Source organism: Sandaracinobacter sp. T42, from assembly GCF_059115405.1.
The window spans coordinates 1356932-1412630 of record NZ_CM181101.1; the positions used below are offsets into that span (position 1 = coordinate 1356932).

55 protein-coding genes and 2 tRNA genes (2 of these 57 cut by a window edge) are annotated in these 55699 nt (G+C 67.3%); 34 read left to right on the top strand and 23 right to left on the bottom strand.

Annotated features, from left to right (window positions below; genetic code table 11):
• The 3 genes in view from ACW9TV_RS06530 to queC are tightly spaced (at most 4 nt apart) and all read right to left on the bottom strand, a layout consistent with a single transcriptional unit that may run on beyond the window.
• A protein-coding gene (locus ACW9TV_RS06530; RefSeq protein ID WP_494302702.1) for a DUF924 family protein crosses the window boundary here: on the bottom strand, positions 1–372 show its 5' portion. The gene continues 177 nt to the left of window position 1, outside the view; the window shows 372 of its 549 coding nt (coding positions 1–372); it begins with the start codon at positions 370–372; its stop codon lies beyond the left edge, outside the window.
• Entirely contained in the window at positions 372–1004 is a 633-nt protein-coding gene (gene queE / locus ACW9TV_RS06535; RefSeq protein ID WP_494302703.1) for a 7-carboxy-7-deazaguanine synthase, read from the bottom strand. The genes ACW9TV_RS06530 and queE overlap by 1 nt, the downstream gene beginning before the upstream one ends.
• Positions 1005–1008: 4 nt before the next feature.
• On the bottom strand, positions 1009–1716 hold the full coding sequence (gene queC, locus ACW9TV_RS06540; protein WP_494302704.1) for a 7-cyano-7-deazaguanine synthase QueC: 708 nt from the start codon (positions 1714–1716) through the stop codon (positions 1009–1011).
• Positions 1717–1835: 119 nt separating this feature from the next.
• Between queC and hemA the strand changes: the two genes are divergently transcribed.
• The 6 genes from hemA to ACW9TV_RS06570 all read left to right on the top strand — a co-directional run bounded on the left by hemA (position 1836) and on the right by ACW9TV_RS06570 (position 6651).
• Positions 1836–3053, top strand: a complete 1218-nt coding sequence (gene hemA, locus ACW9TV_RS06545) for a 5-aminolevulinate synthase (RefSeq protein WP_494302705.1) — start codon at positions 1836–1838, stop codon at positions 3051–3053.
• Between the two features lie 169 nt (positions 3054–3222).
• Positions 3223–3651, top strand: coding sequence for a ribose 5-phosphate isomerase B (gene rpiB, locus ACW9TV_RS06550; protein WP_494302706.1), 429 nt, complete (start codon positions 3223–3225; stop codon positions 3649–3651).
• Positions 3652–3661: 10 nt separating this feature from the next.
• On the top strand, positions 3662–4966 hold the full coding sequence (gene glyA, locus ACW9TV_RS06555; protein WP_494302707.1) for a serine hydroxymethyltransferase: 1305 nt from the start codon (positions 3662–3664) through the stop codon (positions 4964–4966).
• A gap of 14 nt (positions 4967–4980) precedes the next feature.
• Positions 4981–5577 (top strand): hypothetical protein, encoded by a 597-nt coding sequence (locus ACW9TV_RS06560; RefSeq protein ID WP_494302708.1) that lies wholly within the window; start codon positions 4981–4983, stop codon positions 5575–5577.
• Positions 5577–6050: a transcriptional regulator NrdR gene (gene nrdR, locus ACW9TV_RS06565; RefSeq protein WP_494302709.1), complete on the top strand. Its 474-nt coding sequence runs from the start codon at positions 5577–5579 to the stop codon at positions 6048–6050. Before ACW9TV_RS06560 ends, nrdR begins: the two co-directional genes overlap by 1 nt.
• A gap of 85 nt (positions 6051–6135) precedes the next feature.
• Positions 6136–6651: a hypothetical protein gene (locus tag ACW9TV_RS06570; RefSeq protein ID WP_494302710.1), complete on the top strand. Its 516-nt coding sequence runs from the start codon at positions 6136–6138 to the stop codon at positions 6649–6651.
• Between the two features lie 4 nt (positions 6652–6655).
• Here the strand turns inward: ACW9TV_RS06570 and ACW9TV_RS06575 are convergent, their stop codons facing one another.
• Together ACW9TV_RS06575 and ACW9TV_RS06580 are read right to left on the bottom strand one after the other, a co-directional pair.
• Positions 6656–7351 carry an SIMPL domain-containing protein gene (locus ACW9TV_RS06575; protein WP_494302711.1) on the bottom strand — a complete coding sequence of 232 codons (696 nt, stop codon included), beginning with the start codon at positions 7349–7351 and terminating at the stop codon, positions 6656–6658.
• A 93-nt stretch (positions 7352–7444) separates the two neighbouring features.
• Positions 7445–7702, bottom strand: coding sequence for a GlsB/YeaQ/YmgE family stress response membrane protein (locus ACW9TV_RS06580; RefSeq protein WP_494302712.1), 258 nt, complete (start codon positions 7700–7702; stop codon positions 7445–7447).
• A gap of 301 nt (positions 7703–8003) precedes the next feature.
• On the opposite strand from ACW9TV_RS06580, the gene ACW9TV_RS06585 reads away from it, so the two are divergent.
• From ACW9TV_RS06585 to rpoN, 14 genes are all read left to right on the top strand, one after another.
• Complete coding sequence (locus ACW9TV_RS06585) at positions 8004–9203, top strand: efflux RND transporter periplasmic adaptor subunit (protein WP_494302713.1); 1200 nt, start codon at positions 8004–8006, stop codon at positions 9201–9203.
• 12 nt (positions 9204–9215) lie between these two features.
• Positions 9216–12383 carry an efflux RND transporter permease subunit gene (locus ACW9TV_RS06590; protein WP_494302714.1) on the top strand — a complete coding sequence of 1056 codons (3168 nt, stop codon included), beginning with the start codon at positions 9216–9218 and terminating at the stop codon, positions 12381–12383.
• A 55-nt stretch (positions 12384–12438) separates the two neighbouring features.
• Positions 12439–13626: a DUF445 domain-containing protein gene (locus tag ACW9TV_RS06595; RefSeq protein WP_494302715.1), complete on the top strand. Its 1188-nt coding sequence runs from the start codon at positions 12439–12441 to the stop codon at positions 13624–13626.
• A 51-nt stretch (positions 13627–13677) separates the two neighbouring features.
• Positions 13678–15048: a DNA repair protein RadA gene (gene radA, locus ACW9TV_RS06600; RefSeq protein WP_494302716.1), complete on the top strand. Its 1371-nt coding sequence runs from the start codon at positions 13678–13680 to the stop codon at positions 15046–15048.
• 10 nt (positions 15049–15058) lie between these two features.
• Entirely contained in the window at positions 15059–15766 is a 708-nt protein-coding gene (locus tag ACW9TV_RS06605; protein WP_494302717.1) for a CvpA family protein, read from the top strand.
• Complete coding sequence (gene cysS / locus ACW9TV_RS06610) at positions 15766–17067, top strand: cysteine--tRNA ligase (RefSeq protein WP_494302718.1); 1302 nt, start codon at positions 15766–15768, stop codon at positions 17065–17067. The genes ACW9TV_RS06605 and cysS overlap by 1 nt, the downstream gene beginning before the upstream one ends.
• Before the next feature lies 1 nt (position 17068).
• The gene (locus ACW9TV_RS06615) at positions 17069–17365 is read left to right on the top strand and encodes an alkylphosphonate utilization protein (RefSeq protein WP_494302719.1); all 297 of its coding nucleotides are present in this window, start codon (positions 17069–17071) and stop codon (positions 17363–17365) included.
• Positions 17366–17367: 2 nt separating this feature from the next.
• Entirely contained in the window at positions 17368–18135 is a 768-nt protein-coding gene (locus ACW9TV_RS06620) for a polysaccharide deacetylase family protein (protein ID WP_494302720.1), read from the top strand.
• A 22-nt stretch (positions 18136–18157) separates the two neighbouring features.
• Positions 18158–18616, top strand: coding sequence for an iron-sulfur cluster assembly scaffold protein (locus ACW9TV_RS06625; protein WP_494302721.1), 459 nt, complete (start codon positions 18158–18160; stop codon positions 18614–18616).
• A 2-nt stretch (positions 18617–18618) separates the two neighbouring features.
• Positions 18619–20433, top strand: a complete 1815-nt coding sequence (locus tag ACW9TV_RS06630; protein ID WP_494302722.1) for a monovalent cation:proton antiporter-2 (CPA2) family protein — start codon at positions 18619–18621, stop codon at positions 20431–20433.
• A gap of 174 nt (positions 20434–20607) precedes the next feature.
• Positions 20608–20946, top strand: a complete 339-nt coding sequence (locus tag ACW9TV_RS06635; RefSeq protein WP_494302723.1) for a P-II family nitrogen regulator — start codon at positions 20608–20610, stop codon at positions 20944–20946.
• A gap of 46 nt (positions 20947–20992) precedes the next feature.
• A complete protein-coding gene (gene glnA, locus ACW9TV_RS06640) occupies positions 20993–22405 on the top strand; it encodes a type I glutamate--ammonia ligase (protein ID WP_494302724.1) in 1413 nt (470 codons plus the stop codon).
• 257 nt (positions 22406–22662) lie between these two features.
• Positions 22663–23442, top strand: coding sequence for an LPS export ABC transporter ATP-binding protein (gene lptB / locus ACW9TV_RS06645; protein ID WP_494305049.1), 780 nt, complete (start codon positions 22663–22665; stop codon positions 23440–23442).
• 8 nt (positions 23443–23450) lie between these two features.
• Positions 23451–24935 (top strand): RNA polymerase factor sigma-54, encoded by a 1485-nt coding sequence (gene rpoN / locus ACW9TV_RS06650; protein WP_494302725.1) that lies wholly within the window; start codon positions 23451–23453, stop codon positions 24933–24935.
• 219 nt (positions 24936–25154) lie between these two features.
• Here rpoN and ACW9TV_RS06655 read toward each other — a convergent pair whose 3' ends face one another.
• The 5 genes from ACW9TV_RS06655 to ACW9TV_RS06675 all read right to left on the bottom strand — a co-directional run bounded on the left by ACW9TV_RS06655 (position 25155) and on the right by ACW9TV_RS06675 (position 31035).
• Positions 25155–26924: a hypothetical protein gene (locus ACW9TV_RS06655; protein ID WP_494302726.1), complete on the bottom strand. Its 1770-nt coding sequence runs from the start codon at positions 26922–26924 to the stop codon at positions 25155–25157.
• Positions 26925–27020: 96 nt separating this feature from the next.
• Positions 27021–28430, bottom strand: a complete 1410-nt coding sequence (locus ACW9TV_RS06660) for an amino acid permease (protein ID WP_494302727.1) — start codon at positions 28428–28430, stop codon at positions 27021–27023.
• Positions 28414–29103, bottom strand: a complete 690-nt coding sequence (locus ACW9TV_RS06665; RefSeq protein WP_494302728.1) for a GntR family transcriptional regulator — start codon at positions 29101–29103, stop codon at positions 28414–28416. The genes ACW9TV_RS06660 and ACW9TV_RS06665 overlap by 17 nt, the downstream gene beginning before the upstream one ends.
• A 10-nt stretch (positions 29104–29113) precedes the next feature.
• Complete coding sequence (locus tag ACW9TV_RS06670) at positions 29114–30112, bottom strand: 4-hydroxyproline epimerase (protein ID WP_494302729.1); 999 nt, start codon at positions 30110–30112, stop codon at positions 29114–29116.
• Between the two features lie 8 nt (positions 30113–30120).
• Positions 30121–31035: a dihydrodipicolinate synthase family protein gene (locus tag ACW9TV_RS06675; protein ID WP_494302730.1), complete on the bottom strand. Its 915-nt coding sequence runs from the start codon at positions 31033–31035 to the stop codon at positions 30121–30123.
• 86 nt (positions 31036–31121) lie between these two features.
• Here ACW9TV_RS06675 and ACW9TV_RS06680 point away from each other — a divergent pair, with 86 nt between their 5' ends.
• Positions 31122–32351 carry an NAD(P)/FAD-dependent oxidoreductase gene (locus ACW9TV_RS06680; RefSeq protein WP_494302731.1) on the top strand — a complete coding sequence of 410 codons (1230 nt, stop codon included), beginning with the start codon at positions 31122–31124 and terminating at the stop codon, positions 32349–32351.
• On the top strand, positions 32348–33523 hold the full coding sequence (locus tag ACW9TV_RS06685; RefSeq protein WP_494302732.1) for a M24 family metallopeptidase: 1176 nt from the start codon (positions 32348–32350) through the stop codon (positions 33521–33523). Before ACW9TV_RS06680 ends, ACW9TV_RS06685 begins: the two co-directional genes overlap by 4 nt.
• Positions 33524–33580: 57 nt before the next feature.
• Here the strand turns inward: ACW9TV_RS06685 and ACW9TV_RS06690 are convergent, their stop codons facing one another.
• From ACW9TV_RS06690 to ACW9TV_RS06700, 3 genes are all read right to left on the bottom strand, one after another.
• Entirely contained in the window at positions 33581–34588 is a 1008-nt protein-coding gene (locus tag ACW9TV_RS06690) for an Ldh family oxidoreductase (RefSeq protein WP_494302733.1), read from the bottom strand.
• Positions 34585–36957: a beta-L-arabinofuranosidase domain-containing protein gene (locus tag ACW9TV_RS06695; protein ID WP_494302734.1), complete on the bottom strand. Its 2373-nt coding sequence runs from the start codon at positions 36955–36957 to the stop codon at positions 34585–34587. The genes ACW9TV_RS06690 and ACW9TV_RS06695 overlap by 4 nt, the downstream gene beginning before the upstream one ends.
• An 83-nt stretch (positions 36958–37040) precedes the next feature.
• On the bottom strand, positions 37041–37691 hold the full coding sequence (locus ACW9TV_RS06700) for an HAD-IA family hydrolase (RefSeq protein WP_494302735.1): 651 nt from the start codon (positions 37689–37691) through the stop codon (positions 37041–37043).
• Positions 37692–37792: 101 nt separating this feature from the next.
• On the opposite strand from ACW9TV_RS06700, the gene ACW9TV_RS06705 reads away from it, so the two are divergent.
• Together ACW9TV_RS06705 and ACW9TV_RS06710 are read left to right on the top strand one after the other, a co-directional pair.
• Positions 37793–39040 (top strand): dicarboxylate/amino acid:cation symporter, encoded by a 1248-nt coding sequence (locus ACW9TV_RS06705; protein ID WP_494302736.1) that lies wholly within the window; start codon positions 37793–37795, stop codon positions 39038–39040.
• Between the two features lie 85 nt (positions 39041–39125).
• Positions 39126–40373, top strand: a complete 1248-nt coding sequence (locus tag ACW9TV_RS06710) for a cytochrome P450 (RefSeq protein ID WP_494302737.1) — start codon at positions 39126–39128, stop codon at positions 40371–40373.
• Positions 40374–40434: 61 nt separating this feature from the next.
• Here ACW9TV_RS06710 and ACW9TV_RS06715 read toward each other — a convergent pair whose 3' ends face one another.
• Both ACW9TV_RS06715 and ACW9TV_RS06720 read right to left on the bottom strand, forming a co-directional pair.
• The gene (locus ACW9TV_RS06715) at positions 40435–40857 is read right to left on the bottom strand and encodes a DUF805 domain-containing protein (RefSeq protein WP_494302738.1); all 423 of its coding nucleotides are present in this window, start codon (positions 40855–40857) and stop codon (positions 40435–40437) included.
• Between the two features lie 135 nt (positions 40858–40992).
• A complete protein-coding gene (locus ACW9TV_RS06720; protein WP_494302739.1) occupies positions 40993–42516 on the bottom strand; it encodes a YifB family Mg chelatase-like AAA ATPase in 1524 nt (507 codons plus the stop codon).
• A 191-nt stretch (positions 42517–42707) separates the two neighbouring features.
• On the opposite strand from ACW9TV_RS06720, the gene ACW9TV_RS06725 reads away from it, so the two are divergent.
• The 9 genes from ACW9TV_RS06725 to ACW9TV_RS06765 all read left to right on the top strand — a co-directional run bounded on the left by ACW9TV_RS06725 (position 42708) and on the right by ACW9TV_RS06765 (position 50385).
• Positions 42708–42783: transfer RNA gene (locus ACW9TV_RS06725), tRNA-Thr, on the top strand.
• Positions 42784–42864: 81 nt separating this feature from the next.
• On the top strand, positions 42865–43473 hold the full coding sequence (gene folE, locus ACW9TV_RS06730; protein ID WP_494305050.1) for a GTP cyclohydrolase I FolE: 609 nt from the start codon (positions 42865–42867) through the stop codon (positions 43471–43473).
• 38 nt (positions 43474–43511) lie between these two features.
• A complete protein-coding gene (gene rimO, locus ACW9TV_RS06735; RefSeq protein ID WP_494305051.1) occupies positions 43512–44894 on the top strand; it encodes a 30S ribosomal protein S12 methylthiotransferase RimO in 1383 nt (460 codons plus the stop codon).
• Positions 44891–45430 (top strand): methylated-DNA--[protein]-cysteine S-methyltransferase, encoded by a 540-nt coding sequence (locus tag ACW9TV_RS06740; protein WP_494302740.1) that lies wholly within the window; start codon positions 44891–44893, stop codon positions 45428–45430. Before rimO ends, ACW9TV_RS06740 begins: the two co-directional genes overlap by 4 nt.
• An 18-nt stretch (positions 45431–45448) precedes the next feature.
• The gene (locus ACW9TV_RS06745; protein WP_494302741.1) at positions 45449–47731 is read left to right on the top strand and encodes a spermidine synthase; all 2283 of its coding nucleotides are present in this window, start codon (positions 45449–45451) and stop codon (positions 47729–47731) included.
• Between the two features lie 8 nt (positions 47732–47739).
• Positions 47740–48786 carry an N-acetyl-gamma-glutamyl-phosphate reductase gene (gene argC / locus ACW9TV_RS06750; RefSeq protein ID WP_494302742.1) on the top strand — a complete coding sequence of 349 codons (1047 nt, stop codon included), beginning with the start codon at positions 47740–47742 and terminating at the stop codon, positions 48784–48786.
• A complete protein-coding gene (locus ACW9TV_RS06755; RefSeq protein WP_494302743.1) occupies positions 48783–49337 on the top strand; it encodes a GNAT family N-acetyltransferase in 555 nt (184 codons plus the stop codon). Before argC ends, ACW9TV_RS06755 begins: the two co-directional genes overlap by 4 nt.
• Positions 49334–49867, top strand: a complete 534-nt coding sequence (locus tag ACW9TV_RS06760) for a GNAT family N-acetyltransferase (RefSeq protein WP_494302744.1) — start codon at positions 49334–49336, stop codon at positions 49865–49867. The genes ACW9TV_RS06755 and ACW9TV_RS06760 overlap by 4 nt, the downstream gene beginning before the upstream one ends.
• Complete coding sequence (locus ACW9TV_RS06765; RefSeq protein ID WP_494302745.1) at positions 49867–50385, top strand: gamma carbonic anhydrase family protein; 519 nt, start codon at positions 49867–49869, stop codon at positions 50383–50385. The genes ACW9TV_RS06760 and ACW9TV_RS06765 overlap by 1 nt, the downstream gene beginning before the upstream one ends.
• 107 nt (positions 50386–50492) lie before the next feature.
• On the opposite strand, the gene ACW9TV_RS06770 is transcribed toward ACW9TV_RS06765, so the two are convergent.
• A tRNA-Pro gene (locus ACW9TV_RS06770) sits at positions 50493–50569 on the bottom strand.
• Between the two features lie 33 nt (positions 50570–50602).
• Between ACW9TV_RS06770 and ccmA the strand changes: the two genes are divergently transcribed.
• Positions 50603–51181 carry a heme ABC exporter ATP-binding protein CcmA gene (gene ccmA, locus ACW9TV_RS06775; RefSeq protein ID WP_494302746.1) on the top strand — a complete coding sequence of 193 codons (579 nt, stop codon included), beginning with the start codon at positions 50603–50605 and terminating at the stop codon, positions 51179–51181.
• Here the strand turns inward: ccmA and ACW9TV_RS06780 are convergent.
• The 7 genes from ACW9TV_RS06780 to clpA all read right to left on the bottom strand — a co-directional run.
• Entirely contained in the window at positions 51176–52105 is a 930-nt protein-coding gene (locus ACW9TV_RS06780; RefSeq protein ID WP_494302747.1) for a cation diffusion facilitator family transporter, read from the bottom strand. The two genes, ccmA and ACW9TV_RS06780, sit on opposite strands and share 6 nt — an antisense overlap.
• A gap of 78 nt (positions 52106–52183) precedes the next feature.
• Positions 52184–53284 carry a redox-regulated ATPase YchF gene (gene ychF, locus ACW9TV_RS06785; RefSeq protein WP_494302748.1) on the bottom strand — a complete coding sequence of 367 codons (1101 nt, stop codon included), beginning with the start codon at positions 53282–53284 and terminating at the stop codon, positions 52184–52186.
• On the bottom strand, positions 53284–53448 hold the full coding sequence (locus ACW9TV_RS06790) for a hypothetical protein (protein WP_494302749.1): 165 nt from the start codon (positions 53446–53448) through the stop codon (positions 53284–53286). Before ACW9TV_RS06790 ends, ychF begins: the two co-directional genes overlap by 1 nt.
• On the bottom strand, positions 53445–54020 hold the full coding sequence (pth, locus tag ACW9TV_RS06795; protein WP_494302750.1) for an aminoacyl-tRNA hydrolase: 576 nt from the start codon (positions 54018–54020) through the stop codon (positions 53445–53447). The genes ACW9TV_RS06790 and pth overlap by 4 nt, the downstream gene beginning before the upstream one ends.
• A gap of 3 nt (positions 54021–54023) precedes the next feature.
• Entirely contained in the window at positions 54024–54629 is a 606-nt protein-coding gene (locus tag ACW9TV_RS06800) for a 50S ribosomal protein L25/general stress protein Ctc (RefSeq protein ID WP_494302751.1), read from the bottom strand.
• 101 nt (positions 54630–54730) lie between these two features.
• Entirely contained in the window at positions 54731–55012 is a 282-nt protein-coding gene (locus ACW9TV_RS06805) for a DUF1294 domain-containing protein (RefSeq protein WP_494302752.1), read from the bottom strand.
• A gap of 71 nt (positions 55013–55083) precedes the next feature.
• Positions 55084–55699 carry the end of an ATP-dependent Clp protease ATP-binding subunit ClpA gene (gene clpA, locus ACW9TV_RS06810; protein WP_494302753.1) on the bottom strand. The gene runs 1727 nt beyond the window's last position, so 616 of the gene's 2343 nt are visible here — the last part of the coding sequence; its start codon lies off the right edge, out of view — the gene reads right to left on this strand; the stop codon is at positions 55084–55086.

Consider the following 55699-nt stretch of genomic DNA (forward strand, 5'->3'; position numbering starts at 1 on the left):
CAGCGCCACATCCTCGGCATGCTCGTAGGGCAGGTACATGAACACCCGCAGCGCCTCGTCCACGGCCCGATCGTGCCCGGCGGCGATGGCGCGATCCGCCACCGCCATCGCCAGTGCGTCGGATGCGAACATCCGCGCCGTGCCCCGGAAACAGTTGCGGGGGAACTGATCCAGCAGAAGAATAAGCGCCAGCGCGCCGTCCGCCCGGGCCTCCCAGTCCGAAAGTCCGCCTTGAACGGCAGCGTCATGCACGTGCGCGAAGGCGGCACGGAAGCGGTCGTCGAAGGCGGCGTCCTTGGCGAACCACGCCTTCGGGCCGGCTTCGCGCCAGAAACGCACGACATCGGAGGGCGCCGTGGCGGATGCTGTCATCAAGGAATCCCCGTCAGCTTGTGGGTCTGCAGGCTCAGCCGCCACTTCGGATTCTTCAGGCACCAGTCGATCGCGGCGTCGATATTGGCCTTCTGCGCCGGCCCGTCCATCGGCTGCACGAAGAAATGCGCGAAGTCCCAGCCCTCCACGTCCGGGGGAAGCAGCCCCGCCTGCGGGTACACCAGCTTCAGCTCGTCGCCCCTTCGCTGCACTGTATCCGCCCCCGCCTTGGGGCTGATGCACAGCCAGTCGATCCCCTCGGGCGCCGCCACCGTGCCGTTCGATTCCACCGCAATGCGGAAGCCTCGCGCGTGCAGGGCGTCGATCAGCGGCGCATCCAGCTGCAGCAGCGGCTCGCCGCCGGTGCAGACCACCAGCCGGTGCGCCGTGCCCGGCCCCCACATGGCCGCCACCGCGTCCGCCAGCGCATCCGCATCCGCGAACTTTCCGCCGCCGGGCCCGTCGGTGCCCACGAAATCCGTGTCGCAGAAGCGGCACACCGCCCTGTCCCGGTCCTGCTCCCGCCCCGTCCACAGGTTGCAGCCCGCAAAGCGCAGGAACACCGCGCGCATGCCCGTCTGCGCCCCTTCGCCCTGCAGTGTCAGGAACAGTTCCTTCACGGCATAGCTCATGGCGTCACGCGTAGGCCGTCGGGTCCGGGATGCCGGCTTCGCTGAAGCCCTTCTTCCGCAACCGGCAGGAATCGCAGCGGCCACAATGCAGGCCATCCGGCGTCGGGTCATAGCAGGACCAGGTCATCCCCATGTCCAGCCCGGCCCTCGCCGCCGCTTCCACGATCCCGGCCTTGGAAAGATGCAGCAGCGGCGTGTGCACTCGATACCGCGCCGTCCCTTCCACGCCCGCCTTCGTCGCCAGGTTCGCCATCGTCTCGAATGCCGACACGAACACCGGGCGGCAATCCGGATAGCCGGAATAATCCAGCGCGTTCACCCCGATCAGCAGATCGGATCCGCCGGCCGCCTCCGCCCAGCCCAGCGCGACAGACAGGAAGATGGTGTTGCGCGCAGGCACATAGGTGATGGGGATGCCCGGCAGGACGCCCTCTTTCGGCACGTCGATGTCGGCCGTCAGCGCCGATCCGCCGAAGCCGCGCAGGTCCAGCGGCAGTCGGATATGCCGCTCCACCCGGTAATGCGCGGCCAGTGCATCGGCCGCCGCCAGTTCGCGCCGGTGCCGCTGGTTGTAGTCGATGGTCAGCGCCAGCACCCTGGCGCCCGCATTGCTGGCCATGGCAAGGCAGGTCGCGCTGTCCAGCCCGCCCGAAAGCAGCAGCACGACGGGCCGCCCCGCCAGTTCACTTATTGGAATCTCGTTGACTGACATCAATTATCCTCAAGAGCCACGTTTGTAGACGCAAGGCTGCGGCATTGCTACGCTTGCCGGATTGCACCCCTGCCATTAGGGGCGCAGGCGATTTTGGTGCGGGAAAGGCGCGAACCCAGGTGGTCGACTACAGCCAGATCTTCAAGGCCGCGATCGAGCGGCTTCACGAGGAGGGGCGATATCGCGTCTTCATCGATATCCTGCGCAACAAGGGCGGCTTCCCCAACGCCCGCTGCTTTGCGGGCCACAACGGCCCCAAGCCGATCACCGTCTGGTGCTCGAATGATTATCTCGCCATGGGGCAGCACCCCAAGGTGATCGCCGCGATGGAGGAAGCCCTCCACGATGTCGGCGCCGGTTCCGGCGGCACCCGCAACATCGGCGGCAACACGCACTACCATCTGGATCTCGAAGCCGAACTGGCCGATCTCCACGGCAAGGAAGGCGCGCTGCTCTTCACCTCGGGCTATGTCTCGAACGAAGCGACGCTCAGCACGCTTGGCAAGCTGCTGCCGGGCTGCATCATCTTCTCCGATGAACTGAACCACGCCTCGATGATCGCGGGCATCCGCCATTCCGGCTGCGAAAAGCAGGTGTGGCGGCACAATGATCTCGCCCATCTCGAGGAACTGCTTGCCGCCGCCGATCCGGCCGCGCCCAAGCTGATCGCCTTCGAATCCGTCTATTCGATGGATGGGGACATCGCCCCGCTCCACGCCATCTGCGACCTGGCGGACAAATATGGCGCACTCACCTACCTCGATGAAGTGCATGCCGTGGGCATGTACGGCCCCCGCGGCGGCGGCATCTCCGACCGGGACGAAGCCGCCTCGCGCATCACCATCATCGAAGGCACGCTGGGCAAGGCCTTCGGCGTGATGGGCGGCTACATCGCCGCAGACCAGACCATCATCGACTGCATCCGCAGCTATGCCCCCGGCTTCATCTTCACCACCTCGCTCAGCCCGGTGCTCGTCGCCGGCGCGCTGGCCAGCGTCCGCCACCTGAAGGCCTCCTGCGAAGAGCGGGAGGGCCAGCAGAAATCCGCCGCCATGCTGAAGCAGCTGATGGCCGAAGCCGGCCTGCCCGTGATGCAGAGCGTCAGCCACATCGTGCCGCTGATGGTGGGCTGCCCGGTGAAGGCGAAGAAGATCAGCGACATCCTGCTCGCCGAATATGGCGTCTATGTGCAGCCGATCAATTTCCCCACCGTTCCGCGCGGCACCGAACGCCTGCGCTTCACCCCCGGCCCCGCGCACGACGAAGCCATGATGCGCGAACTGGTGGCGGCCCTCGTGGAAATCTGGGGCCGGCTGGAACTGCGCGCCGCCGCCTGAACGGGGGCCGCTTGACGGCATCCGGCAAGCGGCGCCGTCCGCCTTCGCGGGCGCTGGCGGAAGCGTGAAGGCCATGCCCGCATCTTGGCGAACGCTTACATATGGCGCATAGGGGTGCCGGTACCCCACAAGGGGTTGCGATTCACATCCGAACTTGGGGCGCGCACCGTTGAAGATCGCAATTGCATCCGATCATGCGGGCTATCCGCTGAAGGTCGTCCTCGCGGATGATCTGCGCGCAGCCGGCCATGAAGTCCTTGATCTCGGCGCGGCAGACGCCGTCACCTCCGTCGATTACCCCGATTTCGGCCGCGCCTGCGCCGAAAGGGTGGCTTGCGGAGAAGCGGCGTTCGGCGTCGTCGTCTGCGGCTCCGGCATCGGCATCTCCATCGCGGCGAACCGCGTCCCCGGCGCCCGCTGCGCGCTGGTTCACGACAATCTCGGCGCCCGCCTCAGCCGTCAGCACAATGACGCCAACATGATTTCCTTCGGCGCCCGCCTCACCGGTGTCGAAACCGCGCGCGATGCCCTTCGCGCCTTCCTCGAAACCCCGTTCGAAGGCGGCCGCCACGCGGCCCGCCGCGACAAGCTCGGCTAAGGACCCCCAAATGAGCGCAAGGCCCGCCCAGACCTCCGCAAACGGAAACAGCTTCTTCGGCGCAAGCCTTGCCGAAGCCGATCCGGCCGTCGCCGCCGCCGTGAAGGGTGAACTCGGCCGGCAGCAGAACCAGATCGAGCTGATCGCATCGGAAAACATCGTCAGCCGCGCCGTCCTCGAAGCGCAGGGGTCGGTGTTCACCAACAAATATGCCGAAGGCTATCCCGGCAAGCGCTATTATCAGGGCTGCGAATATTCCGATCAGGTGGAACAGCTGGCCATCGATCGCGCCCGCCTGCTGTTCGGTTGCGAATATGCCAACGTCCAGCCCCATTCCGGCGCGCAGGCGAACGGCGCCGTGATGATGGCGCTGGTGAAGCCGGGCGAAACCATCCTTGGGATGAGCCTCGATGCCGGCGGCCACCTCACCCATGGCGCGAAGGCCGCGCAATCGGGCAAATGGTTCAACGCCGTGCAATATGGCGTGCGCCCCGATACCCACCTCATCGATTACGACGCGCTGGAAGCGCAGGCGATCGAGGTTCAGCCAAAGCTGATCATCGCCGGCGGCTCGGCCTATCCGCGCCACATCGATTTCGCCCGTTTCCGCGCCATCGCGGACAAGGTCGGTGCATACCTGCACGTCGATATGGCCCATTTCGCGGGGCTGGTCGCGGCCGGGCTCCACCCCTCGCCGCTGCCCCACGCCCATGTCACCACCACCACCACGCACAAGACGTTGCGCGGCCCGCGCGGCGGCATGATTCTCTCCAACGATCCCGATCTCGGCAAGAAGCTGAATTCGGCGGTGTTCCCCGGCCTTCAGGGCGGGCCGCTGATGCATGTGATCGCCGCCAAGGCGGTCGCCTTCGGCGAAGCACTGGATCCGTCGTTCAAGGTCTATTCCCAGGCCGTTCTGGATAACGCCCGCGTGCTCGCCGCCACGCTGAAGGCGCGCGGTTGCGACATCGTCGCGGGCGGCACCGATACCCACCTCGCCCTCGTCGATCTCCGCCCCAAGGGCCTCACCGGCAAGGATGCGGACGAGGCGCTTGAGCGCAGCCACATCACCTGCAACAAGAATGGCGTGCCTTTCGATCCGCTTCCGCCCACGAAAACCAGCGGCATCCGCGTCGGCAGCCCGGCCGGCACCACGCGCGGCTTCGGCACGGCCGAATTCGAAGCCATCGGCCACATGATCGCGGACGTGCTGGATGGCCTCGCCGCCAACGGTGCGGAAGGCAACGCCCAGGTCGAGGCCGATGTGCGCGCCCGCGTCTCCGCGCTTACCGCGCGCTTCCCCATCTACGGCTGAAAGGATCGATTGAGATGACCGACCCGGATACGCCAGAAGCCCCGAAGAAGCCCGCGAAGAAGGCCGCCGCGCCGAAGGCTGCGAAACCCGCCGCCGAAAAGGCCCCGCCGAAGCCGCGCGCGGCCAGGCCGAAGCCCGAAGCCGGCCCCGCGCGCGAAGCGAAGCCCGCGCCCGACAAGGTGGAAAAGCTCGTCGACGAGGCGCTGGAAGCCGGCTCGAAGATCACCGAATCCGAAACCGGCAGGAAGGTCGTCGATACGGCCGAACAGGTCTTCGACAAGGCCGGGGAACTTGTCGGCAAGGCGCTGGACAGCGATGCCGGCAAGAAGGTCACCGCCGCCGCCGCAGACCTTCAGAAGAAGGCGCTGGAAACCGAAGCCGGGAAGAAGGTGGCCGACGCCGCCGGCGATCTCGCGGACAAGGCGATGGCCAGCGAATATGGTCAGCAGGCGAAGAAGGTCTGGCAGACTCCGCTGGGCCGCAACGTCGGTGTGGGCACGGCGGCCGGCGCTGCACTGGGCCTTGTGATCCTCAATCCGCTGATCGGCGCCGTCGTCGGCGGCGGCATCGGCTATCTCGCGACGCTCGCCAAGAAGTCCAAGAAGAACTGATGCGCTGCCCCTTCTGCCACCACGAAGACAGCCAGGTGAAGGACAGCCGGCCGACAGAGGACGGCAGCGCGATTCGCAGGCGGCGGCAATGCCCCGCCTGCGGCGCCCGCTTCACCACCTTCGAACGGGTCCAGCTTCGCGAACTGATCGTCGTGAAGAAAAGTGGCAAGAAGGAACCCTTCGATCGCGAAAAGCTCGCCCACAGCGTGATGATCGCCTGCCGCAAGCGGGAAATCGATGCCGACCGCATCGAACGGTTCGTTTCCGCGGTGCAGCGCCAGTTGGAAGCCATGGGCGAAAGCGAGATCGAAGCCGGCCAGATCGGCGCGCTGGTGATGCAGGGCCTGGAACGGCTGGATCCGGTCGCCTACGTCCGCTTCGCCAGCGTCTACAAGGATTTCCGCGAAGCCCGGGATTTCGAAACCTTCGTCGGCGGTCTTTCGAAAACCGTCCTGAAGGGCGAGACGGCCTGAACCCTGCCGGATGTCCGGGCGGGGCAGGGCGCCTCGCTATCGTTTCTGCGATCGTCGGGGGCTAGATAGGATCCAGGACATGCGAATGAAGATATCTCGCGCTGCAATGCTTGGGCTTGGCTTCCTCCTGTCGGTTCCGGCGCTGGCCGCAGAGCCCCGGTGTGCCACCGTGTCCGACAGCAATCTTCCGCCGGCCTTTTCCACTTGGGGCCAGCCGGCTCGTGCCGTTGCCGCCGGGGCGACCGCCGCTGCCGCCGCGCGGATCGAGCTGGACGTTCCGGCCGAAATCCGCCTGCTGCCCGCAATCACGCCCGCCATTGCGCCGGGGCGCAGTCGCCCCGTGGACAACGCCCATGCCGGGCTGCTTGTCGTGAGGATTCCGGGGGCAGGCAAATGGCGCGTCGGCCTGTCCGGCTCCGCCTGGATCGACGTGATCGGCACGGACGGAAAGCCGGTCGCGTCGGCCGGACATGGACATATGGCGCCCTGCACAACGCTGAAGAAGGTGGTGGAGTTCGACCTGCAGGCCGGGGACCATCTGATCCAGATCAGCGGAAATCCGGGGCCGGCCTTGAAGCTTCTCGTCAGCCCCGGATCCTGAGGGTTCAGCGCGGCGCCAGTTCGAACGCCATGCTCACCGTCGCGGACAGTCCCACTTCGCCGGGGGAAACCGGCGGCGCGGCGGCCGCCTCGGCCGCAACCATTCGCGGCATCGGCATCGGCGGGCGCTGCTCGAACCCCTCGCTGATGGATGTGATCCGCACCACCCGAAGCCCCGCCGCCTGGGCATAGAGCTCGGCCCGCGCCCGCGCCCTGGCCACGGCTTCGGCCCGCGCCTTGTCCAGCAGCGGCTCCGGGGCCGCCACGCGGAAGTCCGGCCCGTCGATCTGGTTCGCGCCTTCCTTCACTAGCGTGTCGATTACCCGTCCGGCCGCCTTCAGGTCGCGCAGCGTCACCTGCACCCGGTTGGAGGCCTGGAATCCCGTCAGCACAGGTGGCTGATTCTGTTCATAGCGGAACTGCGGCTGCAGGTTCAGCCCGCTGGTCTGGATGTCGCGGTCGGCAACGCCCGCCTTCTTCAGGGCGGCGATCACGCGCACCATCTTCTCGCTGTTGGCGGCCAGCGCCGCCTGCGCTTCGGCTGCCTGTGTCACCACGCCCGCGCCGATTCCGGCGATGTCCGGTGCGGCCTGCACCTCTGCCGTGGCTGTCAGGTTCAGTGTCGCGGGCTGCTGTTGGGCAACGGCCGCGCTGGTCGTCATTGCGGCGGCGATCGCAGCGGCCAGTTTTGCGCGTTTCATGCGGATCTCCCGATAAGGCGGCTGGGCCGCTGATGGGCCGGATCAAAGCCCGGCCCACCTTTCGCAGGGCTGAAGCGCCCCGACGGCTGCCGTTCAGGCGGACCGGTTGCTGATCATCCGGTAGATCCACAGCAGCAGCACGGCGCCCGCTGTCGCCAGCACCAGATTCCAGATCATTCCGCCGGTTCCAATCCCGATGAAGTTGGCGAGGAAGCCGCCCAGCAGACCACCGGCAACGCCGATCAGAATGGTGACGATCAGACCGCCCGGATCCTTCCCCGGAAACAGCCATTTCGCCAGCGCACCTGCGATCAGGCCGATCACGATCCAGCCCAGAATTGAATAGTCCATGGCAGTCTCCCCATGTGTTGCCGGCCCAGGCCAGCGGCCGGGGCCTGCGGCATGCTCGCGCAGCCGTTGCAACTTTGCAATGGAGACAGCGTGTTTTTCCCTTGCCCGCAACATCCAGCCTTTATTCTGCCGCGCCCTTTGTGTATGAGGCCCGCGCTTGCAGCTGTTATCCGGTTCAATCCGGAAATGGGTCGGGCGGGGCACTGCTGTCTTTGAGGGGAGCGGCAGGGCCTGAAATACGGGGGAGGCCGCATCATGTGGACGCCCCTGCCAATCAACAAGGCTTGGTATCGGCATGAACATGCATCTGTCCCCTCAGGATCCCGAAGTGCGGGCCCAGCTGGAGCGCGGCTCCATCGAATCCCTTGAAGACACGCAGGCGAAACGCCGCCGCACCCGGCTGATCGTGCTCGTCTCCGCGCTGGTGGTGGCGGCCTTCATTGGCTTCCTCGTCTGGAAGGCGAATGCGCCCAAGCCGTCCACGCCGCCGGCAGCGCCCCCGTCCGTCACCGTGCTTGTGCCCGGCACAACGGCCGTTGCGGACCGTGTGGCCGCAACGGGCACCATTCACGCCCGCCGCGACATGCCCGTGGGCGTCGCCGGCGAAGGCGGCATGATCTCGGCGATCCGTGTCGAAGCGGGCCAGTATGTCTCGAAGGGCCAGGTGCTCGCCGAAATCGATTCCGCCGTCCAGCGTGCCCAGCTTCAGCAACTGCAGGCCGCCGTCGTGCAGGCAGAGGCCGACGCCCGCCTCGCCCAGTCGGAACTGGATCGGGCGCAGGCCCTGGTTTCGCGCGGCTTCATCTCAAGGGCCGATATCGACAGGCGGACCGCCACGCGTGATTCCGCCCGCGCCCGCGTCAGCGTCGCGCAGGCGCAGGTGCGCGAAATGCAGGAGCGTCTGAACCGCCTCGCCATCCGCGCGCCGGAAGCGGGTCTCGTGCTCCAGCGCATGGTCGAACCCGGCCAGATCGTTTCGCCCGGCTCTGGCGCCCTCTACCGTGTCGCCGCGGGTGGCCAACTCGAACTGCGCGCCCAGGTCGCCGAGCAGGACATGCCCGGCCTCGCCGTCGGGCAGGCCGCAACCGTGAACCCGATTGGCTCGGGCAACAGCTATGCCGGCAGCGTCTGGCTGCTGGAACCTGCGATCGATCCGCAAAGCCGTCAGGGCGTCGCGCGCATCGCGCTCCCCCGGGCGGACGAACTTCGGGCGGGCGGTTTCGCCTCCGTCGTGATCGAAGGCGCGCAGGCGCAGCGGCCGCTGCTGCCGCAATCGGCGGTGCTGTCGGATCGCGAAGGCACTTATGTGATGGTGGTCGGCGCAAACAATGTCGTGAAGCGCGTCGCCGTCAGCACGGGGCAGGTCACATCCCGGGGCGTGGCCATCCTCTCCGGCCTTTCCGGTTCGGAACGGGTGGTCCAGTCCGCCGGCGCGTTCCTGAATCCCGGTGAAAAGGTCACGCCCAAGCTGGCCGCGCCAGCGGCCCAGTCCGCCCGCTAGGAGCGTTCCGCGATGCGCAACATCTCCAGCTGGTCGATCCGGAACCCGATTCCGCCGATCATGCTCTTCGTGCTGCTGACGGCTGTCGGCGTCCTCAGCTTCTTCCAGATGAAGATCACCCAGATGCCCGACATCTCGGTGCCGATGGTGCAGGTGATCGTCAGCCAGCCGGGCGGCGCCCCGCCGGAAATCGAAACCCAGGTGACCCAGCGCGTCGAAGGCGCGGTTGCGGGCATCGGCAATGTGAAGAGCATCAGTTCCTTCGTGCAGGAAGGGTCCAGCGTCACCAGCGTGGAGTTCCACCTGGGCACCCCCGTGGACCGTGCCGTGAACGATGTGCGCGATGCCGTCACGAAGGTCCGCTCGGACCTGCCGGACGGCATCCTCGAGCCGCAGGTGAAGCGGGTGGAAATCGAAGGCGGCGTGATCGCCTACATGGCTGTCAGCTCCACCTCGATGACGCTGGAACAGCTCAGCTGGTTCGTGGACAACAACGTCGCCAAGGCGCTCACCTCCATTCCGGGCGTCGCCCAGGTCAGCCGGGGCGGCGGCGTCAGCCGCGAAATCCGCGTCAACCTCGATCCGGCGCGCCTGCAATCCTATGGCATCACGGCGGCGCAGGTGAACAGCCAGCTTCGCCAGCTGAATCTGGATGCCCCCGGCGGCCGGACAGAGATTTCCGGATCCGAACAGGCGGTCCGCGTGCTGGGCGGCGCCCGCACGGCGCAGCAGCTTTCGGAAACCCGCATCGCCATCGCCGGCGGCCGCGACATCCGCCTGGGCGACGTGGCCGAGGTGCGCGACGGCGCATCCGAACAACGCGCCATCGCCCGGCTGAACGGCCGGCAGGTCACCAGCTTCGGCATCTTCAAGGCCAAGGGCGCATCAGACGTCGAAGTCTACGACCGCATGAACGCCAAGCTGGAGGAACTGGAAAAGCAGTTCCCCGGCGTCACCTTCGACGAGCTGTTCACCACCGTCAAATACACCAAGATGGAATACAGCAGCGCCATGCAGGCGATGTGGGAAGGGGCCCTTCTCGCCGTCATCGTGGTGTTCCTGTTCCTGCGTGACTGGCGCGCCACCATCATCTCCGCGCTCGCCATCCCCTTGAGCGCGATCCCGACCTTCTGGTTTATGGACATGCTGGGCTTCACGCTCAACACCATCAGCCTGCTCGCGCTCAGCCTTGTCGCGGGGATTCTGGTCGATGATGCCATCGTTGAGATCGAGAACATCGTCCGCCATATGCGAATGGGCAAGTCGCCCTACCAAGCCTCGCTCGACGCCGCGGACGAGATCGGCATGGCGGTGGTCGCAACCACCTTCTCGATCATCGCCGTCTTCCTGCCGGTCGCCTTCATGCCCGGCATTCCGGGGCAGTATTTCAAGCAGTTCGGCCTGACGGTTTCGATCGCGGTGTTCATGTCGCTGCTCGTCGCGCGGCTGATCACGCCGCTGATCGCGGCCTATTTCCTGAAGCCCCATGGCGAGAGGGCGCATGGTGAAGGGCCCTGGATGCAGCGCTACATGAAGCTGCTGGCCTGGACGGTCCACCGCGAGCCGCAGAAGCGTCATGGCGGTTTTCTCAGCCGGTTCTGGGGCCAGATCGAAGCACATGCGCGTCCGCTCACGGTCGTCGGCCTCGGCTTCGCGTCCTTCTTCCTCACCATCTTCCTGTTCATGCAGATGCCCCAGGGTTTCCAGCCCGACGGCGACTTCGGCTCTTCCCAGATCCAGATCGAGCTGGCGCCCGGCGTGACGCTTCAGGACACGACGCATGTCGTCGATCAGGTGAATGCGCTGCTGAAGCAGCAGCCGGAAGTGAAGCAGGCCTTCGAATATATCGGCGACGATGGCGATGTCCGCCGCGCCAATATCTACATCAACCTCGTGGACGCGAAGGATCGCGACGTCACCACGAAGGAGTTCGAACGCCGCGTCGCCCCGCAGCTGATGGGCATCCCCGATGCGCGGATCAACTTCGCGTCGATGAACGGCGGCTTCAACGGGCGCGACATGGTGATCATGCTGGCGGGCGATGACCCCGTCCTCCTCGATCAGACGGCCCGAAAGCTGGAAAAGGAAATGCAGGGCCTGAAGGTGCTGCGCGATGCCCGCATCAATGGCGACATCGAACGGCCCGAGATCCTGATCCGGCCGAAATTCGACGTGGCCGCCCAGCTGGGCGTCACGGCCAGCACCCTGTCGCAGACGATCCGCATCGCGACGCTGGGCGACATCGAGCAGAACATGGCGAAATTCTCGCTGTCCGACCGGCAGGTGCCGATCCGCGTCAGCCTCGTCGAAAATGCCCGCGCTGACATCGACATGCTGTCGAACCTGCCGGTTCCGACCGCATCCGGCGGCTTCGTGCCGCTGAAGGTGGTGGCCGACATCAGCTTCGGCGCCGGCCCCACCCGCATCCGCCGCTACAACCAGAGCCGGCGCATCGCGCTCGAGGCAGATCTCAACGGAGTCGAGTTCGGAGACGGGCTGAAGGCCGTTCGTGAACTGCCGACGATGAAGAACCTGCCCGCGGGTGTGCAGGAGGTGAAGCAGGGCCAGGCCGAGGTCATGGAAGAGCTCGTCACCGGCTTCATGGTGGCCATTGTGTCGGGCGTGATGCTGGTGTTCGCGGTGCTCGTGCTGCTCTACCGGCGCATCCTGCCGCCGTTCGTGAACATGGGCTCGCTGCTGCTGGCCCCGCTGGGGGCCGTCATCGCGCTTATCCTCACGGGTCACGCCGTGACAATGCCGGTCTATATCGGCCTGCTGATGCTGCTGGGCATCGTCGCCAAGAACTCGATCCTCCTGGTCGATTTCGCCATCGAGGAAATGCGCCACGGCGTGGACCGCGAAACGGCGATCCTGGATGCCGGCCACAAGCGCGCCCAGCCGATCGTGATGACAACCGTCGCCATGACCGCCGGGATGCTGCCGGTGGCCCTTGGCATCCACGGGGATTCCAGCTTCCGCGCCCCCATGGCGATCGCCGTGATCGGCGGGCTGCTCTTGTCCACCGTGCTGACGCTGGTGATCGTGCCGGCGGCCTTCACCCTCGCCGACGATGTGGAACAGAAGCTGGGGCCGTTGTTCAAGCGCCTCTTCACCAATGGCGGCGAGGCCGGTTCGGAACCGGCGCAGACGCCGGCTGCGGGGCCGCAAGCTGCCGAGTGACGCAAAGGAACAGCAGCCGTCGGCGCGGCTGGAGCAGGGCCTCCGCCTGAGACGGGTGGCGACGGGCCTGCTCGTGCTGATGGCGGCCCTGCTGGCGGCCTCCACCTGGGCGATGGCCCATCTGCATCCGCAGTTCGTGTGGGTGCAGGCCTTCGCGGAAGCGGCGCTGGTGGGCGGCCTTGCCGACTGGTTCGCCGTCACCGCGCTGTTCCGGCACCCGATGGGCGTGCCGATTCCGCACACGGCCATCATCCCGAAATCGAAGGACAGGATCGGCGATGCCCTCGCCGTCTTCCTGAAAGACAACTTCCTCACCCCGTCGAACGTCGCGCGCCGGCTGGATGGCTTCGATGCCGCCAACGCCCTCGCCGGTGTTCTGGAGCGCCCCGCATCGGGCGGCCGGGTGCGGCGCGGCGTCTCGCGCCTGATCGGGCAACTGGCGGAAACCCCGGCGGCGGGCGCGGTGATGCAGCGGTTGCAGGAGGGCGCCAGCCAGCGGCTGCGCGAACTCGAAGTGTCACCCCTGCTGGGCCGGATGCTGGATGCCATGATCGCGGATGGCCGCCACCGGCCTGTGATCGATCAGCTGATCAACTGGGCGAACGACGCGCTCGACAGCCAGGAGGGCCTGATCCGCGCCATGGTGGAGGAACGCACCAGCTGGGTTCTCAGGCTGGTGAATGTGGATGAACGCATCGCAAACGAACTGGTGAACGGCCTGCGCGGCCTGTTCGCCGATCTGGCCGCCGATCCCGGCCACCCCTTGCGCGAACGGGCGGACCGGGCGCTGGCCAACCTCGCGTTCGATCTCCAGCACATGCCCGAAACCAAGGCCAGGGTGGAACGGGTCAAGCGGGAGCTCCTCTCCAACCCCGCCGTGGCGGACTGGCTGGAAGGCCTTTGGGCCCGCGCGAAGGAAGGGCTGCTGAACATGGCCCAGGGCGATGGCTTCAGCGAGATCGGCGAAGCCATGGCCCGCTCCCTGCGCGACGATCCGCAGCTGTCCGGCGCCGTGAACCAGCTCGCCCGCCGCGCCGTCGTCGGCACGGTCGCGGATCATGGCGACAACATCGTGAAGCTGGTGTCCGAAACCGTGAAGGGTTGGGATGCCGCCACCATCACGGACCGGCTGGAAGGCGCGGTCCTGCGCGACCTGCAGTATATCCGCCTCAACGGCACCCTCATCGGCGGCCTCATCGGCCTTGCGCTCCATGCCGCGCTGATGCTCTTCGGCGCGGCCTGAACGGGCAAGCGCCATTCCCTTGCGCGCACGAACCCCCTAGATCCTCTCCGCATGGCGAAACCCCAGACGCGTTATGTGTGCCAGGCCTGCGGCAGCGTGGCCCCGAAATGGATGGGGCAATGCCCTGACTGCGGCGAATGGAACACCCTGCAACAGGAAGCCGCCGCCGCCGTCACGCCCTTCGCTCAGAAACACAGCCTGAAAACAGGCGGCCGCGTCCTTCAGATGCAGCCGCTGGATGCCGCGATCGAGCTGCCGAAGCGCCTGCCGACGGGCTTTGCCGAACTGGATCGCGCGCTGGGTGGCGGACTGGTCCCCGGCTCGGCCGTGCTGATCGGCGGCGATCCCGGCATCGGCAAGTCCACCCTGCTGCTGCAGGCGGCGGGCCGGATGGCGCGCGCCGGGCACCACGTCGCCTATGTCTCGGGCGAGGAGGCGGCCGATCAGGTGCGGCTGCGCGCCCGGCGGCTGGGGTTGGCGGATGCGCCGGTGCAACTCGCGGCGGCCACATCGGTGCGCGATATCCTGACCACCATGGGGCAGGGCGCGGCGCCGACCCTGCTGGTGATCGATTCGATCCAGACGATGCACAGCGATCAGCTGGAAGGCGCGCCGGGTACCGTCAGCCAGGTGCGTGCAGCCAGCCTGGAGCTGATCAGCTGGGCGAAAACCTCTGGCACCGCCCTCATTCTGGTTGGCCATGTCACCAAGGACGGCCAGATCGCGGGCCCCCGCGTGCTGGAACATATGGTGGATGCCGTCCTCTATTTCGAAGGGGAGGGGCGGCACCAGTATCGGGTGTTGCGCGCGGTGAAGAACCGCTTCGGCGGCACCGACGAGATCGGCGTGTTCGCGATGGAATCCGACGGCCTTGCCGAAGTGAAGAATCCCTCCAGCCTGTTCCTCACCCAGCGCGAGAAGGCCGTGGCCGGTGCGGTGGTGTTTCCCGCGCTTGAAGGCACGCGCCCGGTGCTGGTGGAACTTCAGGCGCTGACCGTCCGGCTTCCAAGCGGCGCCACGCCGCGCCGGGCGGTGGTCGGGTGGGACAGTTCGCGTCTCGCCATGATCCTCGCCGTGCTGGAAGCGCGCGCGGGCCTCGGGTTCGGCGGGGCGGAAGTCTATCTGAACGTGGCCGGCGGCCTTCGCGTGGTGGATCCGGCGGCCGATCTGGCGGTTGCCGCCGCCCTCGTCTCGGCGCTGCTGGATCTTCCCGTTCCGGGCGATGCGCTCGCCTTCGGGGAAATCGCGCTTTCGGGCGAGGTGCGGCCGACGGCCCACCCCGCGCTCCGCCTGAAGGAAGCGGAAAAGCTGGGGTTCACCCGCGCGCTTGTTCCACCCGGCGTGTCCGGCGTGGGCAGCCTGAAGGCCGTGTCCGTCGCGTCGGTCGCGGCTCTCGTTGACCGGATCAAGGCGGGGGCCTAGGCGGCAGGCCATGGATATCGTGGATCAGTTCACCGGCTTCGACTGGGTCGTCGTTTCCCTCGTCGGGCTTCTCGCCATCGTGGGCCTTCTGCGCGGCTTCACGCAGGAAGCGCTCAGCCTCGCGGGATGGATCCTGGGCATCGTGGCGGTTCGCATGTTCCACCAGCCCGTCACCTTCTGGCTGGCGCCGAAGGTCGGCGGGGAAGCGTCCGGCGCGATCATCGCCTTCCTCCTGCTGTTCTTTGGCACGGTGATTGTCGCCCGGCTGATCGCGGGCGCGGCCGGCGGCCTTGCCAAGCGCAGCGTGCTTGGGCCGATGGATCGTCTGCTGGGCCTGGGCTTCGGGGCGCTCAAGGGCCTGATCCTGGGGTCGGTCATGTTCCTGCTCGCGCAATTCGCCACCGGCCTGTTCGATCCCGATCAGCAGCTGCCGGACTGGCTGATGGAAAGCCGGACGGCGCCCCTGCTCGGTCTCAGCGCCGATGCGATGGTGGGCTGGGTGCACGAACTTCAGGATGAAAAGGCCGAAAGCCGCGGTTTCGAACTGCCGCCGGGCCTCGTGCCGCCGCCGGGCGCCTTGCCGCCGGGTCACCCGGAAATCGACCCCGAATTCGGCGCCCCGACAGAACCGGAGGGCGGCTACAGCCGGGAAGACCGGCGCGCGCTGGACGAACTGCTGAACGAAGGCGCGAAATCCGGCGACCAGGTCGATATCTGATGCCCGCAATCCGCCTCTACGACACGCTCAGCCGCACGAAGAAGCCGCTCCGCACGCCGGAACCGGGCAAGCCGATCACCCTCTATGTCTGCGGCCCCACCGTCTATGGCCGCGCGCACATCGGCAACGCCCGGCCCGCCGTGGTGTTCGACACGCTCTACCGCCTGCTCCGGCATGTGCACGGCCCCGAAAATGTCCGCTATGCCCGCAACATCACCGACATCGACGACAAGATCATGGCGAAGGCGGTGGCCGAAAACCGCAGTCCCCAGGCCGTCGCGGCCGAGTTCGAGGCCCATTATTTCGCCGACATGGCGGCGCTGGGCTGCCTGAAGCCCGATTTCAACCCGCGCGCCACCGAACATATCGCCGGCGACCATGGCATGATCGCGATGATCGCGGCCCTGATCGCGCGCGGCCACGCCTATGCGGCGGACGGCCATGTGCTGTTCGAGGTCGCCACCTTCGATCGCTACGGCGAACTTTCAAAGCGCTCCATGGACGAGATGATCGCCGGCGCCCGCGTGGAAGTGGCCCCCTACAAGCGCAGCCCCGGCGATTTCGTGCTGTGGAAACCCAGCACGCCGGATCAGCCCGGCTGGGACAGCCCCTGGGGCCGCGGCCGCCCCGGCTGGCACATCGAATGCTCCGCCATGATCCGCAGCGTGCTCGAAACCGACACGATCGACATCCACGGCGGCGGGCTGGATCTGCAATTCCCCCACCACGAAAATGAACGCGCCCAAAGCTGCTGCGCCCATGGCGGCGCGGAACTGGCCCGCATCTGGATGCACAACGGCTTCCTGACGATGGGCGAAACGAAGATGTCCAAGTCGCTGGGCAACATCGTCACGCCCGGCGAACTGCTGGAGGCGGGCTGGAATGGCGAGGTGCTGCGCCTCGCGCTGCTGTCCGCCCACTATCGCCAGCCGCTGAAATGGGACGACGCGCTGCTGGAACAGTCCAGGGCCAAGCTGGACCGGCTCTATCGCCGCAAGGCGGAAGGCGGGGCCGGTTCGCCGGATGCGCCCGCCGCGCTTTACGATGATCTCAACACGCCAGAGGCGCTGGCAACCTTCCCGGACGGGGCCGGACTGCTCGGCTTCGGAACCGCCGACCCTGAACGCTGGTTCACCGCCGGCGCCGACGCCGCCGCCATCGAAGCCGATCTCGCCCGCTACCGGCAGGCCCGCGCCGCGAAGGACTGGGCCGCGGCCGATTCCATCCGCGACGCGCTGAAAGGGCAGGGCATCGAACTCTCCGTCGCGAAAGACGGCACGACCAGCTGGCGAAAGGCCTGAAATGTCCGACGACGACTATGTCTATGATGAAGCCACCGGCGAATGGATCCCGGCCGCCGAAGCCGCCGCAAAGGCCGCGGTCGCTGTCGAGGTGCGCGATGCCGTCGGCAACCTGCTGGCCGATGGCGATTCCGTCGTGCTGGTGAAGGATCTGAAGGTGAAGGGCGCGGGGCAGACCCTGAAAGTCGGCACCGTGATCCGCTCCATTCGCCTGACGGGCGACGATCAGGAGATCGACTGCCGCTTCGACGGCATCAAGGGCCTGGTGCTGCGCGCCGAATTCGTGCGGAAGCGCTGACGGTGGGCCTCCCCGCACGCCCGCTTCTGGCCGCGGCCCTGCTGCTGGCGGCCCCCGCATCGGCGCAGCCCCTTGGCGGCACCCCCGCCGGCCCGCCGCCCGCCGCAGAGCCGGAGCAACCCGCGACCGACCTTCTCGTCCGCTATGAATCGCCCGCGCTGCGCTTTCGCTGGTCGCTGGCGCCCGAAGCCGCGCTGGAACCGAAGCTCGTCACTGACATGCGCACCGAAGCTCTGGCCGAGCGGCAGAAGGCCATGCGCCAGGCCGATGAAGTTTCACGGACGCCGCCGCCCGGCCGCCCCCCCTATCAGACGGAGTGGCTGGAACGCTGGCAGCCTGAGGCAGAGACCGATCTGCTGCTGGCTTTTTCCGCCCGCCAGTACAGCTTCACGGGCGGGGCGCATGGCAATATCGTGCTGCGATCCGTGATATGGGATCGCGGGGCGGGCCGGCGCATCGGCTTTGCCGAACTCTTCAACGATCCCGCCGCCGCGATGGCCGCGCTGAAGCCCGCCTTCTGCAAGGCGCTCGATGCGGAGCGCGCGTCACGCCGGCAGGGTCAGGCGCTGGCTGGGTTCAGCGACTGCCCCGATCCGGCCGCCTATCCGATCGTGCCGCAGGGGGATGGCGGGATCGGCACGTTCCGCGTGCTGGTGCCCCCCTATGAAGCCGGCCCCTGGTCGGAAGCGGTGTATGAAATCACGCTGGATGCAGGCCCCCTGCGCAACTTTCTGGCCCCCCGCTATCGGGCGGCCTTTACCAACCCTTGAGGCGCTACCTATAACCGGGGCGATGGATGCCCCCCTCTACAACGCGGAAATCCTGCGGCTCGCGGCTTCCATACCCCATGCGGCGCCGCTCGCCGCGCCGCAGGCGACGGCCCGGCGCACCTCGCCCGTCTGCGGCAGCCGCGTCACCGTCACCCTCTCCCTCGATCCCGAAGGTCGTGTCGCCGAATTCGGGCAGGAAGTGCGCGCCTGTGCCCTGGGCCAGGCCTCTGCCGCGATCCTGGGCCGCCATGTGCTGGGCGAAACGGCCGAAGGCCTCGCGCAGGCGCATGCCCTGCTGAAGGAATGGCTGAAGGGGGAAGGGGCTCTGCCCGCCCCGCTCGCCGCGCGCTTCCCCGAACTCGCCCTGTTCGAACCGGCCCGCGCGCACCCGGCCCGGCATCCCGCAATCCTCCTCGCTTTCGAGGCGAGCGCCGCCGCAGCGGACATGGCCGCGCTGGCCGCGCTGGCCGCGCAGGACTGATCATGGCGGGCGTTGCCGATACCACTGCACTCAGGGATGCCGTGATCTTCCTGGCGGCGGCCGCCGTGATGGTCCCGCTGTTCAGCCGCTTCAAGCTCGGCGCGGTGCTTGGCTACCTCACGGCCGGGCTGATGATCGGGCCGTCCGGGTTCGGCCTGATCGATGACACGGGCGATGTGCTTGCCTTCGGCGAATATGGCATCGTGCTGCTGCTGTTCGTGATCGGGCTGGAACTCCAGCCCGCGCGGCTCTGGGCGCTCAGGCGCGACATCTTCGGGCTTGGCACGGCGCAGGTTGTCGTCACCGGGCTCGCGCTGGCGGGCATGCTGCTGCTGCTCACGGCGCTGACATGGCAGTCGGCCCTGGTCGTCGGCCTGTCGCTCGCGCTCTCCTCCACGGCGCTGGTGGTGCAGTATCTGCAGGAAAAGGGTCAGCTGAACACGCGCGAAGGGGAACGGACCTTCTCCATCCTGCTGCTGCAGGATCTGGCGATCGTCCCGCTTCTCATCGTCGTGTCCGCGCTCAGCCGCGCGCCCAATCCGGATGCGCCCGAAGGGCTGACGCAGGTGGTGATCAGCATCGGCACCATCCTCGCGCTGGTGCTGGCGGGCCGCTATGTGCTGAACCCGGCGATGCGGCTGTTCGGGCAGGTCGGCACCCGCGACATCTTCGTCATCGCCGCGCTCCTCACCGTGCTGGGCGCCTCCTACCTGATGGCCAGCTTCGGGCTGTCGATGGCGCTCGGGGCCTTCATCGCGGGCGTGATGCTGGCGGACAGCCCCTACCGGCACGAGCTCGAGGCCGATATCGAGCCCTTCCGCGGCCTGCTGCTGGGCCTGTTCTTCCTGGCCGTCGGGATGACCCTCGATATCAGCGTGGTGCTGCGCAATCCGGGCCAGGTGCTGATGCTGGTGTTCGCGCTGCTGCTGGTGAAAACGGTCGTGATCTCGCTGCTGGCCCGGGCCTTCGGTACGCCCTGGGATCGGGCACTCCCCATGGGCCTGCTCCTCAGCGAAGGCGGGGAATTCGCCTTCGTGCTGCTCGCCTCGGCGGTGGCGGGGCTGCTGATCCATCCCGATGCCGCATCGCTGTTCACGGCGGTCGTCACGCTGTCCATGCTCGGCTCGCTGCTGCTGCTGTCCCTTTACAGGCGCTTCGCCGGTCTGCGGGCTCAGCAGACCACGCGCGAGGATCTGGACGGCCCCGAACCCGGCGGGCCCGGCAGCGTGATCGTGCTGGGCTATGGCCGCTTCGGCCAGATCGTCACGCAGATCCTGCATGCGCGTGGGCTGGACGTGGTTCTGATCGACACCAAGCCCGACCAGATCGAGCAATCGAAACGGTTCGGCTGGAAGGTCTATTATGGCGACGGCTTCCGCCCCGACGTGCTGCGCGCCGCCGGGGCCAGCCACGCCCGGCTGCTGATCGTCACGTCGGGCGGCGCGTGGGAACCGCACCGGCTGGATGCCGTGCGCAACGCCTTTCCGCACCTGCGCATCCTGGTCCGCGCGCACGACAGGCTGCACTACATGCGTCTCGTCGCTGCCGACATCGATCTTGCCGTGCGCGAACTCTTCCACAGCGCCATCGAGGTCGGCCGCCTGGCCCTGCGGGAACTGGGCACCTCGGAAGAGAGGATCGACGCCATCACCGAGGAATATGTCCGCCGCGATCAGGAACGGCTGGCGCTGCAGATGGCGTCCGGCGACATCATGGCCGGGCGCGACACCATCTTCCGCCCCGGTATCGGCTGGAAGCCGGAAGCGCCGGATACGTCTCTGGGCGAAATCCCCCCTGTCGAGGCGGATGCGCGCTGATCCGGGCGGATTTCGGCGCCTGATTGCCCCAAATTTCAGCAAACTGCCGCCAAATTGGGCAGAATGCGGACCAAATCTGCGGCCTTCACGTGCAAGCTGCAGTTGGCACACCAATTGCAGGGCTTTGGGGAAGCGGGGCCGTGCGTCCCGGCATCATGGGAGCGATCCGGAATCATGAAGAAGGTGGAAGCGATCATCAAGCCGTTCAAGCTCGATGAAGTGAAGGAGGCCCTGCACGACATCGGCGTGTCGGGCATCACCGTGACGGAAGCCAAGGGCTTCGGCCGCCAGAAGGGGCATACCGAACTCTATCGCGGCGCCGAATATATCGTCGATTTCCTGCCCAAGGTGCGGCTGGAAGTGGTTGTGGACGACGGCCAGGTCGATCGCGTGGTGGAAGCGATCGCGACTGCCGCCCGCACCGGCCGTATCGGCGACGGGAAGATCTTCGTTTCCACGATCGACAAGGCCATCCGCATCCGCACCGGGGAAACCGATCTCGACGCGATCTGACGCGGCCGCATTCTCACAGCCCTGATTCAACCTAGCGAGGACACAAATGGGTACCAAGCCGAGCGACATCCTGAAGCTGATCAAGGACAAGGAGATCGAGTGGATCGACCTCCGCTTCACCGATCCCAAGGGCAAGTGGCAGCACCTGACGATGGCGAAGCGCGTCATCGACGAAGACAATCTCGAAGAAGGCTTCATGTTCGACGGCTCGTCGATCGCCGGCTGGAAGGCCATCAACGAGAGCGACATGATCCTGAAGCCGGATCTGGACGCCTTCTACATCGATCCGTTCAGCGCCACGCCGATGGGCGTGCTCTTCTGCGACGTCGTCGAGCCCTCCACGGGGGAACTCTACAGCCGCGATCCGCGCTCCACCGCGAAGCGCGCCGAAGCCTATCTGAAGGGCACCGGCATCGGCGACACCGTCTATGTCGGCCCGGAAGCCGAATTCTTCATGTTCGATGACGTGAAGTTCGGCCAGGCCTACAACACCAGCTTCTACAGCCTGGACGACATCGAGCTGCCGACGAACACCGGCCGCAGCTACGAGGAAGGCAACCTCGGCCACCGTCCGCGCGCCAAGGGCGGCTATTTCCCCGTGGCGCCGGTGGATTCGGCCACCGATATCCGCGCCGAAATGGTGCAGACCATGCTGGACATGGGCCTCCCGTGCGACAAGCACCACCATGAAGTCGCCGCCGCCCAGCACGAACTCGGCCTCGAGTTCGGCACGCTGGTGCAGACGGCGGACCGGATGCAAATCTACAAATATGTCGTGCACATGGTCGCCCAGGCCTATGGCAAGACGGCGACCTTCATGCCCAAGCCCATCAAGGAAGATAATGGCTCGGGCATGCACACCCACCTGTCGATCTGGAACAAGGGCAAGCCCCTGTTCGCGGGCGAGGGCTATGCCGGCCTCAGCGATACCGCGCTCTACTTCATCGGCGGCATTATCAAGCACGCCAGGGCCTGCAACGCCTTCACCAATCCCACCACCAACAGCTACAAGCGGCTGGTGCCGGGCTACGAGGCACCGGTTCTGCTGGCCTACTCCAGCCGCAACCGCTCGGCCTCGTGCCGCATCCCCTATGGCTCGGGCGCGAAATCCCGCCGGGTGGAAGTGCGCTTCCCGGATGCCATGGCGAACCCCTATCTCGCCTATTCGGCGCTGGTGATGGCCGGCCTCGACGGGATCGAGAACAAGATCCACCCCGGCGCCGCGATGGACAAGAACCTGTACGATCTGCCGCCGAAGGAGCTGAAGAAGGTGCCGACCGTGTGTGGTTCGCTGCGCGAAGCGCTCGCCGCGCTGGACAAGGGCCGGGCCGTCTTCACCAAGGGCGGCGTGTTCACCGACGAGCAGATCGACAGCTACATCGAACTGAAGATGGAAGATGTGGCCCGTTGGGAAATGACGCCCAGCCCCGTCGAGTTCGACATGTACTACAGCTACTGATCGCAGGGCCTGCAAGGCCGGGGCCCCTGTGCCCCGGCCCCGGTTCGAACGGGGCGGGCGCTTCGATGCGCTCGCCCCTTTTCGATGCCGCCCGAGAGCCTCCGCCCGAGACCCTTGGACAAATCCGCCAATTCGGAGGCATTAACCGCCGTGCGCCTTGAACAGCCCCGTGCGAACCGGTAGTTTCCTGCCAGCAAGTTTCGGGCCAACTGTTCCGCGAACTGGCGCATGATCACAAGACATGAAAGGGTCGACCTCTGGCAACGCTTGCAGCTGATGCTGAAACCCAACCCCGCGCGGCGCAGCGGCCGGGCGATGCGGGCCTCGCGGTCGTGTCGATCGGCAAATCCTACGACAAGCGCGTGGTTCTGCGCGATGTCTCGCTCAGCGTGAACCGGGGGGAGGTCGTCGGCCTTCTCGGCCCCAACGGCGCCGGGAAAACCACCTGCTTCTATTCCATCATGGGCCTCGCCGCGCCGGATCAGGGGCGCATCCTGCTGGATGGCGTCGATATCACGCGGCTTCCCATGTATCGCCGCGCCGCGCTCGGCCTCGGCTATCTGCCCCAGGAAACCTCGATCTTCCGCGGCCTCTCGGTCGAGGAGAACATTTCCGCCGTGCTCGAAGTCTCCGAGCCCGATCCAGCCGCCCGCGCCGCGCGTCTCGAACAGCTGCTGGGCGAATTCAACATCGGCCGCCTGCGCGCCGCGCCGGCCATGGCGCTGTCGGGCGGCGAACGTCGCCGCTGCGAAATCGCCCGCGCGCTCGCGGCCAGCCCTTCCATCATGCTGCTGGATGAACCCTTTGCCGGCATCGATCCCATCTCCATCGCCGATATCCGCACCCTCGTCAGCCATCTGAAGGATCGCGACATCGGCGTGCTGATCACCGATCACAACGTCCGCGAAACGCTCGAGATCGTCGATCGCGCCTGCATCATCTATGATGGCCGGGTGCTGTTCGAAGGCACGCCGGATGCGCTCGTCCGCGATGAAACCGTCCGCCGGGTCTACCTCGGCGAGGATTTCAGCCTCTAGGGGCGTCCATGGCGCTGGGGCCCCGCCTTGATCTGCGCACCAGCCAAACGCTGGTCATCTCGCCGCAGCTGCAGGCGGCGATCAAGCTGCTCACCCTCTCCAATCTGGAACTGCAGGCGGAAATCGCCTCCGAACTCGAACGCAACCCCCTGCTGGAAATGGCCGACGAAGGCGATGGCAGCACACCAGACCCGTCCGATGAACCGATCGTTCCCGTCAGCAACGATCCGGCAGAGATGGACACCCAGCTCGCCGCCGAAGGCAACGCCCACAATGGCGACGACCTCGACGTGGACTATGTGGAGGAACGCTTCCACCACGACAGCGTCGCGGACAGCGGTCGACCGGCGGATCCGGGCGAGGATTTCAGCTTCGATCAGGTCGCCGCAGATGAAATCACCCTGATCGAACATCTCGAACGCCAGGCAATGGGCATCGCGCCGGCCATCCGGCCCGTCGTGCTGCACATCATCTCGCTTATCGATGAAGCCGGCTACCTTGGCGAAAGCTGTCATGAAATCGCCCAGCGTCTGGGCATCGCGGAAGCGCAGGTCGAACGCGCGCTGGGCATCGTGCAGGGCTTCGAACCCACAGGGGTCGGCGCCCGCAGCCTTGCCGAATGCATCGCCCTGCAGGCGAAGGAAGCGGATCGCTACGATCCCTGCATGGCCGCCCTCATCGACAATCTCGAACTCGTCGCCCGCGGCGATCTCGCCCAGCTTCGCCGCCTGTGCAACGTCGATGCAGAGGATCTGGCTGACATGCTGCGCGAACTGCGCAGCTACAATCCGAAGCCAGGCCTCGCCTACGGCGGCGGCGGCACGCTCGCCATCGTGCCCGACATCTTCGTCCGCCGCGCCGCCCGCGGCGGATGGACCGTGGAGCTGAACAGCAGCACCCTTCCGCGTCTGATCGTCAATCGCCAGTATCAGGCCCGCATTGCTGCCCATGCCACCGGCCGCCCCGCCGCCCGCGCCAAGCCCGAACGCCAGTTCCTTGAAAGCTGCCTCAGCCAGGCCAGCTGGCTGATGAAGGCGCTGGATCAGCGCGCCAGCACCATCATGAAGGTCGCAATTGCCCTAGTCGAGGAACAGCAGGCCTTTTTCGAACATGGCGTCGCCCACCTGAAGCCGCTCACGCTGCGCCAGATCGCCGACACCATCGAAATGCATGAATCCACCGTCAGCCGCGTCACCAGCAACAAGTATCTGGCCTGCGACCGCGGGGTGTTCGAACTGAAATATTTCTTCACGACCGCGATCCACAGCGCAGACGGCGGTACGGACGCCTCCGCCGAAGCCGTCCGCCAGCGCCTGAAAGCCCTGATCGACGCCGAAGAGCCGCTGAAACCCCTGTCAGACGACAAGCTGGTCGAAGCCCTGAAACGCGACGGCTACGATCTCGCCCGCCGCACCGTCACCAAATACCGCGAAGCCATGAACATCCCCTCCAGCTTCGATCGCCGCCGCCGCGCACTGGTTCGCGCGGCCTGAGGGTTCGGCCGGGCCCTCCCTTCATCCCGGCGGGGCCGTGGAACATTCCCAACAAATCCTACACTGTAGGGCGCCAACCCATTGATTCCAAAGTGTAGGGCAATGTTCCACGTGGAACAACCAATATGGTATTCGCGCTCTCGCAAGGGGTGCAGCGCTGTTGTGTCGCTGCCGGCGTGACAGGCGCGAAGGCGCCTCGGAGCGCGCTTGGCCCCGCGATTAAAGCCGCTCCATCTTCAGCCAGCCCTTGTCGCCAGCCCAGGCCTTTTCGAAGGCCGCCAGCGCGGCGGCTGATTCCGCCTTGTGCCCGGCCGCCGCCTCGCTCTTCGCTAGCCCGAACAGCGCCCAGCCATTGTTGGGGGATTGCACCAGTGCGGCGCGGAAGGCTTCGCTCGCGCCGTCCGCGTCGCCTGCCAGATACAGCGCCGCACCCAGGGACTGGCGCACCGGATAATACCAGAAGGGTGGCTCCATGTAGCCGATCTTCGCTTCGGTCTCCGCCGCGGCGCGGAAGCGGGCGGCGGCGTCCCGGAACCGGCCCTCGGCCATTGCGCGCCGCCCGCGCGCCACATCCTCCGCCACCGCGATCAGATCGGGCACGGGGATCGCCTGATCCACCAGCGCCTTCACGCCCGGATCGGATTTCAGCGCGGCCAGCGCCGCCATCTCCGTCTCGAATCCCTTGGCGTTCCGATCTCCGGCATGGGCCACCGCGCGGGCATAGTGCCGCATGGCGTTGGCATAGGGCAGCCGCGCGTCCGGCGCGGGCATCGCCAGGATCTCCGCCGGCGTCGCGAACTGCGCCATCGCCAGGAAGGGGGCCGCATCGATGGCCTGCACCCAGCCGATGGTGGCGGACGTATCCACGTCCATCACCGAGCGAAGCCGCTGCGCCTCGCGGATGGCGGTGTTCATGTCGCCCGCCATCTGCGCCGACGTCACGATGAAATGGATATTGTGCGGATAATAGCCATAGCGGACGAGCCCGCGATCCCCGGTGGCGTTGATGAACGCCTCGTCCGCCCGCGCGGCCGCCAAATTCACCCGGATGGACTCCCGGTAGCGGCCCAGCCCGTACCAGGCATGGGCGGGCATGTGCACCAGATGCGCCGCACTCGGCACGGCAGAGCCCGCCAGCCGGTCGGCGGCCGCTTCGGCCCGCTTCGGATCGCTTGCCTCCAGCATGTGGATATACAGGTGCGCCGCCTGCACATGGCCGGGGTTGCGCGCCAGTACGCCTTCCAGCAGCCGCACCGCCTCACCGCTGCGGCCGACGGGGGTCTTGCGATCGGCTTCCCAGTAATTCCAGGGGCTGGTGTCCATCACCGCCTCGGCCGTCAGCACCGCCACATCATCATCGGCGGGGAAGCGTTTGGCGACATCCAGCATGGCGTCGGCATAGGCGCCGTCCAGTGCGGCCCGATCTGCCTTCTCGTCCCGGGAATAGCGGGTCGCCAGCGCCTCGATCAGCGCCCGCTCTAGGGGGGATGCCTTCGATTTCAGCGCCACGGCCCTGTCCAGCGCCGCCAGCGCGGCCGCCCGGTCGCGATCGTCCATCGGTGCATTGATGTTCGGCCCCAGCGCCGCCGCTTCGCCCCACCAGCACATCGCGCAGCCGGGATCCAGTTGCTGCGCCTTGCGGAACGAGGCGACCGCGCCCGCATGGTTGAAGCCGTAGGACAGCAGCAACCCCTGCGAGAACCATTGCCGCGCCCCGGCGCTGGCGGTGGTCAGCGGGAAGAGTGATTTCGTGAGATCGGGATAGAGCGGCATCGCCAGCGCACTGCTCGCCGGCGCCGCCACGGCGGCCGCCGCCAGCAACGCCCGCGCCGGGTTCATCCCCGCCCGTTTCTGTCCGCATAATGATCCGGCCGCGAGCGACGGATCCATGGCGGACGATATCGACGGTTCCGGTGTGGAGCCGACAGCGGCCAGTCCCGCGCCCATCAACAGGGTGGCGCGCAGCAGGAATCCCGATTGCAGCGACATGGCGTTTTCCCCCCGGAAACAGCAAAGCCGGGTGCAGTGTGCCAGAAGGTCGGGATCTGCTCAATGGCCGGGCTTGTCGGCCCGCTGCTCGCCTCCCTAGCCGGCCCTTGCCATCAGGCTGTGCCGCCTGCTGTAGGCGAAGTAGATGCAAAGGCCGATCAGGTTCCAGATGCCGAACCGGACCAGCGTGGTGCCGGGCAGGCTGAACAGCAGGTACAGGCAGCCCAGGATCGCCAGCGTGCCCACCAGGAACGGCGCCGGGCTGCGGAACAGGCGCTGGGCGTCGGGCGCGGTGCGGCGCAGGATCATCAGGCAGGCGCCCACCGAAATGAAGGCCAGCAGCGTCCCGGCGTTCGCCAGTTCGGCGATCTCGTCCAGCCGGAACACGCCGGCGACGGCCGCGATGGAAAGCCCCGTCAGGATGGTGATCCGCGTCGGCGCGCCCGTGCGCGGGCTCACCTTCGCAAGGCTGCGCGGCAGCAGCCCGTCGCGTGCCATCACGAAGAAGATGCGGCTCTGCCCGTACATCATCACCAGGATCACCGATGGCAAGGCGATGATGGCGGCCAGCGCCACCAGATGAGCGGCGACAGGCTGGTTCAGCGTTCGCAGCACCAGTGCCAGCGGCTCGGGCGAATTGGCCAGCTGGGTGTGCGGCAGCGCGCCGATGGCGGCCACGGCCACCAGCATGTAAAGCAGCGTGCACACCGCCATTGATCCGATGATGCCGATCGTCAGGTCGCGCTTCGGGTTCTTCGCTTCCTCGGCCGAGGTGGCGACGGCGTCGAAGCCATAAAAGGCGAAGAACACGATGGCCGCAGCCGCCATGACCCCGCGCTGCACGCCATCCGCATCCGGGGCGGAGCCGAAGCCATAGGGCATGAAGGGCTTCAGGTTGCCGCTGTCGAAGGCGGGCAGGGCGAACAGCACGAAGGCGGCAAGGGCGGCCAGCTTGATGATCACCAGGATGATGTTCAGCGTGGCGCTTTCCCGCGTGCCCGCGATCAGCAGGCCCATCACCGCCAAAGCCACCAGCACGGCCGGCAGGTTGATGATGCCGCCGGCGTGCGGCCCCACCAGCAGCGCCTGTGGCAGATCCACCCCGGCAGACTGGATCCAGCCGACGAGATACCCCGACCAGCCCACGGCGACGGTGGAACAGGCCAGCGAATATTCCAGGATCAGGCTCCACCCCACCACCCAGGCGACAGCCTCGCCGATGGCGGCATAGCTGAAGGTATAGGCGCTGCCCGCCGCCGGGATCATGGTGGCAAGTTCGGTATAGGCCAGCGCGGCGCAGGCGCAGACGGCGCCCGCGATGGCGAAGGCCAGGATCACGGCGGGGCCGGCGCGTTCGGCGCCCACGCCCGTCAGGGTGTAGATGCCAGTGCCGACAATGGCGCCGACGCCCAGTGCGATCAGGTGTGGCCAGGACAAGGTCTTGGAAAGGGCATGGGCCTCTGCATGCTTCGCAACATCGCTGAGCGCCTTACGTCTCGAGAACATTCACGGCCTTTCCCTCTCGCGCGGAATTGGCCGCGCCCAGTTCGTTCTTCAGGTCATCCAGCGTTGCGCGGATGTGCGACGCCAGCAGGGATTCCAGCCGGTCGCCGTCGCGCGCCAGGAATGCGTCCATCAGCTGGCGATGTTCGTTGTGGGCCCTTGTTCCACGGCCGGCCGGCGCCAGATGCGCGACCACATAGCGCTCCGCCATGATCGCCAGCCGTTCCACGATCTGCGTGGTCAGCGGTCTGTCCGGGTTGCGGGTAAGGGCCACATGGAATTCGCGGTTGCACACGGCCACCTGCGCCAGATTTGCGCCTGCGGCGCTGTCCAGCCGTTCGAACGCCTCCATCACAGCCGCTCGTTCCGGGTTGGCGGCGGTTTGCGCGGCATGGGCGGCTGCGGCCGGTTCGATCGACAGCCGCAGTTCGAAGATCTCGTCGAGCTGGCGGGCCGAAAGCGGCTGCACCTGATAGCCCCGGTTGGCGTGGCTGAGGATCAGGCCATCCTGCTCCAGCCGGGCCAGCGCCTCGCGCAGGGGGATCTTGCTGATACCCAGCTCCGCGGCCAGCGTATCCTGACGGATGGGGGCATTGTCTGCCAGGCGCCCCGTGACGATCTGCTCGCGCACGATTTCATACACACGATCCGACAGTGTGCGCACGACAAGGCTCAAGCAGGGTTCCTCATTTGACCTGGAACCCCTCCCAGAAGGGATCGGCGCGGTCAATCCAGATCGTGTTCAGCCCCGTCTGGATCGCGGAGCCCTGTATGGAGGGGATGATGGCCGGCTGGTCGCCCAGCCTTGTTTCCGCCTCGACCCGGCCGGTGAAGCGGCTGCAGATATAGCTTTCGTGGACGAAGGCCTGGCCGACAGCCAGCTTCCCTTGCGCATGCAGATGCGCGAGGCGGGCCGAGGTGCCGGTGCCACAGGGGCTGCGGTCGATCGCCTTGTCGCCATAGAAGACCGCGTTGCGGCCGTCCGCGCCCGCATGCTTCGGCCTGTCGGCCCACAGGATGTGGCTGACGCCCCGGATCGTCGGATCCAGCGGGTGGACGGGTTCATACACTGCGCGGATCGCTTCGCGCAGCCGGCCCGACAGTTCGACGATGCGGGACGCGCCCAGATCGTCAAGCCCGGTATAGGCGCCTTGCGGCTCGACGATGGCGTAGTAGTTGCCGCCATAGGACACATCGACCTTCAGCGGGCCGAGGCCATCCAGTTCCACCTCGATCCCCCACGCCGCCACATAGGCGGGTACATTGGTGATCTTGACCGAAGTCACCCGGTCGCCCGCCGTTTCATAGGCGATGTCGATCAACCCGGCGGGCACCTCGATCTTCAGCCGGCCCGGCGTGGCGGGCGTGACCAGCCCGTTTTCCAGCGCGAAGGTGACCATGCCGATGGTGCCATGGCCGCACATGGGCAGGCAGCCGGAGGTTTCGATGAACAGGATGCCCACATCGGCATCGGGCGTGGTTGGCGGATACAGAAAGCCGCCCGACATCATGTCATGGCCGCGCGGCTCGAAGCAGAGACCGGTGCGGATCCAGTCGAACCGGGCCAGGAAATCCTGCCGCCGTTCCGACATGCTGCCGCCCTTCAGCAGCGGGGCCCCGCCCGCCACGAGGCGGACGGGGTTGCCGGCGGTATGACCATCAATGCAGAAAAAGGTGTGGCGCATGGGGGCGATCAGGCCGCCTTGCTGCCGCCCAGCGCCGGCCGGGTGGCGGCAGCCTTTTCCACCATCGCGATGACCTGGGCGCGGCGGGCGCCTTCCAGCACATGGCGCGGCGGCAGGACGCGTTCGGATCCGCGGCCCATCACCTCTTCGGCGAGCTTGATGCACTGGACCAGATCATGATCGGCATCCAGGTGAAGCAGCGGCATGAACCAGCGATAGATTTCCAGCGCCTTGGCATGGTCGCCCCGTTCGAAGGCGGCGACCAGTTCCACGGATTCCTTCGGGAAGGCGTTGGTGAGGCCGGAAACCCAGCCCTGCGCACCCAGATACAGGCCTTCCAGGGCTACATCGTCGAGCCCGGCGAACAGGGTGAAGCGGTCGCCGAAATCGTTCCGGATGTCGGTGAAGCGGCGGGTATCGGGTGCCGATTCCTTGATCGCCACGATGTTCTGCACGTCCTTCACCGCATCCAGCACCTCGTTGCCGATGGTGGTGCGATAGGCGGGCGGGTTGTTGTAGAGCATGATGGGCAGGCCGGTCTTTTCCGCGACGCCCCTGAAGTGGGCGGCGAGTTCGGCGGGCTTGGGCACATAGACCATGGGGGGCAGAAGCATCAGCCCGTCCGCGCCGGCCTTCTCGGCGGCCTGCGCATAGCGGGCGGCGCGGCGGGTATCATATTCGGACACGCCGGTGATCACGGGCACGCGGCCCTTCACCACCTCTGCGATGGCCGAGAGGACGGAAATCTTCTCTTCGAATTCCAGCGAGTTGTTCTCACCCACGGTGCCAAGCGCGATCACGCCGGTGACGCCGTCGCGAATGAGATCGTCGACCACGCGCTGGGTGTCTGCCAGATCGATCGACAGATCCGCCCGAACCTGGGTCGTCACCGCCGGGAAAACACCCTTCCAACCGATTGCCATCATCTCGTTCCTTGTTTGACTTCGGATATCGTATACGATACTGACTCAGGCATGGCAAGCGGGCATTTTCCGGGCGGATGTTTCCAATGAGCCGCATCCTGGTGATCGGCGGCGGGGTTGTCGGGCTGTCTTGCGGGATTGCCCTGGCGCGCGGCGGGCATGCCGTGACGGTGCTGGAGCCGGAGAGCGGACGGGCCGCGGCCAGCTGGGGTAATGCCGGGCACATCGCCACCGAACAGGTGGCGCCGCTGGCGTCCCCGGAAACGCTGCTGTCGGCCTGGCGGCGGCGATTCGCGGCCGGCGGGGCGATGGACCTGCCGCTGCGGCAGGCGCCGCACTGGCTTCCCTTCGCCCTTCGGTTCGTGAACGCCGCCAGCCGGGACGGGTTCGAGGACGGCTGCGCCGCGCTGCGCCCGCTGCTGGCTGCCGCGCTGCCCGCCTGGAAGCGGCTGGCTGAGACCATCGGGCGCCCCGACCTGCTGAAATGCGACGGCCATCTGGTGGCATGGGAAAGCAAGGCGAGCGCGGCCAGGGGCATGGCCGCCTGGGCGGCGGCGGACACGGGCACGGCGCATATGCTTCCGGTCAGCGAGGACGATCTGGCCGCGATCCGGGGCGTGACGAATGTGCCCGTCGCGGGGGCGGCGCGCTTCGCCGGAACCGCGCAGATCGCGGATCCGGGGCAGCTGGCGGATGCGCTGGAAGCGGCGCTACTGGCAGCCGGCGGGCGAATCCTGCGGGAGCGTGGCGTGGTTGCGGTGCGGGCCGGACGGGCCACGGTGCCGGGACAGGAAGCCGATTGCGTGCTGGTGTGTGCCGGCGCGCGCAGCGCCCCGCTGGTGGCGCCTGCCGGGCTGAACGCGCCGCTGATCGCCGAGCGGGGCTATCATATCCGGGCGGATGCCGCGCACTGGCCGGCGGACATGCCGCCGCTGGTGTTCGAGGACCGGTCGATGATCGTTACCCGCTATGCGACGCAGGTGCAGGCGGCGAGCTTTGTGGAGTTCGGATCTGTCGACGCGCCGCCGGATCCGCGCAAATGGGCGCGGCTGGAATCCCATGTGGCGGCACTGGGGCTGCCGCTGCACGGGCCGTTCACGCGCTGGATGGGGGCGCGGCCGACGCTGCCGGATTATCTGCCCGCCATTGGTCGGGCGGCGGAAGCGCCGAACCTGATCTATGCCTTTGGGCACCAGCATCTGGGCCTGACGCTGGCCGCCATCACGGCGGAACTGGTGGCCGGGCTGGTGGCGGGCGATGCCCCGCCCGTGCCGCTGAAACCCTTTGATCTTGCCCGCTTTGGAGGACGCCGATGATTGGTGGCTCGACCGCAGATGCCGAACTGGCGACGCTGAAGCCCTGGCCCGTTCGCGCGCCCGCCATCAGCGTGGCGGAGCGGCTGGGCCGCATCGCCCGCGCCCGCGCAGCGACGGCGGCGCTGGGCGCGGACGCCCTGCTGGTGAACGCAGGCGCCAGCCTGCGCTATTTCACCGGCGTCAGCTGGGGCGTGACGGAGCGGCTGGTGGCGCTGCTGCTGCCGGTTTCCGGGGAGCCCGTGATGATCTGCCCCGCCTTCGAACTGGGTTCCCTGCAGGCGGAGCTGGCGATTCCGGCCGACATCCGCCTGTGGGAAGAGGATGAGAGCCCGACCGACCTTGTCATCCGTTCCCTGCCGACTGGTGCGGTGCTGGCGGTGGATCCGCTGCTGAATTTCGGCGCGGCGCAGCGGCTGGGGGACAGGCTGACGATCCTGGACGGCGCGCCCGTGATCGACGGCCTGCGCATGCGCAAGTCAGCGGCCGAACTGGCGCTGATGCAGCAGGCGAAGGACATCACGCTGGAGGTGCACCGCCGCGCCGCGCGAATCCTGAGCCCCGGCATCCGCGCCAGCGAGGTGAAGCGCTTCATCGATTCCGCGCACCGGGCGCTGGCGGGAACGGGGTCCACCTTCTGTGCGGTGCAGTTCGGCCGGGCCACGGCCTTCCCGCACGGCCTGCCGGGCGACCAGCAGCTTCAGGCGGGCGAACTTGTGCTGATCGACACCGGCACCACGGTGGACGGCTATCATTCCGACATCACCCGCACCTACGCCTTCGGCGCGGTGGATGCCGAGATCCGCAGCCTGTGGGCGCTGGAAAAGGAGGCGCAGGCCGCAGCCTTCGAGGCGGCTGTGCCGGGCGTGCCCTGCGAAGCGGTGGACGCGGCCGCCCGGGCGGTGCTGGAAAAGGCGGGTCTGGGCCCGGACTACAGGCTTCCGGGCCTTCCCCACCGCACCGGCCACGGCATCGGCCTTGCCATCCACGAGCCCGCCTATCTTGTGCGCGGCGACAGGACGCCCCTGGTCGAGGGCATGTGTTTTTCGAACGAGCCGATGATCGTGGTGCCGGATCGTTACGGGATCCGGCTGGAAGACCATTTCCACATGACGGCGACCGGCGCGAAATGGTTCACCGAGCCCCAGGTTTCGCTGGAACGGCCCTTCGGCTGACCGCGCGATGCGCCGGTCCGCCGCCTGCGGCGGCGCGGGACCGGCGGATCTTCCGGCTCAGGCGATCTTCAGGATGTCGGCGTAGAGCTGCCCCGGGATGGTGACGCCTTCGACGAGGCTTCGGGCGCGGGCGGCGTAGCGGCGGCTGGAGGGAAGGCGCGCGCCCTGGGCCTCGATCGTATGGAACATGGCTTCGGCAGCCGCGAACCTGTCTTCGAGGTCGGCGCCGAGGAAGCGTTCCGGATCCAGCGCCAGGATCAGCTCTCCGCCGATGGGGGAGCCGCCGCGCCCGGCGTCGGCGGCGATGGATTCGGCGCTCGTCATGTCTCCGATCAGGGGGCCGGCCAGCAGTTCGACCATGGCGGCGAGCGCGGAGCCCTTGTGGCCGCCGAAGGTGCGCATGGCGCCATCGAGCACGGCGGCGGCATCGGTGGTGGGGTTGCCGGCGGCATCATAGCCCCAGTCTTCCGGCACGGGCTTGCCGGCGCGGCGGTGCAGCTCGATCTCTCCGCGTGCGACGGCGCTGGTGGCGAAATCGAATACGAAGGGATCGCGGCCGCGGCGGGGCCAGCCGAAGGCGATGGGGTTGGTGCCGAACACGGGTTTCGTGCCGCCGGCGGGCGCCACCCAGGCGTGGCTGGGGGTGAAGGCCAGCGCCACCAGGCCGTGGGCCGTGACGGCCTCCACTTCTGGCCAGAGGGCGGCGAAATGCACGGCGTTGGTGATGGCGAGCGCGGCGATGCCGTGATTCCGGGCCTTTTCCACCAGCAGCGGCAGCCCGCGTTCGAAGGGCAGCTGGGCGAAGCCGCCCCGGCCATCCACCTTTACCAGCGCGGGCGCGGGTTCGGAAACGACGGGCACGGCATCGGGCACGGCGACGCCCTTCGCCACGCTGTTGGCCGCGACCAGCAGGCGGTAGATCCCGTGGCTGGCGCAGCCGTCGCGTTCGCCCGCCACCATGGTTTCGGCGATGGCATCGGCATGGTCGGAGGCAAGGCCGACACGGCGCAGCGTGGTGCGGGCGAGTGTCCGCAGATCGTCGAGGGTCAGGTGGACGTCGGTCATTCGGGCTTTTCCGTGAAGAGACGCACGCCGAAAACGGGGCCTGCGGTGTTGCGGTCGTGCGGCACGTACTTCACGCGCACGCGGGTCTTGCCCTGCGTGAGGGCAGGCGGGACGGGGGTATCGATGTCGATGAATTCGCCGGGCCTGTCGTGCCCCAGCTTCTGTGTGGCGATCTTCTGCCCGTCGATCAGGATGTCGAAGGTGCGGGGGCGCTCATCGCCCCAGTAGGTGGATTGCAGCACCAGCGGGCCGGGCCGGACCTTCATCGTGAACTCGATGAAGCCGCCGGAACGGGCGTCCCGGCCCTGTCGGCCGCGATAGACCACGGGATAGGAGATTTCGCTGGTCAGGTCATGGTCGCGCTCGGGCTGCATTTCGCCCAGGTGCATGACATCGACGGAACGGGCGGCGAGATCCTTCAGCCGCGCCTGTTCGGCGAGGAAGGCGGTTTCCTCTGCGGCCCATTCGCTGTCTGTGAAGCGGCGGAAATAGACGGCGCTGCGGCGATGGTGCTGGCGGTGGAAGGGCGCAAAGGCGAGATCGCCGGGCCGGACGACGCCGCGGGCGGCATAGAGGGCCCGTTCGGGATCCGTGGCGGTGAAGCCGGCCAGCAGGTCCGTGCCGACGAGGGCCGGCGCGGCGGCGGTGAAGGGCTTGTCGGCCGGGCCGAGATCGGCGGCCAGCACCAGAGGACCGCGCAGCACGGCGACGGTGCCGGCATCGCCCTGCGCGGATTCCAGCCGCAGCGCCATGGGCAGATGGATCGAGAGGGTGTCACCGGCCTTCCACTTGCGGTCGACGACGGCATAGCCGCGCACGGCGGCGGCCTGCACCGTCTTTCCGTTCACGCGGACATCGGCCCGGCCCGCCGCCCAGCCGGGCACCCGCAGCGCGACCGGGAACCGGCCGGGTTCCAGCTGCGTGAAGCGGAGCACGGCATCGCCGCGATAAGGGTAGGCGGTGTCCAGCGAGAGCTGCGCGCGGCGGGTGGCCCACTGCGCATCGGCCGGGATGTAGAGGTTCACGAACAGCGTGCCGGCCCATTCCCCGCCCGGGGGGCCTTCCCAGAAGATGCTGTCGCCATGCTTAGCATGCGCCTCCATGCCGGAGCCGACGCAGCACCAGAACTGGTCGTCCCTGTCGCTGGAATAGTCGCGCGGGATGCCCGACATCAGCGGGGTCATGTAGGTGAAGCCGCCGGTTTCCGGATCCTGGGCGGCAAGTGTGTGGTTCAGGTGGGTGCGTTCGTAATAATCGAACAGCGCGCCATCCGGCTGCCAGGCCCAAAGATGCCGCGTCAGCTTCATCATGTTGTAGCTGTTGCAATGCTCACACGTCTGTTCGGTGATGTGTTTCGCGATGCTGTCGGGCTCGAAGAAATATTCGCGGTCCGCGTTGCCGCCGATCACATAGGAATGATGGCCCGTGACGCGATCCCAGAAGAAACGGGCGGCCTTCGCGCGATCCGGGGCGCCGGCGACTTCATGGATTCGGGCCTGGGCGATCAGCTTGGGGATCTGGGTGTTTGCGTGGATGTTGGCCAGCCTGTCCTCGCCCGCGAAGATCGGATCCAGCACCTTCCTGTCATACAGAAGTTCCGCCATCTTCAGCCAGCGCGCATTGCCGGTGCGGTGGGCGAGTTCGGCATAGCTTTCGGCAAGGCCGCCATATTCGCAGGCCAGCACCTGCTGCACCTGATCGGGTGTGAGCGGGGCGAACACCCGTTCGAAATAGCCGGCGAGCCCTTCCAACACGGCCAGCGCCTGGCGGTTGCCCCAGGCGGCATGCACGTCCAGCAGGCCGGCGAACAGCTTGTGCATGGTATAGAGCGGCGCCCAGCTGCCGTTGAGATCGAAGCCGGTGGAACGGATCTCGCCGCGCATGATCTCAGGGAAGATCTCTTCCCCGTCCACCACGGTTCCGTCCTTCCGCTTGCGGCCGAGTGCGCCGACATAGCCGTTGCCGCGTCTTGCCTGTGCCTCCGCCAGTTCCGCCACGATGTAATCCGCGCGGCGGCGCAGCTCCGTGTCGCCTGTCTGCTGATGCATCAGCGTCAGCGCGGTCAGGTAATGGCCCAGCGTGTGGCCGGCGATGGTATCGGATTCCCAGCCGCCGTAGATCGGGGCCTTCGGTTCCAGCCCGGCAAACTTGCGGAAATTGTGCAGCAGCCTGTCTGGCTGGAGCCGGTGCAGATAGGCGCGGTTCGTTTCGACGGCCCGGGCGTGATCGGAGGGCTTCAGGCGGACGGCCGGGAGCGGCAGGGGGCGCGCCTGCGCGGGGCCGGTGGCCGCGCGGGCGGCCAGGCGTGGCAGCGGGGTGGCGACGGCCGCCGCCCCCGCCAGAAGCTCGCGGCGCCTGAGCGTCGGCATGTCGTCTCCCTATGGCGGCAATATCGTATACGATAGACGATAATGACGCCGAAGGTCAAGCCGGCGGGCCCCCGGGAGGGTGTTCAGAGATCGAGGCCCAGAACCGCCCCGAGGTCGGCCAGCGCTTGCGCTTCGGAGTTGACCTTGATCGCCTTCATGCCGAGCGCGGCGGCAGGTTTGCAGTTGATGCCGAGATCATCAAGGTAGACGCATCGGGATGGCGCGAGCGAGAGCGCTTCGCACATCATGAGATAGATGCGGGGATCGGGCTTGCGGACGCCGGCCTTCGAGCTTTCGATCACATGATCGAAACGGGCGAGGATGGCCGAGACCGCGGCGGCCTTGGCGCCATCGTCGCTCATCCCCGGGCCATGGCCCACCTGGGCGTTGTTGGTGATGCAGCCGATGGTGAAGCCCGCCTGCTTCAGCCTGTCGAGCGTGGCGACCATGCGGGGGCGGATATCGCCCGAGAGCAGCGGCAGCACTTCGGCGCCGCGCACGTCGTGGCCGAGCGCCAGCGCCTCTGCGCGGAACAGCGTGTCGAACGCGTCGCCATCGATTTCGTTGCGTTCCAGCTTCGCCCAGGCATTGCTGTCGGGGTTCACGGCGTTGACGCTGCGGATGAAGCCGTGGGGCAGGCCGCGCGCAGCCTCGTGCCGGTTGAACGCCTCGAACGGCGAAGTCGTGATCACGCCGCCGAAATCCCAGAGAATCGCGCTGAAGCTGCCTGTCACCTGTGTCCTCCCTGCTGCAGCGCCTGACTGACCGCGGGATCGGTCGCGCGCAACTGGGAAGACTGCTTGCTCCATTCGCGTCAAGCTGGCACCGACGCAGCATGGGAAAGACATTGACCTGGTGGATCCTCGGCGCGCTGCTGCTGGGGCTTGTGGTGGGGTTCGCGGCGAACAGCGCCGCTTCGCCGGAAACGGTGAAGGAGATCGTCTATTATCTCGGCATCGTGACCGACCTGTTCCTGCGGCTGATCAAGATGATCATCGCCCCGCTGGTGTTCGCGGCGCTGGTTTCGGGCATCGGCCACATGGGCGGCGACGCCAGCGCGCTGGGGCGGATCGGCGGGCGGGCGCTGGGCTGGTTCGTCGGCGCGTCGTTCGTTTCGATCATCATCGGCATCCTTGCCGTGAACCTGCTGCAGCCGGGCGTGGGGCTTGACCTTCCGCTGCCGCCGGCGACGGCCGACAGCGGGATTTCCACCACGGGGTTCGACCTGAAGAAGTTCGTGACCCACCTGGTTCCGAAATCCATCTTCGAGGCGCTGGCGACCAACGAGATCCTGCAGATCGTGATCTTCAGCCTGTTCGCGGGCGTGGCGCTTGCGAGGATGGGGGAGAAGGGCGCGCCCATCCTGAAGGCGGCGGATGCGATCATGCACCTGATGCTGATCGTGACGGGGTTCGTGATGCGTTTCGCGCCGCTTGCGGTGTTCGCGGCCGTGACGTCCACCATCGCCGAACGCGGCCTGGGCGTGCTGATCACCTATGGCGCCTTCATGGGCGGCTTCTATGTGGCGCTGGCGCTGCTGATGGTGGTGATCCTGCTGGCGGGCGGCCTGGTGATCGGGATGCGCCGCGTGGGCCGGCTTGCGCTGGAGATCCGCGATCCGTTCGTGCTGGCCTTCACGACGGCCAGTTCGGAGGCCGCCTATCCCCGGACCCTGGAAGCGCTGGAGCGGTTCGGCGTGCCGCCCAAGATCGCGAGCTTCGTGCTACCGCTGGGCTACAGCTTCAACCTGGACGGTTCGATGATGTACTGTTCCTTTGCGACGATCTTCATCGCGCAGGCCTATGGCATCGACCTGACGATCGCGCAGGAAGTGGCGATGCTGCTGATCCTGATGGTGACGTCGAAGGGGATGGCGGGCGTGCCCCGCGCGAGCCTGGTGGTGATCGCGGCCACGCTGGGGCAGTTCAACATTCCCGAAGCCGGGCTGATCCTGATCCTGGCCGTGGACCATTTCCTGGACATGGGCCGCTCCGCCACGAACGTGGTGGGCAATGCGGTGGCGACTGCGGTGGTGGCGGAATGGGAATCGAAACGGCCTGCCGGCACAGGGCCGTCGGCCTGACCCATTTTGCGGAGTTCTACTCCGCACTGCCTTGACTTGCCCCCCTCTTGAGTTACGCTTTGCGCAACAATGAGGGAGTGAGACGATGGCCACGCTTGCACGACCGGCGGCATTGCCGCTGGAGGTACTTGATATCGGGAACCCGCATCTGTGGACCGATTACCGGCATGTGCTGCCCTATTTCGCCGAGATGCGGCGGGCGGGGCCGGTGCACTGGTGCCCGGAAAGCATGTACGGCCCCTATTGGAACATTGTCTCGCACCATCACATCATGGAGGTGGAGGGGCGGCCCGACATCTTCTCGTCCAGCTGGGAGCGGGGCGGCATAACCATCGCCGACCGGCCCGAGGGGCGCGAGGACGAGCCCCAGATGCCGATGTTCATCGCCATGGACCGGCCCCAGCATACCGGTCAGCGCCGCACCGTGGCGCCCGCCTTCACCCCGGCCGAGATGGCGCGCCAGCGCGAAGGCATCCGCCAGCGCACGGTGGAACTGCTCGATTCGCTGCCGGTGGGCGAGACGTTCGACTGGGTGGACAAGGTCTCCATCGAGCTGACGACGGGCATGCTGGCCATCCTGTTCGATTTCCCCTGGGAGGATCGCCGGCTGCTGACCAAATGGTCTGACACGGCGGCCGACTTCGAGGCGATCGAGGACGACGAGAAGAACCGGCAGCGCTGGGAAATCCTGTTCGAGATGGTCGGCTATTTCACCAACCTGTGGAACGAGCGGGCGAACAAGGAGCCACGCCCCGACCTGATTTCCATGATGATCCATTCGGACGCCACGCGGAACATGACGCCTCAGGAATATCTGGGGAACCTCGTGCTGCTGATCGTGGGCGGCAACGACACCACGCGCAACACCATGTCCGGCTCTGCCATGGTGCAGAACCTGCATCCGGCCGGCTGGGCGAAGATGATGGCGGATCCGTCGCTGATCCCGAACGCGGTTTCGGAACTGATCCGCTGGCAGACGCCGCTGGCGCACATGCGCCGCACCGCCACACAGGATTTCGAGGTGGGCGGCCAACTGATCCGCGCGGGCGAAAAGGTGATCATGTGGTATCTTTCCGCCAACCGCGACGAGAGCATCTTCCCCGATGCCGACATCTTTGATCCGACGCGGGAAAACGCCCGCCGGCACCTGAGCTTCGGGTTCGGCATCCACCGCTGCGTCGGTGCGCGGCTGGCCGAACTGCAGATCGGCATCCTGCTGGAGGAAATGCACCGGCGGAAGATGAAGGTTGAGGTGGTGGGCGAACCCGTGCGCGTCTATTCCTCGTTCGTCCACGGCTTTCGCAGCCTGCCCGTTGTGATGACGCGCGGCTGACGCCCGGAAACGGCTGAGCGAACGAAGCGCCCCGGCCGGATGCGGCCGGGGCGCTTTTCGTTCACCGATCGTCCGGCGCGGGTCTGCCCTTGGGATCGGGGCCGTGGCGGTTCGGCCCCGGCGTGCCATCGATCAGCGCGAAGACGAGGATGACGAGGCTGCCGACGGCGGTGAGGCTGATCAGGATCCACCAGCCGGAATTGCCGCTGTCGTGGATGCGGCGCACGGTGACGGCGAGCGAGGGGAGGAACAGGCCGATCGAGGCGATTGCAATAGCGGCCATGGGCCAGGTGGCGGCCGGGATCCCCTGCGCCGTGATCGCGAGCTCTTCAGGGGTGGCGCCCGGGGAGATGGGGCCGATGCTGGCGATGAGCCAGGCCGTCAGTCCCCCGAACAGCAGGATCATGAACAGCTGCCAGAGCCAGTATTCCCGGCGCCGGGCGCGGCCGGAAAAGCTTGCATATTTGCGGAGTGGTTCGAACATCAATGACATGGCGGCCCCTTCGACCACGGGTTGAGAGCTGATTTCTAGCGCAGCTTCCACGCCTTAGCCAGCAGGAGCCGCGCCGGATCACGCAAGGCCCTCCGGCGCCTTTTCATCCTGTTCGTTCCGCGCCTGTCATGCGACGGGCGCCCTGCGGCGGAACCCCAGGGCTTCGGCGACATGGGCGCGGCCGGTCTGTTCCGTCCCCTCCAGATCGGCGATGGTGCGCGCCACCCGCAGCACCCTTGTCCAGGCGCGGGCCGACAGCTTCATCGTCTCGGCGGCGCGAAGCAGAAATTGCCTTGCATCCTCCGAGAGCAGATCCGGCGTTTCCAGCTGCCTGCCCTCTGCCTCTGCATTGGTGCGGGCGGGCGTTCCGGCATAGCGGGCGGACTGCAAGCGGCGCGCGGCGGCCACCCGGACCGCGACATCGGCGCTGCGTTCGGCGGGCGGGGGCAGGGCGAGGTCGGACGCCTTCACCGCCTCGATGTCCACGAACAGGTCGATCCGGTCCATCAGCGGGCCGGAGATCTTCGACTGATAGTCGGCAGCGCAGCGCGGTGCGCGGGCGCAGGCCAGCGCCGCATCCGCCAGATGCCCGCATCGGCAGGGATTCATGGCGGCGACCAGTTGCACGCGCGCCGGGTAGGTAGCGTGGCAGGCCGCCCGGGCGACTTCGACCTCGCCGCGTTCCAGCGGCTGACGCAGGGCATCCAGCGTGCCGCGCTGGAATTCGGGCAGCTCATCCAGGAACAGCACGCCCAGATGGGCGAGGCTGACTTCGCCGGGCCTGGCCCGGGCGCCGCCGCCCACCAGTGCTGGCATGGAGGCCGAATGGTGCGGCGCGCGGAACGGGCGGGCGCGGGCGATCTTCCCGCCCTCCAGCGTGCCGGCAAGGCTGGCGATCATTGCCACCTCCAGCGCCTCTGCCGTGGTGAGTTCGGGGAGGATGCCCGGAAGGGCGGCCGCCATCATCGACTTGCCCGCGCCGGGCGGGCCGCACATCAGCAGGTTGTGGCCGCCGGCGGCCGCGATTTCCAGCGCGCGCCGGGGCGTTTCCTGCCCCTTCACATCGCCGAGGTCGGGGCCAGTGAAGGGGCGCGCTTCCAGCCGGGCCGGATCGGGCGGCGGCAGGGGATCGCCGCCCTTCAGATGGGCGACGAGGGCATGGAGATCGGGGGCGGCCAGCACTTCCATCCCTTCGGCCGTGCCGGCGAGCCAGGCGGCTTCGGGCCCCTGCGCTGCGGGGCAGATCAGGCCCAGCCCGCGTGCCGAGGCGTGCATGGCGGCCAGCAGCACGCCCGGCGAGGGCGAAATGCGCCCGTCGAGCGACAGTTCGCCGACGGCGACATAATGGGCGAGCGATTCCGCATCGACCACGCCCATGGCCGCCAGCAGCCCCAGCGCGATGGGCAGATCATAGTGGGAGCCGGCCTTTTCGAGATCGGCCGGGGCGAGGTTCACGGTGATCTTCTTCGCCGGCATGGCGAGGCCCAGCGCCGCAAAGGCGGCCGAGACGCGGTCCCGGCTTTCCTTCACGGCCTTGTCCGGCAGGCCGACAACCACGAAACTGACGAGGCCGGAGGCCAGTTGCACCTGCACATCGACGGCGCGGGCTTCGAGCCCGACATAGGCGACCGTCGCAATTCGCGCGACCATTTCGTGGGGAACCCCTGCAGCGTGGTCCGACCCACATCCGAATTCCTAGCTGCCGGGGCCCTTGCGGGGAAGGGGGATGGCTGGCCCCGGGCGCGGGGGACTTCCACTTCTGTCAGGCGGTGCCGCCCCGCTTTGCGTCACCATGGTTTGCAGAGCGACAGCCTTTCCGTTAAACGCCGCCCGACAGAGGCGCCGGCTTAGCTCAGTTGGTAGAGCACCTGATTTGTAATCAGGGGGCCACGGGTTCGAATCCTGTAGCCGGCACCATTCCTTGTGCCGATTGTCCGGGGCCACAGGGGTTCCTACATTGCGGAAAACTCCCTGGGGGCGAAGATGGCTGATTTTCACATGAACCACGATGACACGCCCGCGCCCGATCGCGACGCTGCAATCCCGGCCGAGGTGCTGGATGCCGTGCGCACGCTGATCCGCTGGGCCGGCGACGATCCCGGGCGCGAAGGGCTGCTGGATACCCCGGGGCGGGTCGCGCGGGCCTATCAGGAATATTTCCGGGGCTATCGGGAAGATCCGCGCGAGCATCTTTCGCGCACCTTCCGCGAGGTGGGCGGCTATGACGAGATCGTGCTGCTGCGCGACATCCCGTTCCAGAGCCACTGCGAGCATCACATGGCGCCGATCATCGGCAAGGTGCACATCGCCTATCTGCCGACCGACCGGGTGGTGGGCCTGTCCAAGCTCGCCCGCGTGGCGCTGGGCTATGCCCGGCGGCTGCAGGTTCAGGAACGGCTGACGGCCGAGATCGCAGACGCCATTCAGGACGTGCTGAACCCGCGCGGTGTCGCCGTGGTGGTGGAGGCGAGCCATGCCTGCATGTCGGCCCGGGGCGTGATGACGACGGGCGCGACGATGACGACCAGCCGCATGATGGGGGTGTTCCGCTCGGACGAGCGCAGCCGCAAGGAAGTGCTGGCGCTGATGGGCGTGGGCATCCGTTGAGCGACCCGACTGTCCTGCTGCCGCCGAAGAAGGTGGGCATGGTTTCGCTGGGCTGCCCCAAGGCGCTGGTGGACAGCGAGCGGATCCTGACCTCCCTGCGGTCGGAAGGGTATCAGCTGTCGGGCGATTATGCCGGGGCCGACGTGGTGATCGTGAACACCTGCGGCTTTCTGGACAGCGCCAAGGCCGAAAGCCTGGAAGCCATCGGCGAGGCGATGGCGGAAAACGGCCGGGTGGTCGTGACGGGCTGCATGGTGAACGAGGCGGAGAGCATCCGCGCCCGCTTCCCCGACGTGCTGGCCGTGACCGGGCCGCAGCAGTATGAGCAGGTGGTGGGGGCGGTGAAGGAAGCCGCGCCGATGCCGCCGCAGCCCTTCCTGGACCTGGTGCCGCCAAGATTTGAAGACGGGGCGGGCCTGAAGCTGACGCCGAAGCACTATAGCTATCTGAAGATTTCCGAGGGCTGCAACCATCGCTGCAGCTTCTGCATCATCCCTTCCATCCGGGGTGATCTCGTTTCCCGCCGGCCCGACGCGATCCTGCGCGAGGCCGAGAAGCTGGTGGCCGCCGGCACGAAGGAACTTCTGGTCATCTCGCAGGACACCTCTGCCTATGGGCGGGATCTGCGGCATGCGCGATATGGCAAGCGGGCCGCGCCCGGAATTCGCGGCCAGGACGAAGAAGGAAAGCGGGCCGCGCCCGGAATTCGCGGCCAGGACGAAGAAGGAATGCGGGCGCATATCACCGATCTGGCGCGTGATCTGGGTTCACTGGGTGCGTGGGTGCGGATGCATTACATCTACCCCTATGCCAGCGTGGACGAGCTGATCCCGCTGATGGCCGAAGGGCTGATCCTGCCCTATCTGGACATCCCCTTCCAGCACGCCTCTCCGCCTGTGCTGAAGGCGATGCGGCGGCCGGGGAACGAGGGGCTGGTGCTGGAGCGGATCCGCAACTGGCGCCGGATGGTGCCCGACATCGCCATCCGCTCCACCTTCATTGCCGGGTTCCCCGGCGAGACGGAGGCGGATTTCCAGTATCTGCTGGACTGGCTGGAGGAAGCCCAGCTCGATCGGGTGGGCTGCTTCGCCTATGAGCCGGTGGCGGGGGCAGCCGCCAACGCGCTGCCCGGCGCGCTGCCGCTGGAGGTGCGGGAGGAACGCCGCGACCGTTTCATGGCGAAGGCGGCGGAAATTTCCGCCCGGAAGCTGGCAGCGAAGGTGGGCCGCATGCTGGATGTGATCATCGACGAGGTTGACGCCGAAGGCGGCGCGACCGGCCGCAGCAAGGCCGATGCACCCGAGATCGACGGCCATGTGCTGCTCCGCGACGCAACCGGCGTGAAGCCCGGTGACATCATTCGGGTGCTGATCGAGGACGCGGACGCCTTCGACCTGTTCGGCGTACCCGCCGGAGCATGAGCTTCCGGCTTTCGGTGCTGCCGACGCCGGTGGGGCCGATGGCGCTGGTGCACGATGCGGCAGGCACGCTGTGGGCAGCCGAGTTCCGCGCGGATCCGCGCCGGGTGGAAACCAGCCTGACCCGATTCGGCATCGGGCCGCTGGCGGAGGGCGAATCGCCGCTTCCGCCCCATCTGGAGGGCGCCTTCGCGCGCTATTTCGCCGGTGAACTGCGGGCCCTCAACGGGCTGGCGACGGGGACGGTGGGCAGTGCGTTTGAGCGGGCGGTCTGGGCGGAATTGCGCCGGATCCCCCCGGGCGAGACGCGCAGCTATGGCGACATCGCCCGGGCGCTGGGCGGCGCGGCCGCCGGTGCGGGGCCGAACGCCCGTGCGGTGGGCACGGCGAACGGCCGTAATCCGCAGGCCATTGTCGTTCCGTGCCACCGTGTTATCGGTGCGGACGGAAGCCTGACCGGTTATGCGGGCGGGCTGGACCGGAAAGCATGGCTGCTGGCCCATGAGGGGTGGGAGGCGGCGCAGAAAAGCCTGTTCTGAAGGCGGGGAGGATTGCGGATGGCGACGGCTGCGGCCATGGGTGACCGCGCGGGCTCTGCCTTGCGCCCGCTGTTCATTGCCATCGTGTTCCTGGGCAGCTTCCTGCTGTTCCTGATCCAGCCGCTGTTCGCGCGACTCGTGCTGCCCGTGCTGGGCGGTTCGCCCAGCGTGTGGAACACGGCGATGCTGTTCTACCAGGCGGTGCTGCTGCTGGGCTATGCCTATGCCCATGCGGTGCAGCGGCTGCCGTTCCGCGTGCAGGCAGGGGTGCATCTGGCGCTGTTCGCGGCCGCCGCGCTGACACTGCCGATCGGCATCCGCGCGCTGGGCGGGGCGGAAACGGGCGATGCGGCCGCGCTGTGGCTTCTGCAACTGCTGGCGCTGTCCATCGGGCCGGTGTTCCTTGCCGTTTCCGCGCAGGCGCCGCTGATGCAGGCCTGGTTCGCGCGCTCCCCCGATCCGGCGGCGGCCAGCCCCTTCTTCCTTTATTCCGCATCGAACGCCGGGTCCCTGCTGGGGCTGCTGGCCTATCCCTTCCTGCTGGAGCCCTTCACCGCGCTGCCCGCGCAGCAGAGCCTGTGGACGGCGGGCTATCTGCTGCTGATGGCGCTGATGGCGCTGGGGGCCCTTGCCATCCTGAAGAGCGGGGTGCGACCGCCCGCCACCGCGGCCGACAGCGCGACGGCGCACGGGCGCCGCCCCGTCACCTGGCGGCGGCGCCTGCACTGGGTGCTGCTGGCGGCGGTGCCGTCGGGGCTGATGCTGTCCACCACCACCCACATCACCACCGACATCATGGCGATGCCGCTGCTGTGGGTGCTGCCGCTGGCGGCCTATCTGATCAGCTTCATCCTGGTGTTTTCGGGCGCCGGCCCGGGTGTCACGCGGGTCGCCGTGCGGGTCGCGCCGATCGCGCTGCTGGTGTTCGGCGCGGGCGGGCTGCTGATGGTTTCGCAATCCGCCTCTGTCTATGGGCTGGCTTCCATCCTGCTGCTGCTGATCGTGGCGACGGCGTTGCACGGCACGCTGGCGAACGACCGGCCGGCGGCGGACCGCTTGACGGAATTCTACCTGTGGATGTCGCTGGGCGGCGTGCTGGGCGGGCTGTTCCCGGCGCTGATCGCGCCGCAGATCTTCGATTGGGTGTATGAGCATCCGATCCTGCTGCTGGCGGCGGCCCTGCTGGTGCCGGCCCGGCCGCTGACGCGGCGCATCGGCGAGCTGTGGCGCGGCAACCGGCTGGGCCGGGCGCTGCGGATCCTGACCCCGCCCCTCGTGCTGGTGCTGGGCTGGTGGCTGGGGGCGGCCTATATGGCGGTGGGAACGCCGCCGTTGCAGCTGGCCGCCATCGGGCTGATGGGTCTGCTGGCGGTGCTGGCGATCGGCCGGCCGCTGATGTTCAGCTTCGTCCTGCTGAACCTGATGCTGGCGCTGGGCGGCTGGCAGCAGATCGATATTTCCACCATCGATCGCGCCCGGCAGCGCAGCTTTTTCGGCATCTACACGATCCAGAACAGCAACAGCTCTCAGACCCGGCGGCTGCTGCACGGCACCACGCTGCACGGCGCGCAATCGCTGGATCCGGCGCTGTCGCGCATGCCGCTGACCTATTATGCCCCGATGAGCGGGATCGGCCTTGCGATGCAGACGGCGCCCAGCCTGTATGGAGAGGGCGCGCGGATCGCCGTCGTCGGCCTGGGCAGCGGCAGCCTTGCCTGCTTCGCCAGGGGGCAGGAAGACTGGACCATCTTCGAGATCGACCCGCTGATGGTCGAGATCGCGACCGACCCGAAGATTTTCAGCTATCTGAGCCAGTGCAAGCCCGATGCACGGATCGTGGTGGGCGATGCGCGGCTGAAACTGGCGGAGGAGCCGAAGGACCGCTTCGACCTGCTGGCGGTGGACGCCTTTTCGTCGGATGCGATCCCGCTGCACCTGCTAACGCGGGAGGCCTTCGAGACCTATGCCCGCGCGCTGGCGCCGGGGGGCGTGCTGATGGTGCATGTCTCCAACCGCTATCTCGATCTGGAACCGGTGGTGGCGGGAATCGCGAACGAACTGGGCCTTGCCGCGCGAATTCGCGTCTATGGCCCCAGCCCGCAGGAGCAGGCGGACTACAGCTACAATGCCTCCATCTGGATCGCGCTGACGGCGAACGAGGCGGACATGACGCGCTTCACCGAAGCGACCGGCCACAGCGAGGAATGGACGCCCCTGCGCGCCCGCGCGGACGTGCCCGGCTGGACGGACGGGTTCGCTTCCATCCTTCCGGTCTTGAAGCCCTTCTGGAAGGGCGACTAGGGAGGGGAATGAGCGCAAAGATCCGTATCGCCGTCCTCGGGGCTTCCGGCTACACAGGGGCAGACCTTGTCCGCCTGGCCATCACCCATCCCATGGTCGAGATCGCGGCGCTCGCGGCCAATCAGAAGGCCGGGCAGACGATGGCGGATATCTGGCCCAGCTTTGCCGCGTACCGGGATCTGCCGTGCCTGATCCGCGCCGACGCCATCGACTGGCGCGGGATCGACGCGGTGTTCGGCTGCCTGCCGCACGCCGCTTCCGCCGAGCTGCTGAGCACGCTGGATGCGCGCATCCGCATCATCGACCTGTCTGCGGATTTCCGGCTGAACGACCCCGAGATCTATGGCGAATGGTATGGCGTTACCCATCCGGCGCCCGGCCTGCTGGCCGAGGCTGTCTATGGCCTGACCGAGATGGCGCGCCCGCGCCTGCCGGCCGCGCGGCTTGTGGCCTGCCCGGGCTGTTATCCCACGGCGGCGCTGCTGGCGCTGTTGCCCGTGGCCGAAGCCGGACTGATCGGGCCCGCGAATATCACCATCAACGCGCTGTCGGGCGTGTCCGGCGCGGGGCGGGGGCTGAAGGAAAGCAACCTGTTCGCCGAAGTGTCGGAAGCGGTCGCGCCCTATGCCGTGGGCCGGCACCGGCACATGCCGGAAATCGAACAGGAGCTGGGCAAGGGCTTCGGCGCCCCGGTGACGATCAGCTTCACGCCGCATCTTCTGCCCATGAACCGGGGCGAGCTGGAAACGATCACCGTGGAACTTGCCGAAGGCAGGACGGTCGGGGATCTGCGCCAATGCTATGCGGCGCGCTATGCCGGGGAGCCGTTCGTCCACCTGCTGCCCGAAGGCGTGGCGCCCGCGACGCGGATGGTGCGCGGATCCAACCATATGGTGCTGAACGTCTTTGCGGACCGGGTGCCGGGCCGCGCGATCATCATCGCGGCGATCGACAATCTGGTGAAGGGTTCCTCCGGCCAGGCGATCCAGAACATGAACCTGATGTTCGGCCTGCCTGAAACCATGGGGCTGGAAGCAGCGCCGCTGTTCCCGTGACGACGGGCGCGACCCTGGAGACGGAGCGGCTGATCCTGCGGCCCTGGACGGAAGCCGACCTTCCGACGCTGTCCCGCTTCTGCACCGATCCGGTGCTGATGCATCATTTCGGCCGGGCGGAACTGCTGGATGACAGCGTGGAGCGGCTGGAACGGATGCAGCGCTTCGACCGGGAACTGGGTTATGCCTTCAAGGCGGTGGTGCGCCGCGCGGACGGTGCCATCATCGGCAACTGCGGGCTGAAGCCCATCACCCTGGCCCCTGAGGTTCTGCCCCGGGCAAGGACCGACGACATCGAGATCGGCTGGTTGTTCCGGCAGGATTGCTGGGGGCAGGGCTATGCCCGCGAAGCGGCGTCCGCCGTGCTGGACTGGGGTCTTTCGCTGAGCCCCCGCGTGATCGCCATCACTGCATGGAGCAACAAGGCCAGCTGGGGCCTGATGCGGCGGCTGGGCATGTCGCATCTGCCCGAATGGGATTTCGACCATCCCGACGTGGCCGAGGGCCATTTCGCCCGGGCCAGCCTTGTCCATGGAAAGAGCCGCGCATGATCGAGACGGACCGCCTGATCCTGCGTGCCTTCATCGAGACGGATCGCGAGCCCTGGGCGGCGATGAACGCCGACCCGGAGGTGATGCGCCATTTCCCGGCGACGCTGAGCCGCGCGGAGGCGGACGCCGTGATCGAGCGGGTGAACGGCAAGATCGCGGCCACGGGCGTCGGCTTCTGGGCGCTGGAGCGCAAGGCGGACGGCCTGTTCCTGGGGTTCGCCGGGCTGAACCGCATCGCCCATGACTATCTGCCCATCTTCGGCTTGTGGGAAGTGGGCTGGCGGCTGCGGCGCGAGGCGTGGGGGCAGGGCTATGCCAGCGAGGCGGGCGCGGCCGCGCTGGCGCATGGCTTCGGCCCCATGCGGCTGGAGCGGATCCTGGCCTATACTGCCCAGACCAACAAACCATCCGAGGCGGTGATGCAGCGGCTGGGCATGCGCCGCGCGGCGGACATGGATTTCGATCACCCGCTGGTGCCCGAGGGCAACCCCATCCGCCGCCACATCGTCTATGTGAAGGAGGCCGACTGATGCCGATCCATCCCTTTGCCGGGCAGAGCCCGCGCATCGATCCCGCCGCCTGGATTGCCCCCGGCGCGCAGGTGATCGGCGATGTCGAGATCGGGGCGGGCGCCTCCATCTGGTACAATGTGGTGGTGCGCGGCGACGTGATGCCCATCCGCATCGGCGCGCGCTCCAACATCCAGGACGGGTCCATCGTGCACGTCACGCGCAAGCTGGCGGCGACGACCATCGGTGAGGATGTGCTGGTGGGGCATATGGCGATCATCCACGGCTGCACGCTGATGGACCGCAGCTTCGTGGGGCTGGGCGCGATCGTGATGGACGGCTGCGTGATCGAGGCGGACGGAATGCTGGGCGCGGGCGCGCTGCTGAGCCCCGGCAAGGTCATCAAGAGCCGGGAGCTGTGGCTGGGCCGCCCGGCGAAGTTCGTGCGCCTGCTGAGCGACGAGGAAGTGGCGCGCAACCGGCGCGGCGCTGCGGGCTATGTGGAGCTGGCGATGATCCACGCCGGATCGCAGGCGTGAAGTTGCGGCGATCCAGCCGATCTCATGGATGGGCAATGGAAAGCAGACCGGAGCGACAGGATTGGCTTCGCCGATCCTGCCGTCACCGTGGGTGGTCCATGGATGAATGGTCGGAGCGACAGGATTCGAACCTGCGACCCCCAGACCCCCAGTCTGATGCGCTACCAGGCTGCGCTACGCTCCGACGAGCGACGGGCCATAGGGAAGGGCGGCCCTGATGGCAAGCGCCGAATGGCTGGAAGCCGGCGAAGTGTCGCTGATCCGGGGGCAGCGCCTGCTGTTCGAGGGGCTGTCGTTCCGGCTGGCGCCGGGCGGGGCGTTGCTGGTGACGGGGCGCAACGGTGCGGGAAAATCCTCTCTGCTGCGGCTGGTGGCGGGCCTGCTGGCGCCGGATGCCGGGCGGCTTTCCAATCCCTTTTCCACCGCGCTGCTGGCGGGGGAGCAGGCGCTGAAGCCGGATCGCAGCGTGGCGGGCGAACTGGGGTTCTGGGCCGCGCTGGACGGCGCGACGCACGAGACGGTGACGGCGGCGGCCGATGCGATGGCGGTGACGGCGCTCATGGCGTTCCGCTGCGGGCAGCTTTCATCCGGCCAGCGGCAGCGGGTGGCGATCGCGCGGACCATCGCTTCGGGCGCGCGGCTGTGGCTGCTGGACGAGCCGGCCAATGCGCTGGATTCGGCTTCTGAAGGGCGGCTGCTGGCGGCGATCGCGGCGCATCGCGCGGGTGGCGGGCTGGTGATGGTGGCGACGCACCAGCCGTTGGCGATACCGGGCGCGGAGACGCTGGCGCTATAGTTCGGCCGGATCCGTCGTGAAGACGATGGTGAGCCAGCGATCCGGCCCGCTCTCCCCGATGGCATCGCCGATCTCGGCGCGCAGGGTATCGAAATGCTCGATGGTCTGCGCGGGCATGCCGGGCGGGGCCAGCACGGAAATCTCGATGAACTTCGCGCGGCCCGTTCGGGTGACATAGGATTCATAGGCGCTAAATCCGTGCCGGGCGATGAAATCGTCCATCACCTGCTGCACGTGCCGGTCCAGTTCGTGCGGCACGATGCCGAAGATGTCGCGGAAGGCGAGCTTCGCATCCTTCCAGGGCACGGGCAGGATTGCGAGCGACAGGATTGCGAGGACAGCCGGATCGACATAGGGCAGCAGGGGTTCGAAGCGGGTGCCGCGCATCGCCATCGCCGCCAGGAAGGCGATCAGCAGCGCGGCCGTGATCACGCCGGACATCGCCCAGGCCTTCATGTCGAGCTGAACCAGCGCGGAGCCGATCCGCCGGTTGTGCCGCCACATCCAGAACCAGGTGCCGGCGCAGATCAGCACCACCAGCGCGGAATAGCCGACCGCCGGGCCCAGTTCGGGCGTGTGTCCGCCGGCGCGCAGGCTCTGCACCGCGCCCAGGAAGCCGAACACCACCAGTGTCATCAGCACGGCCGCCTTCAGGGCCACCACCAGCGGTTCCAGATGCCAGTAGCCATATTGGAACTTCGCATCGCTTTCCTGCGCCACCAGCCGCGCGACCAGCAGCATCAGCCAGGTGATCCCGGCATCCACGACGGAAAACAGCCCGTCGAAGAGGATTGCGATGGAGCCGGAAACGAGCCCGAACAGGACGCCGAGCGCCGCGATCAGGAAGGTGGCGAGGATGGACAGCCGCAGCAGCGAGGCTTCCAGTTCGCTTTTCAGTGCGGTCGCGCGTTCGATGGCCCCCATAGACGACAATTCTTGCGCGGGGCGGGCAGAAGGGCAAGGGGGGGGGGCGGGGCAGGGCCGCAGCCCTGCCATGGCCGCCTACGCGCTGTGCAGGAAGTGCATCACGTCGCCGTCCTGCACCACATAGGTCTTGCCTTCGGCGCGCAGCTTGCCGGCTTCCCGCGCCTTGGCTTCGCCGCCAAGCGCCACATAATCTGCGAAGCTGATCGTTTCCGCGCGGATGAAGCCCTTTTCGAAATCGGTGTGAATCACGCCCGCCGCCTGCGGGGCGGTAGCGCCCTTTTCGACCGTCCAGGCGCGGGTTTCCTTGGGACCGGCCGTGAAGAAGGTCAGGAGGTGGAGCAGATCATAGCCGGCGCGGATGATGCGGGCGAGGCCGGTTTCGGCGAGGCCCAGCGCTTCCAGATACTCGGGCCGGTCCTCGGGCGGCATGCCCACGATCTCGGCCTCGATCGCGGCGGAAATCACCACGGCGCCGGCCCCTTGCGCCTTTGCCATTTCGGCCACGCGGGCGGAGAAGGCGTTGCCGGTGGCGGCCGAGCCTTCATCGACGTTGCAGACATAGAGGACGGGCTTGCCGGTGAGCAGCTGGGCCTGCGCGAGATGGCGCTTCTCGTCGGCATCCGCGGGAACCGCGAGGCGGGCTGGCTTGCCCTCACGCAGGAGATCCAGCGCCTTCTGCAGCGCCGTCGCCGCCGATTTCGCGTCCTTGTCGCCGCCCTGGCCCTTCTTCACCAGGTTCGGCACCCGGCGCTCCAGGCTTTCAAGATCGGCGAGCATCAGTTCGGTCTCGACCGTCTCGGCGTCTGCTACCGGGTCGATCCGGCCTTCCACATGGGTGATGTCGTCATCCTCGAAGCAGCGCAGCACATGGACGATGGCGTCCACCTCGCGGATGTTGGCGAGGAACTGGTTTCCGAGACCCTCGCCCTTCGACGCGCCGCGCACGAGGCCCGCGATGTCGACGAAGCCCAGCTGGGTTTCGATGATCTTCTGCGAGCCGGCGATCTCGGCGATCTGCTGCATGCGCGGATCGGGCACGCCGACGTTGCCGACGTTCGGCTCGATCGTGCAGAAGGGATAGTTGGCGGCCTGCGCGGCGGCCGTTTCCGTCAGCGCGTTGAACAGGGTGGATTTGCCGACGTTCGGCAGGCCCACGATCCCGCAGCGGAATCCCATCATTCGTCTCCTTTTGCGCGGCCATCCGGCCGCTTCGTCATGCGGATCACCGGCGGCGCCATGCCGCCGGGCAGATTGTCGTCAATGGGGTGTTCGGCCATCCGGCCGTGGCGACTGTCGAACGTCGCGTCGGCTTCGGTCGCCGGGCAGGGCGTATCCGTCATGATGCGGCCTTTTGCCTGAGGGCGAGATCGCTCATGAATCGGGCGTCGTCCCCGTCGGCGAGGAGCGGCGCGAGGGCCGCGATGTCGGCCAGCATGTCGGTGAGGGCGGGCTCCTCTGCCCGGGCGAAATTGCCCAGCACATGGGGCGTCACCCGATCCTTGTGTCCGGGGTGGCCGATGCCGATGCGCACGCGGCGGAAATCGGCGCCGGCATGGGCGATGATGGACCGGATGCCGTTCTGCCCGGCCGCGCCGCCGCCGGTCTTCACCTTCACGCGGAAGGGTTCCAGATCCAGTTCGTCGTGAAAGACGGTGAGGGCGTCTGGGCCCAGCTTGAAGAAGCGCAGCGCTTCGCCCACGGAACGGCCGCTTTCGTTCATGAAGGTCATCGGCTTCAGCAGCACCACCTTGTGCGCGCCCAGCCGCCCTTCGGCCGTGAGGCCCTGAAAGCGGGCCTTCCAAGGGGAAAAGCCGTGGACATCATGAATGATGTCCACGGCCATGAAGCCCACATTGTGGCGATGCTGGGCATAGGCCGGGCCGGGATTGCCCAGCCCGGCGAATACCAGCATGGATCAGCCTTCGGCGGCTTCTTCGGCGGCTTCCTGGCTCTTCAGGCCCGACGGCGCCGCGATCGTGGCGATGGTGAAGTCGCGGTCGATCACCGGGGTCACGTTCTTCGGCAGCTTCACCGCCGAGATGTGGATCGAATCGCCCACGTCGAAACCCGTCACGTCCACGACGATGTCGTCGGGGATGGCGTTGGCGGGCACCTTCACTTCCACTTCATGGCGCACCACGTTCAGCACGCCGCCGCGCTTCAGGCCCGGCGAGGCGGCTTCGTTTTCGAAGCGCACCGGAACATTCACGGTGATGAGGGCGTTGGCGGACACGCGCAGGAAGTCCACATGGATCGGGCGATCCGTGACGGGGTGGAACTGCACGTCGCGCGGCAGGGTCCGGTGCGTCTTGCCGTCCAGTTCGATTTCCACCACGGAGTTCATGAAGTGCCCGGTGCTGAGCAGCTTCACGAGGCGCTTTTCCTCGACGTGGATGGAAACGGCAGCTTCCTTGTTGCCATAGATCACGGCCGGAACCCGGCCTTCTCGCCGCACCGCCCGGGAGGCTCCCTTGCCAGCCCGGTCGCGTGCTTCCGCGGCGAGCGTCAGCACATCAGACATGTCATTCTCCAATCAATTGATCGCCCGACACCTCCAGGGTGTGCCGTACCAGCGAAGGGCGGGCCCTTAGCGGGAATCGCCGCGCAAGGCAATCGGGCAGGTCAGGCCGATGCGAACCAGGCGACGAGCGCCACGAGCCCGGCCAGCTGGAGGGCCGCGATCGCCCGAAGCCGGGTGGAAAAGGGCTGCTTGCGTGTCTTGTGGCGGAAGATATGGCGGGCCGCATAGGCGCCCGGTGTTCCACCCAGGGCCGCCAGCAGAAGCAATTCGCCTTCCGGGATGCGGCGCGGGGCCCGCAGGCCATTCGGCCGGGTTCCGTTCGGCCTGCCCCCATTGGGCCTGACCCCGTTCGCCTGGGCCCTGTCCTTGTCGATGCGGAACATCAGGACGGTGAGGAGGTTCAGGGCGCCGATCGCGACAAGGGCCGCAAGCAGGACCGGCGCCCGAACCGGTGTCAGTCCGTTTCTCCGGAAGGCGCCGGCAGCGCCGCCGCCTTCTTCTTTCCGCGCTTCGGCCTGGGCGCGGCCGGGATGATTTCGAAGGCCGGCCTGTCGTCCTTCACATGCACCCGCACTTCGCCGCCGTTCACCAGCTTGCCGAACAGCAGTTCGTCGGCCAGCGGACGCTTGATCGATTCCTGGATCAGCCGGCCGAGCGGCCGCGCGCCATAGAGCCTGTCGTAGCCGCGTTCGATCAGCCAGTTCTTCGCGTCATCCTCCAGCGCGATGTGCACGTCGCGCTCGGCCAGCTGCATTTCCAGCTGGATGATGAACTTGTCGATCACCCGCGCCACGATGGCAGGCGGCAGGTAATCGAAGGGCACGATCGCATCCAGCCGGTTGCGGAACTCCGGCGTGAACATCCGCTTGATGGCTTCCTCGTCCTCGCCCACGCGCTGGCCGGCGCCGAAGCCGATGCCCTCGCGCGCCATGTCGGCCGCGCCGGCGTTCGTCGTCATGATCAGGATGGTGTTGCGGAAGTCCACCGTTTTGCCGTGGTGATCCGTCAGCTTTCCGTTGTCCATCACCTGCAGCAGGATGTTGAACAGATCGGGGTGCGCCTTCTCGATC

Bases quoted from the DNA above. Each gene is read 5' to 3' on its own strand.
- queE (WP_494302703.1), bottom strand. From the start codon at position 1,004: ATGAGCTATGCCGTGAAGGAACTGTTCCTGACACTGCAGGGCGAAGGG.
- queC (WP_494302704.1), bottom strand. From the start codon at position 1,716: ATGTCAGTCAACGAGATTCCAATAAGTGAACTGGCGGGGCGGCCCGTC.
- glyA (WP_494302707.1), top strand. From the start codon at position 3,662: ATGAGCGCAAGGCCCGCCCAGACCTCCGCAAACGGAAACAGCTTCTTC.
- ACW9TV_RS06560 (WP_494302708.1), top strand. From the start codon at position 4,981: ATGACCGACCCGGATACGCCAGAAGCCCCGAAGAAGCCCGCGAAGAAG.
- nrdR (WP_494302709.1), top strand. From the start codon at position 5,577: ATGCGCTGCCCCTTCTGCCACCACGAAGACAGCCAGGTGAAGGACAGC.
- ACW9TV_RS06570 (WP_494302710.1), top strand. From the start codon at position 6,136: ATGAAGATATCTCGCGCTGCAATGCTTGGGCTTGGCTTCCTCCTGTCG.
- ACW9TV_RS06575 (WP_494302711.1), bottom strand. From the start codon at position 7,351: ATGAAACGCGCAAAACTGGCCGCTGCGATCGCCGCCGCAATGACGACC.
- ACW9TV_RS06580 (WP_494302712.1), bottom strand. From the start codon at position 7,702: ATGGACTATTCAATTCTGGGCTGGATCGTGATCGGCCTGATCGCAGGT.
- ACW9TV_RS06585 (WP_494302713.1), top strand. From the start codon at position 8,004: ATGCATCTGTCCCCTCAGGATCCCGAAGTGCGGGCCCAGCTGGAGCGC.
- ACW9TV_RS06590 (WP_494302714.1), top strand. From the start codon at position 9,216: ATGCGCAACATCTCCAGCTGGTCGATCCGGAACCCGATTCCGCCGATC.
- radA (WP_494302716.1), top strand. From the start codon at position 13,678: ATGGCGAAACCCCAGACGCGTTATGTGTGCCAGGCCTGCGGCAGCGTG.
- ACW9TV_RS06605 (WP_494302717.1), top strand. From the start codon at position 15,059: ATGGATATCGTGGATCAGTTCACCGGCTTCGACTGGGTCGTCGTTTCC.
- cysS (WP_494302718.1), top strand. From the start codon at position 15,766: ATGCCCGCAATCCGCCTCTACGACACGCTCAGCCGCACGAAGAAGCCG.
- ACW9TV_RS06615 (WP_494302719.1), top strand. From the start codon at position 17,069: ATGTCCGACGACGACTATGTCTATGATGAAGCCACCGGCGAATGGATC.
- ACW9TV_RS06625 (WP_494302721.1), top strand. From the start codon at position 18,158: ATGGATGCCCCCCTCTACAACGCGGAAATCCTGCGGCTCGCGGCTTCC.
- ACW9TV_RS06630 (WP_494302722.1), top strand. From the start codon at position 18,619: ATGGCGGGCGTTGCCGATACCACTGCACTCAGGGATGCCGTGATCTTC.
- ACW9TV_RS06635 (WP_494302723.1), top strand. From the start codon at position 20,608: ATGAAGAAGGTGGAAGCGATCATCAAGCCGTTCAAGCTCGATGAAGTG.
- glnA (WP_494302724.1), top strand. From the start codon at position 20,993: ATGGGTACCAAGCCGAGCGACATCCTGAAGCTGATCAAGGACAAGGAG.
- rpoN (WP_494302725.1), top strand. From the start codon at position 23,451: ATGGCGCTGGGGCCCCGCCTTGATCTGCGCACCAGCCAAACGCTGGTC.
- ACW9TV_RS06655 (WP_494302726.1), bottom strand. From the start codon at position 26,924: ATGTCGCTGCAATCGGGATTCCTGCTGCGCGCCACCCTGTTGATGGGC.
- ACW9TV_RS06660 (WP_494302727.1), bottom strand. From the start codon at position 28,430: ATGTTCTCGAGACGTAAGGCGCTCAGCGATGTTGCGAAGCATGCAGAG.
- ACW9TV_RS06670 (WP_494302729.1), bottom strand. From the start codon at position 30,112: ATGCGCCACACCTTTTTCTGCATTGATGGTCATACCGCCGGCAACCCC.
- ACW9TV_RS06675 (WP_494302730.1), bottom strand. From the start codon at position 31,035: ATGGCAATCGGTTGGAAGGGTGTTTTCCCGGCGGTGACGACCCAGGTT.
- ACW9TV_RS06680 (WP_494302731.1), top strand. From the start codon at position 31,122: ATGAGCCGCATCCTGGTGATCGGCGGCGGGGTTGTCGGGCTGTCTTGC.
- ACW9TV_RS06685 (WP_494302732.1), top strand. From the start codon at position 32,348: ATGATTGGTGGCTCGACCGCAGATGCCGAACTGGCGACGCTGAAGCCC.
- ACW9TV_RS06690 (WP_494302733.1), bottom strand. From the start codon at position 34,588: ATGACCGACGTCCACCTGACCCTCGACGATCTGCGGACACTCGCCCGC.
- ACW9TV_RS06695 (WP_494302734.1), bottom strand. From the start codon at position 36,957: ATGCCGACGCTCAGGCGCCGCGAGCTTCTGGCGGGGGCGGCGGCCGTC.
- ACW9TV_RS06705 (WP_494302736.1), top strand. From the start codon at position 37,793: ATGGGAAAGACATTGACCTGGTGGATCCTCGGCGCGCTGCTGCTGGGG.
- ACW9TV_RS06710 (WP_494302737.1), top strand. From the start codon at position 39,126: ATGGCCACGCTTGCACGACCGGCGGCATTGCCGCTGGAGGTACTTGAT.
- ACW9TV_RS06715 (WP_494302738.1), bottom strand. From the start codon at position 40,857: ATGTTCGAACCACTCCGCAAATATGCAAGCTTTTCCGGCCGCGCCCGG.
- ACW9TV_RS06720 (WP_494302739.1), bottom strand. From the start codon at position 42,516: ATGGTCGCGCGAATTGCGACGGTCGCCTATGTCGGGCTCGAAGCCCGC.
- folE (WP_494305050.1), top strand. From the start codon at position 42,865: ATGAACCACGATGACACGCCCGCGCCCGATCGCGACGCTGCAATCCCG.
- rimO (WP_494305051.1), top strand. From the start codon at position 43,512: ATGGTTTCGCTGGGCTGCCCCAAGGCGCTGGTGGACAGCGAGCGGATC.
- ACW9TV_RS06740 (WP_494302740.1), top strand. From the start codon at position 44,891: ATGAGCTTCCGGCTTTCGGTGCTGCCGACGCCGGTGGGGCCGATGGCG.
- ACW9TV_RS06745 (WP_494302741.1), top strand. From the start codon at position 45,449: ATGGCGACGGCTGCGGCCATGGGTGACCGCGCGGGCTCTGCCTTGCGC.
- argC (WP_494302742.1), top strand. From the start codon at position 47,740: ATGAGCGCAAAGATCCGTATCGCCGTCCTCGGGGCTTCCGGCTACACA.
- ACW9TV_RS06760 (WP_494302744.1), top strand. From the start codon at position 49,334: ATGATCGAGACGGACCGCCTGATCCTGCGTGCCTTCATCGAGACGGAT.
- ACW9TV_RS06765 (WP_494302745.1), top strand. From the start codon at position 49,867: ATGCCGATCCATCCCTTTGCCGGGCAGAGCCCGCGCATCGATCCCGCC.
- ccmA (WP_494302746.1), top strand. From the start codon at position 50,603: ATGGCAAGCGCCGAATGGCTGGAAGCCGGCGAAGTGTCGCTGATCCGG.
- ACW9TV_RS06780 (WP_494302747.1), bottom strand. From the start codon at position 52,105: ATGGGGGCCATCGAACGCGCGACCGCACTGAAAAGCGAACTGGAAGCC.
- ychF (WP_494302748.1), bottom strand. From the start codon at position 53,284: ATGGGATTCCGCTGCGGGATCGTGGGCCTGCCGAACGTCGGCAAATCC.
- ACW9TV_RS06790 (WP_494302749.1), bottom strand. From the start codon at position 53,448: ATGACGGATACGCCCTGCCCGGCGACCGAAGCCGACGCGACGTTCGAC.
- pth (WP_494302750.1), bottom strand. From the start codon at position 54,020: ATGCTGGTATTCGCCGGGCTGGGCAATCCCGGCCCGGCCTATGCCCAG.
- ACW9TV_RS06800 (WP_494302751.1), bottom strand. From the start codon at position 54,629: ATGTCTGATGTGCTGACGCTCGCCGCGGAAGCACGCGACCGGGCTGGC.
- ACW9TV_RS06805 (WP_494302752.1), bottom strand. From the start codon at position 55,012: ATGTTCCGCATCGACAAGGACAGGGCCCAGGCGAACGGGGTCAGGCCC.